Source organism: Xenorhabdus mauleonii (assembly GCF_900113945.1).
GTDB lineage: Bacteria > Pseudomonadota > Gammaproteobacteria > Enterobacterales > Enterobacteriaceae > Xenorhabdus > Xenorhabdus mauleonii.
Genome location: NZ_FORG01000003.1, coordinates 1 through 57671 on the forward strand (window position 1 = coordinate 1; position 57671 = coordinate 57671).

Genomic DNA, 57671 nt, shown 5'->3' on the forward strand with positions numbered 1-57671 from the left:
AGGCCATTGATGATGCGGGTAAACACAACATCGCCCAGCGATTACAACAACGTGTTACCGCTATCATGCGCTATGCCACCCAGAACGATATTCTGACATCCAACCCGGCTAACGATATGGCCGGAGCACTCACCACCACAAAATCACGTCATCACCCTACACTGCCTCATGAAGCCTCACCTGATTTTTTGAACCGCTTATCGGCTTATTGCGGGCGCTTGCTGACCAAAATCGCGGTAGAGCTGGCAATGTGGCGCATTAACGGCCTCCATAATGATGGCAACTATGCCAATGCTTAGCATTCTTGTGAACTGGGTATTACGCAAGGTGCACCTCCAGCTATCTCTATTGGGTTAATCCTGATGTCCTTTTTTGGTGTAATGACTGTGATTACTAAAGGTCACTATAGTAATCTTTTTGATTTTCCCTCCAGCTATTCCGCAAATGGACTTATCATTCTCGGCGCACTGTGTTGGGTTATTTACACTGTGGGAGCTTCATTTTTTCCTACCTGGTCACCGTTAAAATATACTGCGTTGACGACTTATCTGGGGGTGATAAGTATAGTAGTACTGAACGGTATACTGTATGCCTGTGGTATTGTCCCTGTACCAGCAATCAGTGAGTTCGTGTTTGTTATTCCACATGTATTCTACACAGCTTTCATTGCAGGCTTCATTGGGATCCTGTGCTGGAATATTGGTAATAAAATCCTAACGCCACTTAACGGTGTATTATTCATGGATATCGTACCAATCACCGCTTTCTCTATTTCAGCGATGACCGGAATAAAGCCAAGTGCTCCTGAAATCGCCGGGGCTTGCATCACGGGTTCTGCACTAATCCTCAATAACCTGTATTTGCGTTACCGTAGTACACCCAAAAAAGCTGCTATTCCCATTCGTGACAACTGAATGATTAGCCATATGTAATAATTAAGTTTGGATATTCAGCTATAGCTCCCTTTTTATTAATAGTGTTATTTCTCTCTACGGTAGGTCAATTTATATCTGTGTCTATAGTGATAGATTATTTCCCAGTAATAGGGAGCTCAAAATAGCCATGGCTTGATTATTGTTTTTTCGCTGAAAAGAAATTAGTCGATGTAAGGTAATGAAACAGATGTTATGCCGTACCTCAGCAAAAGGTTATGCGAAATGTGCCGAAGCATTATCACAAATTACACCGGGGCAACCAAAGAATAAGAAAACTCCAGTACTAGTATTAGTCGGCGAAAATGATATTGTCGCTACACCCACAGCCGCACAAGAAATGGCAACTGCTCGTGGTGGAAAGCTAGTAGTATTACGGGATGCTGCTCATATACCCATTATTGAAAAATCAGACGAGATTTTAGGGGAAATGATGAGATTTCTGGCTAAAAATTTCAATCAAACTGTTAGGATGGAAACTGGTGTTTAAACATGCACCACATACTACACTATAGTGGTCAACAGACAGAGGGCACTTTCCTGTCCCACAACTATAATGGTGGAATTTTACCGACTGAATGCAAAAAACAATGGGAAGAAACTAAAGAAGTGCCCTCTATTTCCTGACCGCGACAAAAAAAAATTTGAACTTGTTTAATCCAAACGATAATACATTATCGTGTGACTACAACGATCTTATCGCCTGCAAAGATCGCCTTCGGGTGGCGAGCAAAAACTCTCGTAGCCTGAAAGGGAGAGCAAGAATTGTGGTACATCTGCGCACTTTTGGAAGCAGATATTGCCGGACACATAACCCACCGTCCGGCGATGAAGGTTTACCGGTCTTATGCACCGGCTTATCACACACTCCCCGCAGAATGGTATCTGACACGTTCTGGCCGATACCGTTTTAGCTGGTACAACATTCACCAACATGCTTATCCACGAATAACAAACGTCCCGAAAACTGCGTGGCGTCACTTGCGTAACGGCGTAGCGATTACCAAGTGACGCCGCTGGGCGGCAAACTTCCAGAGCGCAACCGGACTGGCTTTACTGCCGATTTGAACTACGACATTAATGGGTTTTGGTTGGTATAAGAATTCCGGGCACCTCAGAAACCTGCTAATCTGATGAGCGGTGGATGTGTGGTTTCGCGATGATAACGTTGAAACATTTTTTCTTAACCTCCCCCTCTTATGAAACGCAAAAAACTTCGAGATCGATTATGTCAGCTTACATCGACTGGTTATAAGCCACAGGAACTCCCTGTAGGTATATCTGGTCAACGAGAGGATAAATAAACAGATGAAATCGAGTATGTTTGAAGGTCTTTCAGCTTTTCCGCTGACTCCTATGCTTCAAGGGGAAATTGACGAAAAAGCTTTCATTTCTTTGATAGGGAATCTTGCTGCGGCTGGGGTAAATTCTATCGGTGCGCTGGGATCTACAGGCAGTTATGCCTATCTGACAATAGAACAACGGGCGCGGGCCGCAAAGCTTGCGACTGAGAATGCAAATGGAATTCCGGTTATGGTCGGCATTGGAGCCATTCGTTATGAAGATGTGTTGAAGGTGACAGAAGATGCCCAGAATGCCGGAGTCAGTGCAGTCATGTTGGCCCCCGTGTCTTATCAAACGCCAACCGCTGAAGAAGTTTATGCACTCTATGAGAATGTCAGCAAATATCTCTCTGTACCACTATGTATATATGATAATCCTGCAACAACTGGGTTTGAATTTAGCGATGAATTACTAATAGAAGTTGCCAAATTGCCGACTGTCGGTTCGATAAAACTTACCCGCCTTCCAGAGGATATTCCTACTGCAAAAGAGCGAATTTCCTTTCTTCGCCAACAAATTCCTGAAAGTATTTCAGTCGGTATTGGCGGTGATTGGCGGGCAACGACTGGGTTATCTGCCGGATGCAATGCATGGTATTCAATCATTGGAGGGCTTTTTCCAAGAACTGCACTGGATATCGTTAATGCCGTGCAAAGTGGAGACATAAAACGGGCTGAAATGCTTTCCAGGGCATTGGAACCACTATGGCAGCTCTTCCGGGCATATGGTAGTTTGCGGGTAATGGCGACAATAGCAGAATTATTTAATTATGTTGAATCTCCTTGTCTGCCTTTCCCATTGAGATCTTTAACAGGTGATGCCCTTCATCGCTTAGAGCTCATACAAGAAGATCTCCGAAATCTACAATAACCTGATTTTTTAAGGGTGGTGATGTTCAGTATCACGTAGATTTAAACTCGGTTTTTTCAGTTGGTAAATATTCGTATGACGTTGGGGTATTAGGCATTTTATGCCTTGATAATCAAAGATATTGGTTGGTTAGATTATTCCAACCCTCATTCATAATGAGATAAAGTCTGATACGAAATTCAGAACCCACGGCACCTACATCAATACGATGGATGGTGCCTGCTGTCAAACGTTGGCGCTATCCACATAACATTGGAATACAAATGGATAAGCGCACCCTCCTAATCTCACAAATTATCATGACAGGAATAATGGCAGCCTCTATATCAGCAATAATGCTCCTAGTTGCAGTTGACCCAACGGAAACATGGCTAAGAATGTGGCCTAAACAGTTATTAATCGCATAGCCCACTGCCTTCATTATGTTGAAAATAGCGCTCCCCATAACAATGAGGCTAACACTCATCCTTTGTAAGAAAAAATCAAATCAAAGCCAACCGCTAGACACTAAAAACATAAGTACAGAAAAATAGAATAGAACGAAAAAACGGTTCTCCTAATCCCTTTTATGATAAACGGGCGAGTTAGTTAGCTAAAACCGCCCGCTTATCCCCATCAAAGCCCTCAAAACAACTTTAAGACATAAACTTGCTTTGTGATTATAACGATTTGGCCAATTACGGCGAGTGTGTCACTCAGAATCTCGGCTGACATTTTGATATTCTATACCTGATGAATCAGTGATAGCTTTCCAACGAGTCTAAGCCAAAAATAAGGGAATATATTTTTCTAATCACCTGTTTTTTCAGGGCAGGAAATCTATAAGATTCTATGAACAAGAAACATATTCGGGTTAACAATTAATTTTACACTTTGACCCGTGTGCATACCCATACGAATATTTTAAAAATCAGTTTCATTCCTCTTTATTTAAGTATTTATAGAAATCGCCTTTAGCCTTTACCATATTAGCTTACCATCGTTTTAATTCATTAAATCTCTTTGTTACAGTTGTAATTATTTTTCATAACAGAAGAATAAAACCATAAAATAAAAAACATTATCATCATAACATCAGTTAAATAAAACCATATAATATTATTATATTTTATTGTACTTTTCATTTCCGTTGAACAAATATTTATGTTTTTAATTTATGTTTACTCATAATATTCATGACTTCCATATCAATTGATTAACTTACTATGAAAAATAAATTTCACTCTATATTATTTATTGTGCTAATGGCTTTTCTTTCTATGGGAGGGTTAATTTCATCAGATATATTCCTTCCCGCTTTGGATAAAATGGGGAATTATTATAATGTTAGTGAATCTAACGTACAAAGTTCAATCGCTATATTTTTATTTTCCATAGCTATTTCCCAGCTTATTTACGGACCATTAAGCGATTGCTTGGGAAGAAAAAACACCCTGATTATTGGCATGATCATATGGCTGATTTCAACTGCCTGTGTTTTCTATAGTACACATATCAATGAATTATTATTATTGCGTCTATTCCAAGGAATAGGGGCTTGTGCTGGAATTACCTTAAGCCGTGCTATTATTAATGACTTAATGGAGAAAGAAGAAGCTGCCAACGTGTATCTGATTATTTTTCCTTTTGTCGGCATGTCACCTGCAATTGCACCTATGATCGGTGGAATACTAAACGAATATTATGGCTGGAAAGCGTGTTTCTTATTTCTTGTTATATTCATAATAGTTACTCTGATATTATGTTTGCTGGTGCTAAAAGAATCACTGCCGATAGAAAAACGTCAAAAACTGAATATTAAAAATATATTTAACAATATTTATCAGGTATTGTTGAATAAAGAGTTTCTTTACTATTCCGCTATACCTTGCTTTGCTTATGCTGCGTATTTTTCTTATTTGATAGAATCCCCCTTCATTCTTAAAACCATGGGGTTATCTGAGAAATATATTGGCTACACTTACATAACACTCTCATTGAGTTATGTATTGGGGAACTTGGTTGCTAAGAAATTAAATCGGCAACAAAGTTTACGTAAAACTATTTCTCATGGTTATATGTTCTTTAGCATTGGAAGTGTTGCTTTTACAATACAAATGATTTTAAGTCCCTACCCATTATTAACATCTGTAATAACAATATCAATATTGACTTTTGGCAATGGTTTTTTATTACCACTTGGCACGGCATCAGCAATTTCTGCCAGCACACAAGCTGCAGGAACCGCTTCTGGCGTAATGGGAACATTGCAATTAGGGAGTGGGGGACTAGCGTCACTGCTTATAGGTTATATGTCTCACCACGACCCCATAAAATCAGCAATTATTATTACTATTGTTGCTCTTATCGGTAGCTCAATTTATTTAATTGGCCATAGAAATTATAATTTAAATTAAGGAGATATAAAATGATTAACAATATAGACGTAACACTACGTGATGGTGGATATCTAAATAATTTTAATTTTACAATAGAATACGCCATCAATCATATTGATGCATTGAGAAATGGAGGAGTGGAGTGGTTTGAAATTGGTTATCGCAATGGTTCTTTTAGTTCTGTGCCAAATATTGGCTTAACAGGCCTATCACCAGATAGCTACATTGCTGGTATTCACCAAATGGTACCTGAGGCAAAATTAGCTGTTATTGCTCACCCACACAATATTAATGTCAGTGATATCCATGCAATGAAAGCGAGCGGTGTTAGTTTGCTCAGATTATGTATCAAAACTGACAATCCACAGGCATGTTTGGCATTATGTGAAGCAGCAAAAGCTATTGGCATAACAGTAAGTATCAATTTTACTCGAGTAAGCCAGCTCTCTATCAATAAAATTATTGAGATCACCAAACAATGTGAACACTCTGGTGCTGATATCATTTACTTAGCTGATTCAAATGGCAGCCTATTTCCAGAGCAAGTTTCACAATATTTTTATAAATTGAAAACAGCCACCCAATTGAAATTGGGTTTTCATTCTCATGACAATTTAGGGCTTGCTACAGCGAATAGCATTGAAGCTATGAAATCTGGGGTGACTTTTATTGATAGTTCTCTATCGGGCATGGGAAAAGGTGCTGGCAATCTCAATTTGGAAAGCTGGTTATCATTTCTCAACCTGAGTCAACATACTAAGCAATACGATCTTAAACACATATTTCATCAACTTAATGAACTGCAATCATACCAACATTTTTCTGAATCTAAACGTGAACTTATTGATGTAATCATGGGATTGTATAATTTGAATGTAGAAAATAAAGTAACGCTAGAAGAAGGATTACGCGATGGAATTAATTATGCATTTCAACTTATAGGATCCTTAAAGGAAACAACTTCATGACACAGTATGATGATGCTGGATGTTTGCGACCTGAGACAGTAATTTTTTCTCCAATTATGCCGTTATGGGATCAAGGGAATTTCTGCACACCATTGACATTATTATTAGAAAAAAATGGGTATCGTGTAACTATAATTGATACATTATCTTTAATTAACCATGCTAATCCTGATTTAATTGATTCTGATTTTTTTATTAAAACTGTTGAGCAAGAATTAAATCAACGTTTTTATAGACCTTATCTTCTTATTGGATTTGCTATGGCAGGCACAGCAGTACAATTACTTGCACCTCGCTTAAAAATGCTTACAGGGGTCATTTCAATCAGCGGACCAGGATATATAGATATGCCGCTTTTCGGTAAATTAACACAATTAATGACGTTACTGAAAGAAAATCAGTTGGATGAAGCTATTTCATTATTGCATGATTTTGTTATTCCTGAAGGAGGAACACCATTTCCTCCAGCATCCACTATACCAAACCATTTCAGAGATATTGCACAAACGCGTTTGATAATAGGGTTCTCGTTATTACTGAAATTCGATGCAAGAACAGTATTGCATAATTATAAAGGGAAATTTTTGAGTATAGTTGGTAGAAGTTCACAATTAGCAACTGTATGCAATCAAGTTGTCAGTTCTAACCTCGAACATTGTTTTGCTGTCATTGATAAAGCAGGAATGCGACCTTGGGATGACCAGCCTAAATTTATTAATGATGTAATTAACGATTGGCTCAAAACATTATGAACAAAAAAATTCTTGTTTTACCAGGAGATGGTATTGGTCAAGAAGTATGTGAAGCTGCACTTCCTGTATTTAAAGCATTAGATCTCCCTGTGACATTGACAATTGGCGATATCGGTTGGACTTGTTGGGAAAAAGAAGGCAATCCTGTACCTGAAAGCACTTGGGAGCAAATATCTTCAGTTGATGCTGTATTACTCGGTGCCATTACCAGCAAAGGCAAAGAGGCAGCACTACAGGCACTGCCATTGCATCTTCGTGAAAAAGCGGGAAATTATATATCACCTGTCATTCAATTGCGTCAACGTTTGAGTTTATACGCAAATATTCGACCTATACGTTATATAGAAGGAGAACGTAAACCTTTTCGTTGCTGTGTTATTAGAGAAAATACAGAAGGGTTATATGCCGGATTCGATTTTAAAGGCATTTCTTCTACTGTCGCTGATTGGTTAACACATCCTAATATAGACAAATATGGTCCTGAAGAAGCGGCATGGTCTGTACGCTTACAAACTCGCTTTGGTTTGGAGCGTTTGTTTACGACTGCCTTTGAATATGCAAAGAAAAATAATTATACGCGTGTAACTTTTGCTGATAAGCCAAATGTGATGCGGGAGAGTGGCCATTTTGCAAAAGTTATTTTTGACACCGTTGCGGCACGCTATCCAGCGATAAACGCAGATATTCACAATGTCGACGCAGTCGCATTGTGGTTAGTAAAAAAACCACATGAGTTTGGTGTTATTGTTGCAGAAAATATGTTCGGAGATATTTTGTCCGATCTGGCTGCTGGTGTCATGGGCGGACTTGGTTTAGCCCCCAGCGCTAATATTGGTGGTGATATTGCATATTTTGAGCCTGTCCATGGTAGTGCACCCAATATGGCTGGTAAAAATAAAGCTAACCCGGCGGCAATGTTTTATACAATAGCATTGTTATTGGAATATCTTGGTTTTATTGATGAAGCCATGAGAATTAATTACGCGGTAGACAATGTAATACGAACGGGGAAAACCGTAACTTATGATTTGGGCGGGGAAGCGACAACCCAACAAATGGCACAAGCTATTATTGATACTTTAAACGGAAAATATGCCAACAAATCAGCATCAATTATTATGGTGGGTGATGAACTGCTGAGCGGCCAATATATTAATACTAATCTTCAGAATATTAATCTCCATCTCCTAAAAAAAGGATATAAAGTAAAGCAGCAACAAGTTTGCACTGATGATATTCATCAAATTGCCACATCAATAATTCATCGATTGGGGCAGGATTCCCTCATCGTTGTGTGCGGTGGACCCAGTGCTACCTCAGGTGATAAAACCCGTAAAGCTATAGCTAGAATAGCAGGCCAACCTTTAGAAATACGTAACGATATATGGATGGAAATACAGCAAAAATTGAAAAAATTAGGAATATATTGCGACTCTTCAAATCAACTTCAAGCAATGTTTCCGGCCAATGCAGAAATTATACCTAATATTGCAGGAACAATTCCTGGTTTTAGCTTAAATATCGATGGCAGTAAAATAATCGCATTACCGAATTCCGCTTCACAGATACAACTAATGTTGTCAGAAATACACTCTATTTCTTAGTGAATAGTATAAGAAAATGAAATTTCCATACGACGATCCATATATGACTATGTATCTTAAGGAGACAATCTAATGCAACTCGCAGAAATTGAACAAATCAAACAACAGCTAATTAAACTCGACAGCGCAGCTATATCAGATGCAATGGATAGTTTGAATATTCCCGCAGGATTGTCTGGGATAATACCACGCAATTCCGGAATGAAAATAACGGGGCCGGCTTTTACTGTACGTTATGAACCTATCATTCCAGAACAAGGAAAGTTTCTTAATGCCGGGAATTATATTGATGAAGTCCCCTCTGGACACATAGTAGTGGTTGATAACCAAGGACGTACTGATTGTACCAGTTGGGGTAATATTTTGACCTATAAGGCCATACAAAAAGGAATTGAAGGTTCTGTGATTTATGGATCAGCTCGAGATGTATCGGAAATCCGCAGGTTGTCATATCCCTTATTTACAACCGGGATTTATATGGTATCTGGAAAAAATAGAGCCAAGGTTGTAGAAACTCAATGTGCGCTGAGAATTGGCGATGTAAATGTATGCCCCGGAGATTGGATTTTTGCCGATGATAATGGTGTGCTAGTCATTCCACTGCAACATTTACTGACGGTTATTGAACGTGCGGAAAATGTTGAAAAAACTGAACAAGCCATTATTGAAGCAATAACCAACGGAGAAGATTTAGTTTCCGCCCGAGAAAAATTAGGGTATGCCGTACCATGGGAACATAACTCATGAATCAAAAATTTATAGGGTACTGGGAAAAGAGATTTAACTTTCTGGATCTTCATTATCATGCCCGCCCTGATAGCTATGTTCGTAGATATAATGTACTCGAAGCAGGAAGAGAGTATGCACGGTACAATGGTGGAGTTGTACTCAAAAATCATTTGGGTAGTGTTGCCGCTTTATCGTCATTGGCTCAAGAAGAAAGGCTCCCTGTCTTTGGTTCGGTAGTATTGAATGCTGCAGCCGGAGGAATGACAACCAACTCAGTCATTCAGGCACTTAGTCAATACCAGTTTGATGAAACCCCTAGATTATTAGTTCATTTGCCCACGATTGTTCCAACAAATCATGAAAGTGTAATGAAACGGAGCTGGGCAAATACTGCCGCACAATCATTTTCCCAACAATTTTCATCTGTGGTCGATAGTAATGGACAGGTGCGAAAGGAGGTCCATGAATTAATAAGTTTTGCGCAAAAATACAATATTGTATTGTCATCTGGCCATGCATCCTATTACGAAGTTATGCAACTTATTGATGCAATTACTGCAGCAGGTGGCTGTAGGTTTATGCTTAACCAGCCCGCCAGCCCAATAACAGGGCTAAAGGCAAAAGATCTTAAGGCGCTGGGAGAGTATGACTGGCTTTATGTAGAGCAAACGGCATTGACCGTTTATCTCGGTTATCAAACAACTGACGATTTTTTTGAAGTATTATCAGAAGTAAATAATGTTGTTTATAGTTCTGATCTTGGTCAGCCAGTACAGCCGGATATTGGGCAATGGCTAATTGACAGTAAATGTTGGTTTAAAATGGCTGGTCTTAGTGAGTCACATATCCGGAATGTTTCCTTACTTAATCCGCTACTCATGTTGGCGCCTAATTAAAGATAAATTAAACGAGAGGTGATTCTATTAATAAATTTAAAAATACATCCCATGATTACGGAGCCAAAAATAACACTGGCTCCGCATGTTTTCTCAAAGAATTAAACCGCTAACGATCAGAATGTCCATCTAAGCCCAGCATTTATACTATTATCTTGATGACTGCTGGACAGCACACCACTATAACCAAACGTGACCGAAACATTGTCATTGGCTTTCACCTCTGCATTGGCTTTCAACACCACTCCGTCACGGGAAATAGGCACGCTGCGGGTGACAAATGTTGTGTTGCTGCCACGGAATGACAGGCCTGTTGCTCGTTCACGATCACCGTATTGGTGCTGCCAACCTAATTCGCCATTCAGAGCAATCGAAGAGCCCGATGAGGTTTGCCAATTGTGGTTAGCACGCAATCCTAATGTGGAGAGTGTCGCTTCAGTATGTTGACGGTTGCCGTGAAGTGCGGCCGCTGCACCATTCTCATTAATGCCTTCATTTTGGAAATTAACATAGGCGAAATTGACAAATGGCTCCAAATTCACAGCACCAGCCGGCAAGTGATAAGCAAGCTCCGCAGATATTTGTGCTGTTCTCCCGTCATAATTCGCACTTTCATTGTCATACTGGTTGCCGTACTTGATCAAGCGCTTGGTATCAATCTGATGCCAAGTGAATCCCCCGTTGGTACGTAAAGCAAAGTCACCAAACTGACGATCACCATAAAGGGCAAGATGGTAGTTATTGCTGTCAGCGTTAGAGCGATTGCCACCGTTAAGGGAAGTACGGGTGTAACCTGTCGCAACGCCAAGGCGGCTGTAATCATCAATAAGTGTGTCTATGCCAAGGAATACACCGTAGTTGTTAGCCTGATAGCCACTCGCATTTTCTGTACCAGAAGCGTGCTCCCAAGCGCTGAGCAGGCGAACCCATGCGCCGTTATTATCGCCGTGGATATCAGATGACAATGAACGGCCTTCGGCCTGACTTAAACGAGAATTTAGCGTGTCACGCAAATAACGACTGTTATTGACTAATAAAGACGCTACGTCAGCGTGGATTTGTCCATTAAGCTGGCGGTATGCATTACGTGCCTGTTCCGCAGAATTACTGGCCAAAATACTTTCATAAACTGAATTGCCGAAACCAAGTGAATCAGCAACAGTAGCTAATTCACGTTCATTTTGTGTCTTGGCAACATCCACGAAAGCGATGTCATTACGTTCAACATGGAGGTTTACTTCGTTTGGCTGGTAAGACAATGCCGTATCGACAAAGGGGGAATTAGAGCGGGTCTGCGGCTCAAAATACCCATTTATACCTTTCTGTGCATTCAGAATACGGTATGGATGATGCTGGAAGCCATCCACTTTATTGTAGGCAAGTAAGTTTCCGGTATTTTCAAGAGAAACGGAAACTGTTGCACCATCCAGTTGTGCACTTTTTTCAACTTGAATATTGTCACCGCGCCCATCAGCAGCGATTTCAACTGCATAATGAGAACCTGGTTCAAAAATAATTTTGTCAGTAACTTTCAACGTACCAACGACATCACCCGGAGCCACAGTACCACCACGCTGTACAGTGACTGCGCCGACTATACCCGCTCCGCCAAGAGTTCCATTTTCCATTACCGAAACCGTGGAAGAAATACTGCCGTTGATATTCAGTAATCCCTGTTTGACCAACGTTGGGCCTAAATAGGTATTCTCACCGCTGAGGCTCAACGCCCCTCGACCTTGTTTAGTCAGTCCGCCATGGCCACTAATGTCATTGCTCCAGAGATCCGAATCACACTGAATACCCTCACAGACACGTTCGGTCGGTTTGCCCTTGTCCAATACAGCGCCAGCCCCCGGAATATCTGCAATAAATTGGCCATTGCCGTAAGCGACTCCGTCAGGATCAGGAATACGGAATTTCTCAGGAATATCTTCAGCGGTGTAGAACATACTCGGGCCGTTTATCGCTTTACCGAGGTTAATCATCCCCCAGCCGTAAATCTCATCAATCCCTTTTTCTCCCATATCCGTCGCGGTGGTGCGAAGAACAGAGGCTACTTGGGCACCCGTCATGTACGGGAAACGCTCCATCAATACGGCAACACTACCAGCAACATGCGGAGCAGCCATTGAGGTTCCGCTTTTATTTCCATAACCAACGCCCAAATCACTTATATCTGTTCCTGTAATAATTGAACTATAGACTCTAGAACCAGGAGCGCTGACACAAAAGCTGGCGGTATAGCCACAACGGGAAGAAAAATAACTGATGGTATAAGGTTCGCTATTGGTGCTATTTGGATCTTGTTGCAAACTAGCGACCGTCAGCCAGTTAGGGGCAATGTCTGGTACAAACCAAGCCAATCCTCCAATGGCATCCGGATTATTAAAATTAAAACTATTGCCAGCGGCAAAAATTGTCACAATCCCACTCCGAGCAACATCAATTGCGCCCTGATAAGCACCGCCGGATTTTGTACCTAAAAACGGTTTTATTTCATCAAACTGCTTCTGGGCTTCAACTAAGGTAAAGTGAGCTGCGCTTGGGTCGCTTCCTTCATCATGAAGCTTCTTGGGAATACCAATAGCCCAACTGTTATTAATGATGCGCGCGCCACTGTCTCTCAGAGCATGCCAACCTGCCTGATAAACAGCGCCGTCATTGCCCAATATAATGCCATCTTCAGGGCCGGGATCGCCGTTATCAGCGCTGATAATTTGAGCATTGTAGGCCACGCCATGCATTTCTTTGCCATCGCGGTTAGCAGCAGCAATACCCGCAACATGAACACCGTGATTCCCTAATGTGTTGTCATATTGCCGCTTTGGCTCATCACCGTATGTAAATGGAGTGCCTTTTTCCACTTTAAGGTAGGGATCGGTATATTCACGTAGCCCTTTAGTCACTAAGTTAATGACTTTATCTTTTCCCTCAAACTCAGGGTGCTTGGCATAAACATACTGATCAAATATGCCCAACTTGACCCCTTTGCCGGTATAGCCTCTGGCATAGGCTTCATCAGCCCGGATCGCGCCAAGTCCCCATTCATTCCGGAATTCTTGAGTTCGCCAACTGGCTGGATCACCCAGCCGCCCTGTTTCGACATAGTTCCTTAATGTGTCGTTTTTTGCATAGGCACCGGCACTGGCGGCGGCCAGACAGCAGGCTATGGCGTAGCAAAGGATACGCGGTTGGGTTTTGACTGACAGGCCAGCAGCAGCCAGAAAACTTCGGGGTATACTGTCTTGTTTCTTCATCTTAATGACCATCCACGGTTGATTTATAACAATACAAATTTACAAATTTCTGTGTTTTTTTAATGTACAGGCGGGTTGAAACCATCAAGGCGATGGCTCATTGAGTAATAAGGACAGATTGGAGGGAAATGCTGCTTGTTAAATGTCCATCAAAAAGCAAGCTGAATCAAAACCATCCCTTTTACCATTTAAATACACCACAAAATTACACATATTGTTAACATTTATCGTTATAAATTTTAAACATTGTGAAACAAGTTATGTTTTATCTAATAAATAGTGTCGTGATTTTTATGCTTCGATGTAATGGCATTTACTAATTCGAGTGAGTTACGTTGTTGATGACACCAACAACGATATGTATTTCATAGCTGTCACACTATTGATCTATAATATTGTCCCTTTTGTAATAAGCTCAAAAACATCATGGAACGCTTTCTAGAAAATATTATGTATTCCTCTCGCTGGCTGCTAGCACCTGTGTATTTCGGCCTATCGCTGACGCTACTCGCTCTGGCGATTAAATTCTTTCAGGAGATTCTGCATGTCCTGCCGCATATTTTTTCTATTGCGGAATCCGAACTGATCCTGACACTTCTTTCACTGATTGATATGACTTTGGTCGGTGGATTGTTGGTCATGGTGATGTTCTCTGGATATGAAAACTTTGTTTCAAGTCTGGATATCCATGAACATAAAGAAAAGTTAAGCTGGCTGGGGAAAATGGATGCCACTTCACTTAAGAATAAAGTTGCGGCTTCGATTGTTGCCATTTCCTCTATTCACTTGCTGCGCATTTTTATGGACGCCAAAAATGTGCCGGACAATAAACTGATGTGGTATGTCATTATTCACCTCACCTTCGTTTTGTCCGCATTTGTGATGGGATACCTTGATAAACTTACGCGTAATAGCCATTAAGCAAGCTAACAAGCTGCTTCGCCCCAGTGCCAGTTATTTCCTATCGACTGGCATTATGGGCTTTTCCGCTTAAGTGATGAGTTATTCATTGTCTCTTGCATCAAGTTATCAATAAATTTATCCACCATCATTTCTACGATTTCACTTCTGGTTGTCTCAAGCCGGTTGGACAAGCCATCAATTTTCCTGATCACTGACATTCTCAAGGAGAGGGAAATGGATTTTTTCTTTTCTTTATCAAGAAAGACATGACTGGCGGTTTCTTCTGCCCCAAGGCTGAGATGCTGGGCAAGGAGCTCTTCGATGCGTTTTACATCCTTTCTGGTCAGCATTCCTTTCTCAACCAACTGATAAGTGTTTCCAATTTTACTAAACCGGATATCAGCGCAGTATAAATCTCTTAATTCCCGCAATGCACGTGTTAACGTCGGCTCCGAGCAATCTAGCTCTTGAACGATTTTAACCTTGCTGACGGGTTTGCCATGTGAAAGTAATAAAGTTAATTTAAAATTTCTAAATTGTTTGGGACTGAGCAACATTTTTTTATTACCAAGTGAGGGGCATTCAATAAATAGCCCCTACCATTAACTACGAAAATAATTTCAGCATAGCTTCTATCGCAACTAAATCAATATTAAAACAGATTAAAAGCCTTATAGCTCTCACTATATTGCCAGAATATATACCCAGACTGTGGAAGGTGACGGATATATCAGCTTTCGATTTTATGCCGCTTCTGGTTCAATGCCAGAATGTTCAGCACGTTCAAGGATATTTTTCGCCCAACGTTGATGGGTTGCAGGTTCGCACATGGCTCCCTGAGACTTGAACACCGCGTGTTGCGCACTGAGAATACTCAACGCATCGGCATAATCGCGGGCGCTCACCATAAGCGCTCTCTGGATATACCCAATTTGCTTTGGGTGTATGGCTGTTTTTCCCACTAAACCGTGGGCCATATCCAATGTCAGCTCTTTTTCCAATAGATTCAAATCATCAATATGTTCGCAAACCGGAGCAGTCAGGGCAAAATCTCTTGCAGCAAAGACCACGACCAACATTTTAATGACATACCCCATTGGCCCATCGTAAAGGGTGAAGGAACGAGAACGCCGCAGGGACATCACATTCATGAGGTCATTGCCACCGATACGAAGGGCGATGACCCGCTCGTGACAAGGATGTGCTTTGAGCGTGTCAGCGAGCTGATTCATTTTCTGGACGTCAAAAACATCTTCTGTTTCCAATGTTGGCATGATACAAAGATGTGTTGAACCAATAACTTCCCACCAATCAGGCAACGAAGCCTGAGTAAATTTAGGCAAAACCAACCCATCAATGGCATTCAGGTTCACATTGGCGGCCAAATAGCGCCCCATGATCTCGTTGCGTGGTCGAATAAAAATCAATGGCTTGTTGCAAGAAGAATAGTTACCGGTTTCCGCCAATCTTTGCAGGGTATGGCTGAGATTATTGATGGCAGCAGGAATATCTTGCTCATTAACGGCATCCTCCAGACAAATAACCAGAGAGCGAAGCCCAGGAATTTTATTTTCCAGCACAATCTCCGCAATGTCTTGCCGGGTTGCCGGCATATACAGGGTTGCACCAAGTTGATGTGGGGAAGGAATCGATCTCATCACGCTACCTTCTTGATGATAGTCACGGCACGATATTGACCAATCAGATCACCAACTTCCGTAATCACAACATTTTTTTGGCGAGCCAAATGGACTAACAGTGCAACATCGGGATCAGCCTGAGAACGCACAAGGACATGCTCTGGTACACGCCGCAATACCGCGCGAGTTGCCTCCGCAATACCCGGTTTGATTCGGTTGGTATTGTCAATTTGATACTTTTCGGTAAGGTTGGAAATGACTGTCTTGCTCAATTGCAATAAAGAATGCTTTTCTTCCGGCCGCCAGATGGCTTCCGGTATGGTATCCAGCGCCAAGCGATCACGGCAATCGGCAACCGTATCCACCAGCAAGCGGCTGCATTCATAGGCGATCAAATGATCACATTGCACACAACCATGCAGGCCGCTCTCTTGCCAGATTGAACGAGATATCAAACCAGAGACCGGCGCCCCCATAATGCCAAACGGGATCAGCCAGTCATCATCACTGGCGGCCAGCCATGAGCAGCCGCAAGGATCTGCCAGCACCACCAAGCGCGGAATGCCCGAATAACCGGCTCTCCCGGCCAAGGAACGCGACAATTCTGCCGTAATTGCCCCTTTGCCTGTCCAGCCATCGACAAATACCAGCCCATCTGTGCCATGTTGCTGTTCAATATATGACAAGGCTGTTTCATCAATGCCGCGGTCACGAATGATACTGATGCCATAATGAAAAGAGTGCTTGCCCATTTTCCGCAATGTCTGGTGCAGCATCACTCCCAAAGGAACCCCCGCCCTGACCAAACTGACCAACACAATCGGCGTATCGCCAAAACGTGATACCAGTGCCTTGGCAAGCATTACGACTTCCGTCGCCAACCTGACCGCCCCTTGCTCAAGCGATTTTTTAAACAGCTCAAGGTGATAAGGCGTAGGTTCCGGTTCCTGACTCAACATATCTGAATAATGGCGGCTACCGGACTGGATCAACTGCTCCTTGACATCCACTGGCGTCATTTCAATTTTCACAGGCTTTAGCAAGAATTGAACATCATCAGCGGCATAACTGCCAGAGAAAGGCGGATAGCTATTCATTGTTTACAGCTCCAAATAAAGCGGTCATTAAGGTATCAGCAAACTGGCTTTGTTGGGGCATCCCGAACCAATCGCACAGTTGCATAAAGCGGTGATCACTCAAACTATCCCCCAAGCCAATGACGGGAAAAACTCCTCTTTCCGCACGAAGCCTGTGCAAAAGGTGATGGGCGGCCAATCCCTTGTCAACACACTTTGGCAGTAAGGTAAGGTTATTGCTGTTTTTATGGATATAAAAATTTTGCTGGATGCGAGGATCTTGATGAAGGCTCATTTTTTTCATCAAAGCGTCAGCCAGCGCATTGAGTTCATGCGACCTGTCACAATCGCGATGTTTAATAATCAAAAAAACGGGGACATCCCCATACTCACAATCGAGACGTACCCAAGCATTTATGCCGTACTCTGTAATTAACTGGCGGCTCAAGCACTCCAATTCCTGCAACTGATCCCGAAATGGCATCAGCTCCCGCAGCATGTGGGATTGCCAACCTTCATCAATCGCCCCTTCCGGTGTCAGTAATACCGAACCATGCGAGGCAATGCGCCAAGAGCTGAAAGGCATCTGTACCCGGCTGAGCTGTTCCGTATTTCTGGCAGTGACAGGAATAACTTCCGCATGAGCCAGCAGCCAATCAACCAGCATGGATTGTTTTGCGGTCATAAAGCTATGGGGAGATAATTGCCGATCCACCGCCCCGACACGAAAAGACGATACATCCGATATGTCTTCCATTTTGCGGCGTGACTGGAACAACGTATCATCCAAGTCAGTCAAAAAAACAGGCTTAACCATAGGCCACGATCTCGACAACCGGGGAAACACAGGAAAGCTGCTCCATTAATGCAGGATCAACAGACATGCCCGGGGTTTCAAGGCAGAGCAGTATGCGGTCAAATTTCTGATGCGCAACATTGTAGAGAAAATTCGGTATACCCAGCCCGTAATTATCGGTAAATGCCATCACTGACTGGATAGCATGACCACACGAGATGGGGGAGCGGGTTGTTGAACCGAACATCACTGATGCCCCTTCACGTTCGAGTCGTTCCGCGAGCAAAAACGGCTGCCAGACAAACTCGCTGGAGCCGAGTACCAACACCTTTTCACCCGCTTTGGCCTGGATCTCGGTGCCGATATCACATTGGATTTCATCCAACCCCAAGCGACCCCAATTCTGGCGGCCAATGATATTCACCTCTCCGCGTGCAGTGACATTGACATCAGGCATCACCGGAGCAAGGGAAGAAATATCAGCTTCCCACCGCCAGTTTCCTTCAACCAAGGAAACCGCCGAAACCGGTAACGGGCTGCGTTTCACAACTGAGTCGCCACTCCAATCGGTTAATGTAACTGTGACGATCTTTTCAATATACTTAAGCCCTGAATTGCGCAACGCTTCCAGCAGATTGAGGAAAGTATTTCCGGTAGTGGCTTCATCATCGATCAACACCAGAGTGCGGGCTTCCATTACGCGTTGGCGCAACGGCTCTTCTGCCGGCCAGTAAATGAGATGATCTGTTGCATGACTGTGGTTTTCCTTAAATTCACACAATAAATCACCGTCAACGGGATGACGGGTGGACGTCAAAAATACCGGGGCATCCACTTTGTCTTTTGTTTCCTGAAATACGCCAGCCGCCAGCCCGACCGCCGTTTCTGCCATGCCGATGTACAAAACAGGGCCAGAAAGATTTGTCGGGAAGCGCTCGGATAGTTGCTGATAAACCGCACGCATGGTCGCTGGGCTGACAGGAATATGCCTGCCCAGCACTTTACTGACAAACAAAAACGCTCTTTTGGGATTGCGTCGCTCAGCCACATCAAACAGCGTTTCCAAAGATGCATTGCCGCGGGATGCCGTTACCGTCAGAGTTCCGCAGCTCAATTTTTTTTGATAAACCATGCTTTGATAAGCCTGCTTTAGAGAAACATCGGTATCATTCAATGCTGTCATGATGAAGCCTTTGAGGAAAATTTAAGTTGATTTGGCATACCTGATAAAACCAGTGACCATTTTTCCATAAAACAAATTTAGCTATCCAAGCAGAAACAATTGTTAAATTGCCAAGAATCAACTTGGTGATATTTAACATTTATCATCAAATTGGTGGATTACTCATCGCAGTCTAGAGTTGATAATAAGTTCATGTCAATCATATTATGATTTTTTAGTGCAAAATTTGTTTGACTTTTACCACCAGAAAAGAAATTATAAAAAATGAAGCCAGATTTTTTCCTATTCAATCAGTTACTGTAAATACATGCTGTTTATGGGAATCATAATATGACAAATCAAGGCTATCTATTTGTCATATTATGATTTTTTAATATGTGAAATTACCGTGATTCACCGACAAACAGAATAGAGGTGTCATTAATGGTTTCGTTGAGTAAAAATCAGTCAGTTTCGCTTGCCAAACAGAGCGCTTCGCTGGCTAAAGTAGATTTCGGTCTGGGATGGGATCCCGTGACCAAAAAGAAAGGTTTTCTTGCCAGTTTATTCGGCGGTGGCAATGATGAGATTGATTTGGATGCAAGCTGCATTCTGCTCGATAAATCAGGTAATGCCATCGATATAATATGGTTTGGTCAATTACAGTCAAAATGTGGCGCCGTACAGCACACCGGCGATAACCTGACGGGTGAAGGCGATGGAGATGATGAAGTTATCCGCGTTAATTTGCTCAAACTGCCTGTCCATGTCGAATATCTGGCTTTCACCGTTAATAGTTTCCGCGGGCAAACCTTCAATGATGTTGAAAATGCTTTCTGCCGTGTCGTCGATCAAAGCGGTGAAGAGCTGGCGCGCTATCAACTGAATGAACAAGGTGCCCACACTGGCATCATCATCTCTTCCCTGCGCCGTAATGCAGGCCAGTGGGACTTCACGGCACATGGCGCTCCTTGCCTTGGCCGTACGATTGAATCAATGCTTCCGCAGATAGTTGAAACGGTGGTGCGCTGATGAATCTGACACCCGGAGGAAATGCGCCTGTTTCCAACCAGACACTCACCGTGCGGGTTTTATCAGGCTCTGCTGTTGATGTCTCGGCTTTCCGCCTGTATGCAGATGGGAAAGTTAAGGGTGATCCCGACATGGTGTTCTACGGTCAACCCGTCAATGATGACAACACGATTCGTCTGGCTGGCGGCAATATCAATACCTCGTTTTTCGTCAACTTGCCCGCATTGAGCCAAGATGTGCAGAAAGTGGCATTCACCGCAACCTGTGATGGCAACCAGACTATCTCCAGCCTGCGTAGCCTTTCCATTCGGGTTGAGCTGAACAGTAATGTCATTTTGCAAGGCAATGTTGAAATTCAGGGGCGTTCAGAAGCGGCCTTAATCCTCGGTGAACTGTATCGCCGCAATGGAGAATGGAAATTCCGCTTTATTGCACAGGGCTTCAACGGTGGCCTTAAGCCTCTGGCAGAGCATTTTGGCATGGACATCCTTGATGATGCGCCAGCCCCCGGTTCAACACCCGCACCAGAACCGGCACCCAGCAGCATTAATTTGAGTAAGGTTTCTCTGACTAAAGAAAAGCCTATCATCAGCTTGAGTAAACGCGATAACTTCGGTGAAATCCGCGTTAATTTGAACTGGAATCAAACCTCTTCCGCCTCCAAGGGCTTATTTCAGAACGTGTTTGGTTCAAGCGCCAATAAAGGCGTGGATCTGGATCTCGGGGCATTTGTTCGTCTGCAAGATGGCAGCCGCGACGTCATACAGGCGTTGGGGAATAGCTTCGGCGATTACCGCTACGAGCCTTACGTAAAGTTGCAGGGTGACGATCGCACCGGCAGTGTCAGTGACGGTGAATGGCTCCACATCAATGGCCTTGAGTGGAAAAATATCCGTGAAGTTTTGATTTTCGCCTTTATCTACGAAGGGGTACCTAGCTGGGACAAAACCGATGCTATCGTCACCCTCCATGTCCCTGAACAACCTCCGATTGAAACACGTCTGACAGAAGGCCAGAACAATCGTGGAATGTGTGCTGTTGCCCGTCTTATCAACGAAAATGGCACCATCAAAGTGGAACGCATCAATCAATACTTCAAGGGGCATAAAGATATGGATGAAGCGTTTGGCTGGGGCTTTAGCTGGACATCCGCCAGTAAATAATCCCTGTTTTGGCACAGGGTTTACGCGTTCACGTTTTACGCAATCAGTTTTTGCATCACAAATTTAAACGGAGGGGCTTATGTCCTTTTTAAACAAAATCAAATCAGCGCTCAATGCAGGGCGTGAAGAACTAAGCAACCAAGTGGGCCGTTTCAAAAACAGAAAGTTCATGGAAGGAACGGTTGCAGTATGCGCACATGTAGCAATGGCAAGCGATGGTGTCAGCTCAGATGAAAAACAAAAAATGATCGGGTTCATCAAAAGCTCCCCTGAATTGAAAGTATTCGATACCACCGAAATAATCGAATTTTTCAACAAACTGGTGAGCAGCTACGAATTTGATGCTGACATTGGCAAAGGTGAAGCCATGAAATTCATCATGGCACTGAAACAGCAGCCAGAAGCGGCGCAGCTTGCTTTACGTGTAGGGATCGCAGTTGCCAAGAGTGATGGTGACTTTGATAACAACGAAAAGAATGCTGCCCGGGAAATTTGCACAGCCCTTGGCTTTGCTCCGGCTGATTTCGAACTGTAATCGCAGATAATTATTTAAGAGGCTTACTTCATGGTATCCACGCACATTGGTTTTCCGATGGAAACCGTTGCTGTATTCATTATTCTGTCGGTTGGTGCGCTCTTTATCGACCTCTTTATGCATCGTCATGATAAGCCGATTTCGCTGCGCAGTGCCGCTCTCTGGTCTATTTTCTGGATCGCGATTGCCTTTGTTTTCGCCGGCTTCCTGTATGTACATCACGGCGCGGAAGCAGCCAGTCTGTTTGTAACAGGCTACGCACTGGAAAAAGTCCTTTCCGTCGATAACCTGTTTGTCATCATGGCAATCTTCTCCTGGTTCGCCGTTCCAGATCGCTATCGCCACCGGATCCTGTATTGGGGGATCATCGGTGCAATCGTCTTCCGAGGTATTTTTGTTGCTATCGGGACAAGTTTGCTGGCACTGGGGCCGTGGGTTGAAATCGTGTTTGCCGTTATCGTTGGCTGGACAGCGGTCATGATGTTGAAAAGCGGTGATGACGATGATGAAATCGAAGACTATTCGCAACATATAGCATACCGGATGGTGAAGCGCTTCTTCCCAATCTGGCCGAAACTGCGCGGGCATGCTTTTATGCTCAATCAAAAAGAAGTGGATGCAGAACTGGCTAAACCGGAAAACGCGGATGTGAAAGTAGGTCGTGCAGGTAAAGCGGCTCTTTATGCCACACCATTGATGCTGTGTCTGGCCGTGATTGAACTGTCTGATGTGATGTTTGCCTTTGACTCTGTACCTGCGGTTATTGCCGTCAGCCGGGAGCCTTTGATTGTATACAGCGCCATGATGTTCGCTATTTTGGGCCTGCGTACACTCTATTTCGTGCTCGAAGCGTTGAAAAAATATCTGGTACATTTAGAAAAAGCAGTCATTGCCTTGCTGTTCTTTATTGCCATCAAACTGGGCCTCAACGCCTCTGAACACATATTCCACCACGGCTATTCGATTTCGGCGACAACCAGCCTGCTTGTGGTGATTGGGGTACTGGCAGCGGGTATACTTGCCAGCTTGTTGTTCCCGCAAAAAGAAAACGCAAGCTAAATCCGGTAAATTAAACCCATACCCAACAGACAACGGGTATCTAAACGTAATAAATGAGGAAATAACAATGGGTGTATCTCTTTCTAAAGGCGGTAACGTTTCTCTGAGTAAAGAAGCGCCAACCATGAAAAATGTTCTGATCGGTCTCGGCTGGGATGCCCGCGCGACTGACGGACAGGATTTCGACCTTGACGCATCAGCTTTCCTGTTGGCAGCAAACGGCAAAGTGCGCGGTGACTCTGATTTTATTTTCTACAACAATCTGAAATCGGCTGACGGTTCCATCATGCACACTGGTGACAACCGCACTGGTGAAGGAGATGGCGATGATGAATCACTGAAAATCAAACTGGATCAGATCCCGGCAGACATCGACAAAGTAGTTTTCGTGGTCACTATCCATGACGCGCAAACCCGTCGCCAGAGCTTCGGCCAAGTTTCCGGTGCCTTCATCCGTCTGGTTAACGACGACACCCAAGTTGAAGTTGCTCGCTATGACCTGACAGAAGATGCATCAACCGAAACGGCCATGCTGTTCGGCGAACTCTATCGTCACAACACCGAATGGAAATTCCGTGCCGTAGGCCAAGGCTACGCGGGTGGTCTGGCTTCTGTTTGTGCGCAATATGGAATTAACGCTGCGTAATTCTGGCGTTGTTCAATATAGTCGTTCAATATAAAAATTTCGGTGTGAAAATTTAACAAGTTAATATTGCACACCGAAATTAAAAGCCCTGTCTAGAAAAATAAACAGGGCTTTTTTTTATATAAAGGAATAAAGCGTAAGAAAAGTTCTCTCAATCAAATGAGATTTTTAATATGGCGTGGCCTGAATATTGGATTGGAGTAACATTGTCAAATATTTTTCAACATATTATTGAACGCCAATCATTTAGCTCATCACCAAGCTCGAAAATTAATTTATTGTTACGGGAATGTTTTCTGGTATTTTTACAGGCATGTTTATTGATATAGTTGCTGGAATGATAACTCCATCATATTAATATTATTTCATGGCCTCATTCAGAATACTAATTCTGATATCAAAATGATAAAACCCAGGTTACATTAGCGTTAAATAAAATATGATATTTGTTTTATCTTTATTGTTTAATCTATTCTGGTTAGCAAATTGGCTTGAGATGCAATTCCTTTTCGCTTCCCTCTTCCTCGCCAAATACCATCAAAACGCCCTGCATTGCTCGCAGTATATCTGACGGTATGACGAATATTACGGTGCCCCAAATAGTCTTGAATCAATCGCGTATCAACACCATTATCCGCTAACGCATAACCACAAGAATGGCGTAACATATGTGGGTTAGCAGAAACCGCAATTTCGGCTTTAATGCTTGTATTTCGAATAATTTTATAGAATTGCTGACGTGACAAAGGCTCCCCGGTGCGAGAAATAAACAACCATTCACTTTTACCAAATTTTTCAAATTTCTTACGTACAGATAACCACTTACGCAAAATCTGAATTTCCCGTGAAACCATGGGATGAATAGTGGAAAATCCATTTTTTAAACGGTTGACGCTCAAGCTGCGGTCACGCAAATCAACATCAGACATACGTAGCCCCAGCAATTCAGAAACGCGAAAGCCATGGAGAAATCCCATAAAAAGCATACAAATATTACGCTCTGAATTAGCCCCTTTTCCTAATTCAGCTAATAGCTGTTCAATTTCAGATTGAGTTAAATATTTACGTTTTAACATAATGCGTTTCTCGCTACGGCCATTGTTTCACTGATCTTTAAAATAAAGCTATTCATAAATAAAAGAATCAAATAATTAATCATAGGCTCAATAAATATATATTAATAGACCAATACAGTCCCAAAACTATCAATAGCCATTTAAAACATAATAGAAAGCCATTAACTTACCTTTTATTTATTCAGAAATTGTATTGATTTTTCCTTTTTAAAAAATAAATGGACAAAAGAAAATTTAATATAAACTTCAACTATCATTTGCACTTAAATCATTTTATTTAATTATTAATACAACCATCTTCATGACGAATAATGCAACAGATAAATTAATCAAGCAATATTTTTTTAATCATTCAGAGCAAATGAAAGATAACATTTCAATTTATTACCCTAATTTACTCTAAATTTGTAAAATAAAGTTCTTTAAAATAAAGAAATTAATCGCTGTTAAACAGTCAATCTATTCAACACGGCAGCATAGAATTTTCATATTATTTAATCACTGCATTTATTAAATAATATAAATTAAAATCACCAAACCATATATTTTATATATATGACTTTATGTTCCTGTGATATTTAATTCCGCTATATGTTGTTAGCATTAATTATGCTATACACAATGGATTTCAAGTTGCATCGCGGCGGTAAGTGAGAGCATCCTCGGGAGCATAGATAACCGTATGTTTATAAAAACGGTGGACAGGGTGAACAAGCGCTGCCAACAAAGAGGCAGCTTGAAAGACGAAGTGTATATTTATAAAAATAATAAGCATGGAACAAAGATGACCACTTTTATTATCACACCTCTCCAATCGGTTTTAACTTCGCCGTAAAATGGCGTAACACGGGAGGTTCGTGAGTAAACGTTAACCCCTTAATATCAGCCACGCGTTGTTTTAACGAAATAAATGCATCAACAACATAATCCATATGGTCGTTAGTATAAACACGACGGGGGATTGTTAACCGCATCAATTCCATCGGCGACTTTTTCTGTTCACCGGTTTCTGGGTCACGCCCCAATAGCAAAGAACCAATTTCCACACTCCGGATACCTGCTTCCAGATATAATTCATTGTTCAGCGCATGAGCGGGAAATTGATCGCTGGGAATATGGGGCAAAAACAATTTAGCATCAACAAAAACAGCGTGGCCACCGATCGGGTACTGAACGGGGATCCCCGCTTTTCTTAACTGCTCCCCTAAGTAAGTGACTTGATTAATGCGGTAAGACAGAAAGTCCTCATCCATTCCTTCTTCAAGGCCTATCGCCATTGCTTCCATATCACGTCCGGCAAGTCCTCCATAAGTTACAAACCCTTCCATCGGAATACAACGAATACGCACTTCATTAAATAGATCTTCATCATCACGGAAACAGCAAAGACCGCCGATATTCACCATAGGATCTTTTTTCGCTGACATCGTCAGCATATCGCCATATTGATACATCTCTTTAACAATCTCTTTAATGGATTTATTTTCGTAACCTTTTTCCCTTTGCTTAATAAACCAAGCATTTTCACAAAAGCGAGCGGAATCAATCACCACCGGAATATCATGTTGCTTTGCTATTTCATAGACTGATTTCATGTTGGCAAGGGAAACTGGCTGTCCTCCCGTGCTATTGCAAGTCACTGTCGCAATAATGGCAACCACATTATCTGCGCCATATTTTTCAATGGCTTGTTTCAGTGCTTCAATATCAAAATTGCCTTTCCAGTCATAATAGCTGCTTGTATCAAAGGCTTTATCAGTGACGACATTAATAGCCTTGGCACCATTTAACTCCACATGAGCCATTGTCGTATCAAAATGGAAATTGGAAATAAAGACAGGGGCATTCGCTCCCCCCCTCAATTTTTTGCGGGCGATCAGCGCGGGAAACAAAATCTGCTCTGCACCACGCCCTTGATGAGTGGGAATAGTATATTGGTAACCAATCAGTTCCTTAACTTTATCGACTAAATGATAATAGTTACGAGAACCAGCATAAGACTCATCACCCATCATCATCCCTGCCCATTGGTGATTACTCATCGCCCCCGTTCCTGAGTCAGTCAATAGATCAATGTAAACCATATCAGAAGGCAGCATAAATGGGTTATACCCTGCCATTTTCAAGGCAACTTCACGCTCAGCGCGATTTGTCATCCGGATGTTTTCTACCATTTTGATGCGAAAAGGTTCTGGAATGCGTTTCATTTAGATGTACCTATTTAAAAAGAAAACAGCAATTAATGTATTGAATCGTAAGTGAAGTTACCTGGTAATTAACCTAAGTAATGTAAAACTAATACTGACAAATAAAAAAATATGGTGAATTATTTTTATGGAGGTCAAGATAAAATGGCTAGGCAGGAGAAGGGATCAATATCCAATAGGAAAACTTAAGGTTTTCATAAAAGAATTTTTTGTATAGAAGAAAACCAGCATTCATACTTTAGTCCATACAATATTCATTAATAATGGTCGTACTTATATATTAGAACACTTATAAAATAGTACAATATTTCTGTCTGTTTGGATTTTATGCCCATGATAATAAACATGGGAAAATAATTTAATCCACATAAAATCAACGTATAATAAAACATACCTCATATAGAAGATAACAATTATAAATGATAACGGCATAATTATAATTGAGGGTTTTATAAAATTTAAAAACCCTATAATTACGATGAAAAATAAAAACTATAAACATGAGTATTTATAAGGGCATTGATATTTATAGCATGGTTAATGGATATAGAATGATTGGTGGATATAGGAAGGTTATAAATATAAGAGGCTTGATGAATATAGCGTGATTGGTAGATATGATTTTGACAAAACATTTTAGAATGGATAAATATCCAGTGATTTTTTGCGAGTCACTTCGCAAAGAGTAACATTATCGATAGCATCTCAGGCAACTAAACGCTAGGGTAAGAGCCGATCATTAATCGATGAGTGCGATACAGATGAAAACACGTATGAATTCGCGGTGCAGTGCGGGCGAAGTGCTGATAAAGTATCGCTGTATACCCAAATAATCACAAGGAACGTACAAATGAGCCTTCATGTTGTATTTCGCCATGCTGACATTGATATCCCAGAATTAATCATTAATGGCAGTGCACTCAGCGATGCTGGATTTACCGCGAACGAGTTATTTCATATTTCTCAGTTTTCCAATGGCATCATTATTTCGTTGGTTGACCCCAATGCAGATCTGGTCAATTTGATCAATGAAGTTGAAGATAATCCATACGAAGGGATCGACAGCATTCGTGAAAATGGTGATTTCTATATTGCAGGGGATTGGTTAACACTCAGCAATTTAATAGAACAACCTATCAACATTGAGATCGAACCTGGAAAGATTATCCTTAAACCGAAATTGGTAGAAATGCTGGCTTAAAACTATTATCAATTTAGAATGATTGTTTATTTAAAGCCCATATCTGTTTCAAGCGATTATCATCTTAAAGCAATTATCGATTAACTCGATTGGTTATCTAAAAAACACCCATTAATAAGCCGAAAAAATCATCAAGAAAATTTTCGGCTTATATCCCGTGCTTTTTACATTTCAATATTTGGCAATATATACGCAATTAACTTTAAATTGCAGGGAGCAACTTATGTTCTCCCCGCGTCGCGGGGAGAACATAAATGCATCTTGAAGTACGACGGGTATTATACACAATGGAGACGAAATGTATCACACAGAGCCACTCAACCACGACAGAGAGATTGATGAGCTATTTTCCTCCCGCCAAATCAATAAAATTGCCCGTCACATACGATGCTTCATCCGAGAGCAGCCACGCAATGGCCTGGGCCACTTCTTCCGGTTGCCCACCCCGCTTCATGGGCAAAGAATCTTTGACTCTATCAACTCGCCCCGGCTCTCCGCCATCAGCATGCATTTCGGTATAAATGAGCCCGGGACGAACAGCATTCACCCTGATCCCTTGTGAAGCAACCTCTAGTGCCAGCCCGGTTGTCATCGAATCAACAGCCCCTTTTGATGCCGCATAATCAATATATTCATGGGGAGCGCCCAACCTGGAAGCAGCGGATGACACATTGACTATTCCTCCTCCCTGCCCGCCATGACGAAAAGCCATCCTTTTGACCGCTTCACGGGCACAGAGAAAAGCCCCTGTAACATTGGTTGCTAAAATGCTATTTATCCTTTCTGCCGTCAGGTGTTCAATGGTCGTTTGCTGTTTCAAGATTCCAGCGTTATTCACCAGCCCCGAAATGTAACCCAACTCTTTTTCTGTCTGCTCGAATAACGCTATAACCTGTTTCTCATCCGCTATATCCACTTGAACAGCCATTGCCAATTGCCCAAGAGCCCGTAGCATATCGACAACTTCATAAGCTTGCTCTTTGCGGTGCTGATAACCAATACAAACATGATGCCCCTGCTTTGCTAAGCAAAGTGCCGTAGCCTTGCCAATACCACGGGAACCACCTGTAACGATTGTCACTTTTTGCACAATAGCTTCTCCCCATTTTAGGTTATTTTTCAGATTACTTTTTCACATCAAATCCTTGAGATTGCACTAATTGGCTCATCGATTTCAAATCAGCCATTAAATCATCAATATTGTTGTCCAATAAATTCTGATGCATTTCGCTGAATGCCTCGCCCATCTCTTGCAAACCCTGAATCGTCAATAGCTTGGCTTCCTGAAATTGCGGGCTGTTGGCTTGATGGAGATTCAGTGATGCCAAAGATTCCAGGGCATTTTTAATCATCGGTAAATAGCGATTCAGAAATGCAGTGCCCGGTTGGATATCCCTTTCATCTTCTTTCATGCTGTTAATGATGGCACGGGTTTTTTCTTCAATTTTTTTCAGGTAAGGCCAGACATCCTGAGGTACCGCGGGCTGGTATGCCATAATCAATGCCAACTGCTGAGTGTATTGGCTAAAGGCTGGCGGAGCCTTGTCCGTTTCAACAGGTGCTTTAGCTTTAGGCGGCTCTGCCACGTTATCATTCTTGCTCATTTTTCTTCCATCCATATAGAACAAAAAAGCAACTGCCACGACATACGCAAAGCTAAACCACAACGGAATTAATTTTGAATCATGGATCATCCAATTCGCAATCATGAGGCCGGATATCACCAGCAAAAATAACCTTCCTTTCGTTAATATCTTTTTCTTGGCTTTAATCAGCAATACTGCAAATCCAGCAAATAGAAGATAGGCAGGTAAGGCATTTGCAACTCCACACAGTGTTAGCATGATGGCAAAATGCCACACGTTACTCGAATATTTTTCACGGCGAGGGGCGAAAAGGGCCATAATTCCCAAATAGCCGGAAATAGATATTAATCCACTTATGTCATTTTGAACTGTTAACGGAGCGTCACTTAAAGGCCCCCATTTGAAGTGAGTAAAAAACTGACTAATTACACCGCCTGCGAATAATCCGATGAAATGGAATAACAGGCGTAAAAAAAATGCTTTTATTTTATCCACAATAGAACTCATTCCATTATATACCTATCATCATTCGGGCTAGCCCCGAACGATGATGGATATAAGTAACATAATAAGTGGAGCTTACGGGCACATCCTACAAAGTAGGAAATAGATAGAAAGTAGAATGTGCCTGACATGAAAATATGCTGTATCGGGTTATTGATATTTCGTTATTGCGGCACTTAAGCGCTGACGCAGGTTTTCTTCCATACCCGCCAATTCCACTTCAACTTGGGCACGCTTAGCTTTTGCATCAGAAGCAATGCGCATGGTGTCTTCAACCGTATTGATCAGGCGTTCTTGTACATCGCGCAACGTTTCTACATCAATAATCGAGCGTTCCACTTCTGTCGCGGTTGCGATGCTATTTTGTTGCAGTATTTCCGCATTTCTGCGCAGCAGTTCATTCGTTGTGTCGCTGACTTCTTTCTGCAATTTAGCGGCCTTGCCCTGAGCGTCCAACGACATTTGCAATACCAACTGGCTTTTCCAGATAGGTAAAGTAGTCATGATGCTGCTCTGGATTTTTTCTACGAGCTGCTGGTTATTACTCTGCACAATACGAATTTGTGGCGCGGTTTGGATTGCCACGGTTTTTGACAATTCCAAATCATGAATACGACGTTCAAAACGAGTGATATTTTCCATCAAATCTTTCACGCCCTGAGCATCCATCATGTCTTTGGACATTTCGGCTTTCATGCGCAGTTCAGGCAAAAGTTCGTTTTTCACCTGCTCCAGCTTCAACTTACCGGCCTCAACATACAGTGCAATATCACGGTAGAAGTTAAGGTTGCGGGCATAAAGTTGCTCAAGGACATTGATATCACGTACCAAAGTAGTCATTGACCGATCAAGGTGACCACTGATGGTATCCACTTGTTGTGTCAGTGTTTTTCTGTCAATGTTGACCCGTTCTACTTTCTTGAACAGGCCACCAATCAGCGGAAGTTTACGCAAGAAGCCGCTGGCTTTCTCTTCTTCAGTCAGCACCCCGTTTTCGCGTACAAACATCACCAGATCTGACAGTTTTTTGCCTACTTCCCCGGCATCTTTTGAACGAACATTTTCCAGCAGGGAATCAGCAAAACGAGCAATTTCCCCCATTGGTTTGGCACCGTAGCTAATTACGGCTGTCGGCTTAAAAATATCAATTTTTTCAACCAACGCATTCACCTTTTCCTGATCAACCCGTTCAGATAATTGCGTTGTACTAGATTGACGTTCAAATGATGGTATAGGCATGGTTTCCGTATTCATGGGGTAATCCTGTTGTAAAATGGGTATAACAATATGGAAAATAAAAAATATTATACGGTTTTCACTGGTTATTTAAAACACATTCATTCCTGAGCCATCGTGCTCCAATTCCTCAATTGAACGTCCTTTTTATTTGATTTTATTTGATTTTATTTGCGTATTTCATCATGTAAAGGCGGGGATAAATTCACAGAGTTAAATATAATAACTTATCAATAAAAAAGTTTAATTAATTAAAAATAAACACTTTTAAAAACATAAATATTTTCTATGTGAAATTTGCAATCATATCATTCAAAACTATACTCCAAACTGCAAGAGTAGATTTCGGGTTTTAAGTACTCTAACCAGAGGATATAAATGATGAAAAGCTTGAAGTTATCAGTTGCAGCATTACTGGTGTTGTTTTCAAGTGCAACACTTGCAGCGCCTGCGGTATCAACCTCAGCCGAAGCAGCCTCAAAAACCGCAACGGCAGTAGAACACAATGTTAAGTCCGCCAAGAATAAAGTTAATTCGCTAGAGAAGAAAGTAACCAAAAAAGCAAGTAGCCACAAGGCAGCAAAAAAGAAAAATAAATCAGTAAAAAAAGGAGCTAATACAGCTCTTTGTAAAGACGGGTCTTATAGCAAGAGTAAATCTCATAAAGGAGCCTGCGCTCGCCACGGCGGTGTATCGAAGTGGTTGTAAAATAGTGTTAAATACATCATATACAATTAGGGAGCCAAAGCTCCCTAATTCTTTTGTGCCTGCGACTTTCACACCGCGATTTGAAATCCATTGGCTCGGTAATTTGAATCACATTTCTTAATCAAACAATCAGAATCAAAAACCTTATCAATAATGAATATTACTCTATATTTTTTATACCACGATAATATTCTTAATAAGAATTTCACTTACAATATTCTTGACACATTTTAGTTCACAATATTTATTGTGTCCGCATTATTTCTATTATTCATATTTCCATTTATTGAAAATTTCCATTAAATTTCGTTTAAAAAAAATAATGTACCTGCCATTATACAAGTTTTCTCCATCCTCCATTTTCTTGTTTGTACAAGCTAATAACTTAAAGAATAAAACAAACATTACATAAAATGTATGATTAATCCCATTTCATTGCACTTATCAAGGTAAAAAACCAGAAACCAATCAGAAAAAATGATAATTAAAATTAAGCAATTGCCTGATTCACAATAACAGAAAGAAACAGATAGGAATGCATTGTGCACAAGCTTAGATAAAAACAAAAATATTCATTCTTTATCAATGAATTAAATTAATTATATTCACATAAATATACTAAATTAAATGCAAGAAATTAGGTTTAATATAAAATAAAAATCACTGTAAACCAGATAAAATCATAATAACAATTACACTAATTTACTGTAAAAGATAAAAAATATAGATATTTGTCAGTAGGGTTATAACATTCGTTACAGAAACGAATTTTATGAATAGCGAATATCAGTAGCCATATTTGATTTGCTCTGCTAATATTCGTTTGTTTTTTATCCAGAGTAATAAAACGAGGAGAAGCAAATGCCCTCTCGAACGATGATGAGGACAACTGCGGTCTTCGCTTTCTTTATCTCATTAGTTTTTATCGGTCCGAGCCATGCCTCGACCAGTACCTCGAAAATGCAAGAGTATTCTCACAATGGCATTCAGAAAAACTTGCCTGATTTGCGAAAATACCCTTCAGGTACACCCCGGAAGAAAGCGTTTTTAAATCTTGTTGTCCCTGTAGTAGATCAGCATAATAAAAAAATTATGCAAGACCGCAAATGGCTCCTGTCACGCCAGAAAACACATAACTGGCCTGCACAAGATGTCAATCGATTAAAAAAGATCTGCATGGATTACAAAATGACCTGCAATTCACCAAAACAGGTCAATTGGAACAGGCTGTTAAGCCGGGTTGACATTATACCAACCCACTTTGTCATCACTCAGGCAGCAGCAGAATCAGGCTGGGGCACGTCAGAGCTTGCCCAGAAAAACAATAACTTGTTTGGGATGCGTTGCGCTTCATGCGGCAAGGGCAAAGGAAAAGTCAAAGGCTATTCTGTTTATCGCTCCATCGATGATTCAGTCGTTGCCTATATCAAAAACCTGAATACGCATCGTGCCTATGAATCACTACGTTCTTCACGTGCGAAACAGAGAACAACGCAAAAGCCACTGAATACCAGTAAGCTTATCGATAACCTGAACGGTTATTCGGAATTGGGCGCTGACTATAATCGCTATTTGCATCGGGTATTTAATGGCAATAAGAACCTGATCTCACAGGTACAGGAATTCGCGCTCCAATAATAGTAGTAGATTAATGTTCCAAAAATAATCTCTTCAAGGAATGTGTTAAGGACAACATGCTAATAATGATTGTTTAATGCACAATCATTATTAGTCAAAAAGGATATAGATTTCCCTGTGCAACAATTCCTCAATCTCCCCCAAGAATCCACTTTATGTTAATTCCAGAGTGGATTCTTTTTTTTATAATCTCTTCCTATATTAGCTATTGTAACCATAGACAAATTCCATACTATAATAAGCCTCAGAATTGCATTTCTTTTCCCAACAATAAATGGTTAGCCAGAGCCTAATATGAATTTCTTTTCTTTTGAGTTTCTAGGATCGTTTGTTATTCTGCTACTTGTCTACTGGCTTTTACAGAAAGCGCCCAAGCTACAGAATGGCCTATTGATTTTAGTTAGTTATTTATTTGTATACTCTTTTTCAGCCAATTTCGCCTACATTTTATTCAGCTATACCCTGTTTATTTACTTTTTAACGAATATTTTCAGCCGTTATTTATCCAATAAGATCATATTTACGATCTTAACAATCGGTATTCTCGGCTGTTTTACCACCTTCAAATATTACTCTTTTTTCCAGGAGTCAATTCAGCAATCATTAGCCAGCATTGGCATTATTGTTGAATTGCCTGTACTTGAATTCCTGATACCGTTGGGTTTGTCATTCTATGCATTCCATTCGGTCAGCTATGTCGTCTCTGTGTGCAAAAAAGAACTGCCGACCGCTTCATTGCCTGATGTCATTTTGTATCTTTGCTTTTTTCCCAGTATTGTTGCCGGGCCAATTAATCGAGCCAAAGATTTTTTACCGCAAATTCAGGCTTCATCCAGAATAATGCTGGAACCGTTGAGAGCACTATTATTAATTGCATTCGCTATCATAAAGCTCTTTTTACTCAGCGCTACGCTGTCTGAGAATTTTGTCAATCCGGTTTTTGAAGATCCTTCCAGCTACCACGCCGGGCAAGTGCTCATCGCGATTTATGCTTATGCATGGAACATTTATTTTAACTTTTCCGGCTATACCGACCTCGTTACGGGCATCGCCCTGTTATTAGGTTTCAAAGTACCGCGCAATTTCGATGCCCCTTACCTTGCCGAAAATTTACAGGTATTTTGGCGGCGCTGGCATATCAGCCTGTCAACGTTTATCCGTGATTACGTTTACATTCCTCTGGGCGGCAATAAAAAAGGCATTTTCCGCAAGAATATGAATATGTTCATGGCTATGGTTATTTCAGGGTTATGGCATGGCGCTGGTCTCAGCTTTATTATCTGGGGAGCCATTCATGGCTTGGGCTTAATTCTGCAAAACATTAAAAATGCCCTGTTCCCTGCTGGAAAAAAACACAATGAGTTAACAGCAAAAAACCCTATCGCACTATTTTTATCCCGTGTAGTGACGTTCCATTTTGTCTGCCTTGCATGGGTCTTCTTCCGCAGCCCAACTTTTAATGATGCTTTGGCGGTATTAACTCAACTATTCTCCGGTGAGGTTTTTACTGCCCTGTTATCCAGCAGCTCGTTATTAATCGCTTTCTGGGCATTTTTTATCGCTTATCCATGGCTGGTCAATCTCAGAAATAAAATTGAAAAAAATCACGATCAGATTTCTTGGGCTTACTACCCCATTCCCTTAGCTCTGATACTGACTTTGGTATTTATTTTATCCCCTTCAGGAATGCCAGGATTTATCTATGCCAACTTCTGAATATATCTCTAATCTTAAAAAAGTCGGACAAGTCATTTTTGTCGTTATTTTAACCACCGTGATGCTTGTCTGGCTGAATCAAAACTCGTTGGATAATTTCTGGCAACAGAAATATCATCGCAATAGCCCTTGGACATTCCTCAAAGGAGAGCCTTTGTGGGATTTAGGCCATAATGTGCAACAAGGCTCGACTGCGGCTGGCGAGATATTTATGGCCTATGCGAAGGGGACATATCAGGATAATCCCGTACACGCCATGCAAATACAGTCTATGCAAGCGCAAGATACCAATAATGATAACAGCCGGATGGTATTTCACCCTGGTTTTCAGATAGGCCTGCGCTTTCTGGAGGGGTATGTGCACCCCATCGAAAATCTTTCTGTTACATTTCCTGAGCTGCTGCAAAAGGATATTAAGCTCGCTCAAGCGCCTTCGTATCAAAATGATTTAATCCAAAGTACCCATATTGATGTCATTCAAAAGACGCATATCAATCTGGGCACCAAAGATAAAGTTTTATTTGTCGGCGATTCGATGATGCAAGGCGTTGCCCCATTATTAAAACGTCGTCTTTCTCAGGAATATGGCATTTCCAGCATTAATTTAAGCAAACAAAGCACAGGGTTGTCTTACCCCAGTTTTTTTGATTGGCCGAAGACCATCAGCAATACTTTAAAAACACATACTGACATTAAGTTAATCGTGGTGTTTTTGGGGCCGAACGACCCATGGGATATGCCGGCAAAACGCGGTGGGCCTTATTTGAAATTTTCCAGTGATGGCTGGGAAACAGTTTACCGCCAGCGAATTGAAACTATTTTGCAGGAAGCGCGTCAAAATCAGGTAGATGTTATTTGGGTGGGGCCACCCAATATGCGCAAGAAAAAACTCTCCAGCAGTATGGCTTACCTCAATAAACTGTATGAGACAGAGGTGGCAAGAATGGGAGAGATCTATGTTTCTGTTAATGATATGTTCAAATATCAGTCAGATAATTATTCCGACTATATTGGTGATGGCAGCAGCACGATAAAACTTCGAAGTGGCGACGGCATTCATTTCAGTTTGAAAGGGCAGCAGACCATCTCAAATCATCTATTTTCATTGATCCAATTTATTCAGGAGCCAGTTAAAGAAGATGCAACCATTTAGCATACTCCGTGGGTTTTACCGGATAATGGGTGCAGGTCTGGTCATCGCGCTCTCGGTGAGCCTGTTATCATGTCATGGGAAAAAAACCAAACCCTCATCGGAGCGCCAAGTCACGCAAACCCAGCGCCAGCAACAACTGACGAATTTTGGCGATCCCAATTTTGCGTTATTAGCCGATAAACTCCGTCACAGAGACACTCGCCAGATTCATTTTGTGCAACTGGGGGATTCTCACACCGCAGCCGATTTTTTTACCGGCAAATTGCGCAATTTATTGCAGGGTCGTTACGGCGATGCCGGCCCGGGTTTTATCCCCCCCATGAACATTCCCGGCCAGCGCCATGACATCATGAAATTTGCCGAAGATAAAACCGGTTGGTGGCTTTCAAGCAGCCGGAAAGACAATCGGGCAGATTATCCACTGGGGGGATTTATTGCCACGCCAGAGAGCGCCAACAGCAAGATACAGTTATATTCTCCTTCTGCCCATGGCAAATATTGGGTCAGTGCCCTCTATCAGTCTCATGAAGCGACGACAATCAAAGCACAGTCTGCTTCAACACAAGTTTGGCCGTTGCCTGCAACAAACAGTGAATGGCGTTTCTCGCCAGAGCAGAGTGTCCGTTTCCCAGTCACTATTTTTCTACAAGAACGTTTTCCACAAGAACGTCTTCCACAAGAGAGCCAATTGAAAATCGGTGGCTGGCTGATAAAACGCCAAAGCCCCGGCATCATGCTATCTACACTGGGGATTAATGGGGCTACCATCAATATGCTGGATAAATGGCAGCCGCAATGGGTTGATACATTGGCCCAATTGAAGCCGGATATGGTGATCCTCGCTTACGGTACTAATGAAGCCTTTAACGAATCGCTGGATTTAGCGACTTATCAGAAAGAACTGACAGCCAAAGTACAAAACATTCGTAAGGCAATTCCCGAAGCCGTGATTTTGTTAATCGGGCCAAATGATTCACTGAAAAATAAAGCCACAGGAAACTGTAGCGAACAGCAATCAACTTTGCTCAGTGACGTTATTCAAGTTCAGCAGGACGTGGCCAAAAAACAACATACTCTGTTTTGGGATTGGCGGGCATTTATGGGTGGGCCATGCTCCATCAAGGGGTGGGAACAACAAAATCTCGCACGCCCTGATTACATTCACTTGTCAGCAGCAGGTTATGAACGCAGTGCCGAAGCCCTTTATAAGCAGTTTACGGGGTTAGTGGAAAAATGGGATTAGCAGAAAAATAAGGTTAACGCTGTTGGTATAACTGAACATAAACAAGGCACCTTAATCCACTCATTAAAGTCAATTAAGGTGCCGCTAGCATCATCTTGGGAAGGATGGCAGCATCACAGCATTGCGAAATAAATCATGCCAACAATTGCGCCAGTGGTGCCAAGAATGGTTTCCATCATTGTCCATGTCTTCAAGGTTTGCACTTCTGTCGCACCGGTAAATTTACCGAACAACCAAAAGCCAGAATCGTTCACATGGCTGAGAACCAAAGAACCACCAGCGATACATACTGACAACGCAGCCATTTGTGCTCCGGAATAACCCAGTTCACTGATTACCGGCAATACCAAGCCCACCGTCGTCAAACATGCAACAGTGGCTGAACCTTGGATCATGCGTACTGCCCCTGCCAGAATAAAACACGCCAGTGCGATTGGCAGGCCGGCATCAACAAGTGAGTTACCCAAAGCCGGCCCGACGCCGGAATCAATCAGCACTTGTTTGAATACGCCACCAGCCCCTGTTACCAGCAAGATAATGCCCGCAGGTTGAATTGCCGCGGAGCAGACATCCATCACTTTCTCTTTGCTTATCCCACGACGGATAGCCAAACCATAAATGGCCACCAGACATGCGATCAAAATAGCAGTGAAAGGGTGCCCAATGAATTCCAGCCATTGATACAGAGCAGAACTATGTTCAACAAAACGGGCGCCAATGGTTTTCAATCCCACCAATACGAGCGGGAATAAAATCAGTGCCAGACTGAAACCAAAGGAAGGCATCTGATTTTTACCAATGCTTGGTGTACTGAGATCTTTCGGCAAATCCAATGTGACATATTTACTGATAAAGTTGCCGTATATCGGGCCTGCCAGTAACATGCCGGGAATTGCGGCACTCAGGCCAATCAGGATCATCCAGCCAAAATCGGCTCCCATCTGGGAAGCCAGCATCATGGGTGTTGGCCCCGGAACCAAAAACGCGGCCGCAGCTGCAACTCCGGCAAATAAAGGAATGGCTAATTTTACGACATTGCCATTGGTGCGACGCGCCACGGCAAATACCACCCCAATCAACAGAACAACGGCTACATCGAAAAACAACGGCAAGGCACAGATTAGCCCAGCAATACCCAGAGCATAGTTCGCCCGTTTTTCACCAAAACCGCCCAATAGCTTGACCGCGATTTGGTCGAGGGCACCTGTTTCATGCAAGATCTTGCCAAACATTGCCCCCAATGCCACAACAACCGCAAGAAAACCCAATGTGCCTGCCATACCGTTTTGTATGGTCTGGGTGATTTTTTCCAGCGGCATTCCTGAAAAAATTCCGGCCCCCATAGAAACCAGCATCAGGGCGATAAAGGCGTGCATTCTGGCTTTCATCACCAGAAACAGCAATAAAAGAACAGAGCCGACGGCAGTCAGAACGAGAGTTAATGTACTCATTGGTGTTCCTCACTAATACTGTCAGTAGGTTTAATCGTATGTTCGATGACTTGAATTGTCTTTTTGATGACTTCGTCAAGCGCAGGCTGGATATCAATGTGCTGAACATCTTTTTCATCGCTGCCGGGTTCTTCCAGCGTTTCGAATTGCGAAATCAGCATTTGTGGTTTGAAAAAGTGCCCCTTGCGCACTTTCAGGCGATCCTCAATTAAATCAATATCACCTTTCATATAGAGAAATGACAGATTGCTGTTGCCTTCACGCAGCATATCCCGATAGCTTTTTTTCAACGCGGAACACACAAGCAAAGAAACATGATTAGTGCGCTGCATGGCGAAAATGGCATCATTAAGTGCTTTCAGCCACGGGCGGCGATCATCATCATTTAAGGCATGTCCTTGTGCCATCTTTGTAATATTGGCGCGGGGATGCAGAAAGTCGCCATCCAGAAATGCAGCGCCTAACTCACGGGCAACACCACTGGCAACCGCAGACTTACCGCTACCGGATACCCCCATCAATACAAAAACATGGTTTAACTGCTGGGTATCGCTCATATCAAACTCCTTTATGTCAACCTTACAGCTTGGCTATCTCTATAAATTAACTGAAAATTTCAGTAACAAAACCGTTCCCAGATACAGTACCTAAAAACAGTTTCCGGATACATAGTTACAGATGTTACTGCAATAAGTTACCGGTAACATATCAGTAGCTCAGGAAGGCGAGCAATCAGTCAATATGGACAAAAAAGGAAAATGTGAGGCTTATCGCAATTGAAGGTAGGGAAGTATCATTTTGAGCTACAATATTTAAACAATTTCACTATCAACTAATCCGTGTATTAACTAATTCATATGTGGCTATTTCTGTATATCCATATCTGCCCCCTATCCGCAGTTTTTCTGTAAGCGTACGGAGAACTTCTTCAATTATGCTATGGCTTGTCTGGATGAGTTATGCCAACCCGTGCCGGATCTGGCAAAGCTGCCAAACAGTCAGTTCAGGTTTTTTCTGCTGTTCAGCTATGTCCAGCCACTCGGCTTGAATAAACCGGTATTGTTTCATGCGAGTTTTCTTATAAACAAAGCAAGCAGGGAGGATAATGCACTTTTATTGCATAGCAATTTCATGAGTATTTTTCTTGTGTCGCTCAAGAGCACATTTCAATAATTTATCTTGGTTATCGAATTTAATCTGACAGGCACTAAATCAAAGTGGGCGGCTGTCAGATTAAGTCTGAATGACTATTTTTTAGTCTTCTTGCCATTTTTTGATTCAAGAATACGCATTAATTTATCAAAGTCTGGGCTTACATCGCCATTGTATATGATTGTTCCGTTAGGATAGGTCAGTGAGGTATCTGCACCCTGTTTTTTCCTTCCTTGCCAATGAGATAAAAAGTTTTTTTCATATAAGACATTAAGATGAATTTTTCTACCATTATTCATTTTATAGGTCATAACATCATATTTTCCTACCAAATTAAATGATTTACTCCCCCCCCCTAAGAACCTCTCGCTCAGTAAAGGAAATAGGGTAATGTCTTCATTTAAATCACCTGTTTTTTTTATATACCCACCATCGAATACTTGTGGTGCATTACCATCGATAACAAATGTCGTATCAAATCCAAAATTCTTTTTAATAAGAGGCGCAATGGTTGACGTATCTTTCAGCTTCACTTCGAAAGTAATATTACTCAGTTTCCAATCACACTTCCCCCCTCCCTCCTTAGGGACACTGACCTCAACTTGATTTGACTGACCAATGGATAGCGGGTAAGTGGCATGATGAAAACCCGGCACAAAATACGACTTCATATTCGCGGTTCGGCGTTCTTTGCGGCAAATTTTAGAACGATACATGGCTGAAATGGGTAAGGCCTCTAACTCATCAGGGATCGTTGCCGTAAAATGAATATGCTCGCCATCAATCGGTGGAGAGAATGATCCGCTTTGCGCGCATCCTTGTATGAAAAACACAGCAAGTAGGGAGGATAATGCGCTTTTATTCCATAGCAATTTCATGGGTGTCTTCCTTATATCTCTCAACCGAATTTAATCTGACAGGCACTAAATCGAAGTGGGCGGCTGTCAGATTAAGTCTGAATGATTATTTCTTAGTCTGCTTGCCATTTTTTGATTCAAGAATACGCATTAATTTATCAAAGTCTGGATTTACATCGCCATTGTATATTATTGTTCCGTCAGGATAGGTCAGTGAGGTATCTGCACCCTGTTTTTTCCTTCCTTGCCAATGAGATAAAAAGTTTTTTTCATATAAGACATTAAGATGAATTTTTCTACCATTATTCATTTTATAGGTCATAACATCATATTTTCCTACCAAATTAAATGATTTACTCCCCCCCCTAAGAACCTCTCGCTCAGTAAAGGAAATAGGGTAATGTCTTCATTTAAATCACCTGTTTTTTTTATATACCCACCATCGAATACTTGTGGTGCATTACCATCGATAACAAATGTCGTATCAAATCCAAAATTCTTTTTAATAAGAGGCGCAATGGTTGACGTATCTTTCAGCTTCACTTCGAAAGTAATATTACTCAGTTTCCAATCACACTTTCCTCCCCCCTCCTTAGGGACATTGACCTCAACTTGATTTGACTGACCAATGGATAGCGGGTAAGTGGCATGATGAAAATCCGGCACAAAATACGACTTCATATTCGCGGTTCGGCGTTCTTTGCGGCAAATTTTAGAACGATACATGGCTGAAATGGGTAAGGCCTCCAACTCATCAGGAAGCGTTGCCGTAAAATGAATATTCTCGCCATTAATCGGTGGAGAAAATGAGCCGCTTTGCGCACATCCTTGTATGAAAAACACAGCAAGCAGGGAGGGTAATGCGCTTTTATTCCATAGCAATTTCATGGGTGATTTCCTTGTATCGCTCAAGAGCGTGTTTCAATAATTCATCTTGGCTAACATTTTGTGTAAAAACATCGTGTAGTTTATTTTCGAGTGCCATAAAGGCGGTGTTACGTTTTGCATTCAGTGGAGAGGCATCTTGATGATGTATTATTTTATCAAATGCCCCCCTTGAAGTTATTAGCTTAGGCGTTTTCGTTGGCGCTAAGAAACTGAGTAATTGATTGTTTATAATGGCTTGATATTGGCTGCCCATAAAGTGGTCTGTTGCTGTCGTAATAATCGTATCTAAATCAGGATTATTCCATTGTGGGAATATTCCATCGATAACAGACCTATCTCCCTTTAATGAGCCCACATATTCCTGATGCTCATTTTATAACCTAAACTTCCAGTGCATATTTGAGTGCTTAAAGTCGCTCTCAGACGTTTTTACGAGGTTAAACGGGCTACTTTAGCAGTAAACGTAAATACACCTTGCTTATCACCTTTTACACGAAGAATGCCATGGAATCGTTTAACAGTGTTACCCGGCATTCTACCAAAAGCGGCTGATCTTCCCTACCGATGGCGCTGTATACAAGGTGATTTAGCTGGCAATTACCCGTGCATTATTTCCAAATGCAGTCTTTTATTTCTTCGTCATAAGCACTCATATTTTCCTCAAAATCCACTGGTTTCCCTTTTTTATTTATATAAGTGAAACCATAGTATCTTGCTCCCTGTGAAATAACCGTATATGAACCATTTAATTGCCCTTGAATTATTTCATTCCATACAGTTGTATACTGATAAGGTCTATCCTCAGATAATATTTCATAATTCTCTTTAACCAAAAAAATCGGTATAGATATATGTGAATTTTCATACTTAACATAACCAATTCTAGCATTATCTTTTTTTGAATAAATATCAACCAACTTCAGATTTATTGGTTTTTTACCATAGGAAGTAAAACAACCGATATCAATAGACCATTCAGAGGCATAAGTATTAATAGATAATGTAGCCAGCATCAAAAAAATAATATTTTTATACATTTTAGTTTCCTCTTCTCACTTCACCTTGTCTTCCTGCTTCAGCACTTCTTCTTTCTCTACCTTCTCTCCCTGCTTCACCTCTTCTTCTTTCTACCCCACCTCTCAAAGCTGCGATTCTCTCGTTTATATAATTGGAAACATCACGATTTTTTATTCAGTACATTTTTGCATTTAACTGCCGCTCAGTTCTAAAAGGATTAGTAGTAATCAATTCCAGTACTCTTTCATAACCTCTTAAAGCTTCATCACTGTCCTTCGTTATTCCTTGGCGTGTTCTTATATTAGGATCATGCCAAAGACCCCATGCGAAAGCATAAATTTTATAATTGTAGATAGAACTACTAGTAAATTCGAATCTGTCTGTTATAAAACCAAAATGCAGATAATACACTATGTGGCGGAGACAATAATTTATCTCTATCTTGGGCAGAAGAAGTTACATTTTCACCAATATAATTATCATAATTTCTATTGGTGCTCTCAAATGTTATTTGTATTAGTCCTCGACCATACCAAGGATTATATGATTTGTTTTCTCTTCCTATTTCTTTCGTAAATTGCAATCTACCACTTTCATGGCACACTTGTGCTAAAAAATGGGCTTTACCTCGACATGTAGTAATACCAAACCTATTAAAACCCTGATTAAATGCTTCTAGTTTCACTCAGGATCAGCTCCCCCGCCAGCATTAGGCGAGGGCTTACGGGGTGTATGGAATGAAGATATATCAGGTAGGAGTATTTGGTGTTAAATGCTTTCGCCCAGTGAGAGAGTAAAACCAACATCAATTTGTGTGCGTTCCGGTTTTTCGCCCTTCAAGCGGTTCAGCAACGCTTCTGCCGCCTTGCGTCCCATCAAATCACGGGGAGTCAGTACACTGGCGAGTTTGGGTGTCATTACCTGCCCGATATCATGACCGTGGAAACCTGCTACCGCAATTTCTTCCGGCACCTTAATTCCCTGACGCTGACACTCAAAAATTGCGCCGATAGCAATGTCATCATTTGTACAGAACAAGCCATCGACGTCAGGGTATTTCTGGCAGGTTTCCCGTAAAAGCTGGGCACCCAATGAATAGGATGAACTGGAAAGCGTCATCATTTTTCTTGGGCGCATCCCGGCACTGCGCATTGCCGTTTCAAATCCTTCCAGACGGATTAACGTCCGCTCATCATGTCGGGCACCAAGGTAAACGATATTCCGGCAACCCCGCTCTATCATGGCCAAGGTCATCTGGCGTGCCGCTTCAAAATTATCGATCCCCACCGCAATATCAAGGCACGGCGATACACTGTCCATCAGCTCCACAACAGGGATCCCCGTTGTTTGCAATACTTTCAGGGTTTTGGGAGTATGCGTCCGCTCCGCCAAAATCAAACCATCAATATTGTAAGAAAGCAGTGAAAGTAAGCGTTCCTCTTCTTTCTGGGCTGAATAACCGTAGTGAGCAAGCATGGTCTGATATCCGCTGCTGTCTGTCACATGCTCTATCCCACGAATCACTTCGGCAAAAACCTGATTGGTCAGTGAAGGCAGCAAAACGCCGATTGCACGGCTGGTAGAATTAGAAAGGATATCCGGCACTCGGTTGGGAATGTAGCCTAGCTGTTCTACAGCTTCAGCTATGCGTTTCCCCAGAGCTTCAGAAACCTGTTCAGGATTACGTAAAAAGCGGCTAACCGTCATTTTTGTAACCCCAACGAGGTTTGCAACATCTTGTAAGGCTGGGCGTTTTTTCTTCATTTTCAATGCACTACAATCAATTTTCGAAACAAGCAGAGGAATAACACGCGGTTTTAACATATTTCTACACTATAACAACATGCTTTTTGGCAAAAAATGCCACCCCTCTCTCATCTCATTTACCGACAATTTTTAAAACTGTGATGATTTACGCATGACGGAGTGAATCCCGATAAATAATTCGCGGGGTAAATTCAGGGTGCTGCGCATCAGGATCAAGCAGCAGATTCACGGCAAAACGCGCCATTTCCGTGATGGGAAAATGGACACTGGTCAATGCCGGATGGATAAATGCAGCTCTTTCCCCGCTGTCATAACAAATAATGGAAATATCTTCCGGCACAGTCAAACCCTGCTCCGTGATCGCCAGCAAAGCCCCAAGCGCCATTTCTTCACTACAAAAAAACAGGGCATCAGGTTGCGATGTTGCCAGAATTGTACGGGTATGCTGATAACCACTTTGCAGATCGTACTCCCCAGCTAAACAGGCGGTAGGTTGCAATCCGGCATCTTGCATGGCATCCAAAAAGCCTTGCCGGCGCTGTTGGCTTGGGTTGCGGGCTAAAGGGCCGCTGACACAGGCAATGCGCCGATGCCCATGTTCTATCAAGGTTTGGGTTGCAAGGTAACTGGCTCTGTGGTGATCAAACACAACACAACGCTGTTCCAATCCCGCAACCCACCGATCCAGCAGAACAAAAGCGTGCCCGTCTTGAGCCAGTTGCCGTAATTTATCATCGCTCACCGAACGAACATGCAAAATCAGCCCATTGCAACGCAGGCTATGCAAATGACTGATTGCCTGCGACTCATTTTCTGCGCTGTCCTTTCCCTGTGTAACCAAAAGTGGCTTACCATGCCGTTCTGCTTCTGTCTGAATGCTATCCATCAAAGCGCCGAAAAAGCCACCGCGATAAGATGTTGTTACCAGCCCCAACGTATTGCCCTGGCTGGAAGCAAGCTCACGCGCTGCAAGATTGGGGCGGTAACCCAGCTCAACAATCGCTCTTTCCACTTTAGCGCGCGTTGCTTCCCGCACTTTTTTATCGCCATTGACAACCCGCGATACCGTGGCGCGGGAAACGCCAGCGTAAGCAGCCACATCTTCCAGTGTTACCATGCTTTTTCCTTCATTACCTTCTCCTTATTGCCTTTTCCTTATAGGCACCGATGGAAGCATGCCTGTTTTACTGAAACTGTGGCAAATACATTTGATTGATATCCAGCACCTCATTTAACAATGTCGAGTCCAGTGCTGCATCCGCAACCAGAGGATGGCTCACCAGCGCCAGTAATGCCGCCTTGCGATCACCATGAACTGCGGCTTCAATCGTTAAACGTTCAAAGGCTTTCACTTGTTGTGTCAACGCCAGCATGCTTTCCGGCAAATGGCCAAATACCAACGGATGAGCGCCCTGCGCATCCACAATACAGTTAGTTTCAATGACTGCATCATCGGGTAAACCATGAATTGTCCCACGGTTCGGCGTGTTCACCACCAATTGAGTGCCAAGATTATTATGAATGGCAGAGATCAACTCCAATGCAACCTCCGAGTAAAAAGAGCCTCCCCGAAAGCTTAATTGTTCCGGTTTGTGATCCAGTGACGGATCTGCATACAACTCGAATAATTGCCGCTCGACTTGCATAACTTGTTCTGCCCGTGTGCCTTTGCTCGCGGCACTCTCCCTTTCCTCCTGCAACATTTTGCCGGTCTGGTAAAAATAACGGTGATAAGGGCAAGGGATCGCACCCAATGCCCGCAAAAATTCCGGCGGCCAAGGCTCTTCCCTGATATTGTTCATTGTTAGCTCGGCACCATTGCACAGCAGCTCCAACACCTGTGCTGTTTCATCTTTACCATTCACCAATACCTGATGTGCCCAAACCATATGATTCAGACCCGCAAAACGCAGTTGTACATCCTGATAAGGGCGCTGCAACATATTGGCTATCATATGGTGCATAGAGATGGGAACATTGCACAGACCGATAATCTTGGCCTTGCTATAACGAGATACCGCTTCAGTAACTATTCCTGCCGGATTGGTGAAGTTGATGATCCATGCATCGGGAGCAAGACGCTCGACTTTGCGCGCAATCTCCAGCAAAACTGGAATAGTGCGCAATGCCTTGGCAAAGCCACCCACTCCGGTTGTCTCTTGTCCCAGCAAACCATATTTCAATCCCAGACGCTCATCCGCAGCACGGGCAGGAAGCTGCCCCACACGCAATTGAGTGAGGACAAAACTGGCTCCACGGATAGCCTCATCCAAGGCGTAATGCACATTGACCGCAACATGTTGCAAACCTTGTTTGTCTAACATTCTCCGCGTAAGCCCGGCAATGATTTCCACTTTTTCCCGTCCGGCTTCCACATCCACCAGCGCCAATTCAGACAATGGGATCATTTGGCTGCGCTGGATAATGCCTTCCACTAACTCAGGTGTATAGCTACTGCCACCGCCAATTACCGCAATTTTGATCGATTGCATATAAACCTCACTTTCACACAGTCTGGCACTCAGGTGCCGGCAAACGCTGATAAAGATCAATCATGTTATTGGCAAGATCTTGAATCACCATCGCATTCATCAAGTGATCTTGGGCATGAACCGTGATCAAATTAATGGGCAACTTTCCGCATCCTTCATCCAGCCCAATCAGCTTCGTCTGAATAATATGGGCTGCACGGGCCGCTTCGCGGGACTCTTTCATCAACACTTCCGCCTGTTGAAAATTTCCCTCTTTTGCCTGCTGTAATGCCATTAATGCACTACTGCGTGCGCTGCCGGCATGAACCAGCAACTCAATTATTTGCTGTTCAAAATCTGGTTCTTCAAAATTTTGTGCTGCAACATCAGTAGACATGCTTCATTCCCCTTCTTACATTACGGGCGCGCCGCAGATTCAGATGGCCCTTTAGCTTGCTGCTCTTCAGCCAAAAGCTGCTTTTCATACACCTTGAAAAAGGGGTACCAAATCAGCAAATCAATCACCATCAACAACCCAACCAATACAAAGGCACGATAATCCCAAGCAGCAGAAATCAGCGCGCCGATGGGAGCTGGCGCCGTCCACGGGGCGATAGCAACCATCTTATGCACCAGATCCAGATGCAACGCGCCATACGCCAGTACCGCATTGACCAATGGCACAAGCAGCAGCGGAATTAATAACGTCGGGTTCATCACTATCGGAGAGCCGAACAGCAAGGGTTCATTGATGTTAAACATGGCGGGCACCACACTTAATTTCCCGATAGTTTTCAGGTGAATCGAGCGGCTGCGCAAATAGAGGAATGCCAATACCAGTGTCGAACCTGATCCACCGATACAGACATAAAAAGACCAATAAGGCGCGGTCAAAATCTGGGTGGTCGCCATTCCCTCTGTCATTAAAGCGGCATTGGCGGCGATATTGGCCATAAAGATAGGATTAAGCAGCCCCGTGACAATGTTGTCACCATGAATACCGGCAAACCACAATAAATTAGCGACCAGCACCAACAACATAATGGCGGGCAGAGTATCCCCGACGGCGATCAATGGCTGGAATAACTGCATCACTGCGGCGGGCAGCAACAGGTTAAATTCACTCTGCAAAAATAAGCTGATGGGATAAACCGTCAATAAAATACCGATAACGGGATACAGCAGCTCAAAAGAGCGGGCGATGGCGGGCGGAACCTGAGAAGGCATACGGATGGTGATATTGTATTTCTTCAACAACCGAATCAATTCTACCGACCAAATTGCACAGATCAGTGCGGTAAAAACGCCTGCTCCCCCGAGAAAATCAAGCGGCATTTTATTTTCAACCTGCGGGGCTGCGGCCAGCAAAAATGCCATCAAGGATAACAGCGCAGAAGTCAGCCCATCCAACCCATAAGATTTTGCCAGACTATAAGCGGTACCGATGGAGACAAAAACGCTCATCAATCCCATCGTCATAAAAAAGGGCATCGTAATTGTTGCCCAGTGTTTTTTGGCAAACATCAGCCAGAGCTGACCAAAAGAAGATGAAGTTTGGGCATCAAATGGAGGGTTTGCCACAATCAGCATAATACTGCCGATAATCAGAAACGGCATGGCAGAAATAAAACCATCGCGTATCGCAATAATATGTCGTTGGCTGCCTATTTTTCCTGCCACTGGGGCCACATGTTTTTCTACAATATGTATCAGAGAGGCGTAAAGACTCATAAATAGACTCCGTCTGATGAGAAATTATTCCAACAGGCTCAAGGCATGTTCCAGCACCTTATCTCCCCGAAGCGCACCATAATCCAACATATCAATCAAACTGATGGGCTTGCCCAATGGCTCCGCCAACTCAGTAAAGCGGGCAAGTTCATACCTGATTTGCGGCCCCAGTAAAATCACATCAGCTTCATGAATACACGACTCCAGCTCCAGCGCGGGTACTGCTTTGATCGCCACATTTAAATCCCGTTTTTCGGCTTCCGATTGCATACGCTGTACCAACATGCTGGTGGACATCCCCGCAGCACAACACAATAAAATGGTTTTCATAATTTTGTTCTCTTTGTTCTTTGTTGTTGCTCTGTACCATTTATTTAAGAAATTAGTTATCTGAGAAATTAATTATTTTAAAAATTAACTTACTTAAACAACCAAATGAGAGCGCTCTCATTTAACCTTAAGGCTAACAGGTTATTTTACGATTGCTGCGATAGAGGTCTCAAAACGCGATAAGGAAAAACGAGTGATAAGAGTGAAATGCGATCTGCATCTTATAAATTTCTAGCGACATCGGGACAGCAATGTATCAACACGCTGAACAACCATAAATAGCGGCTTGTTTTATTCAAAATAGCCTTGCTTTGCTAAACCAATAATATGAACTTTAATATATAAAACTTTCGGATACCGCAGTGCGATTTTATTCCAGACAAGATGAAAATTATTTTCAGGAATGTTTGGATTATCATTTAATTTGATGATTTTTCCATTTTTCAATCCTTCCTCACATAAGTATTCCGGCAAAACACTCCAACCACAATTATCACTTATGATTTTTTCAATTGACCTGAGTTCAAAAATAGTGACAAAAGCAAAACCTTCTCACCAATCCTCATAAGCATAGGTAACCGTATGTTGATAAAAACCGTGGCAGGGATGAATCAGTACAATCAACAACGCTGCAACATGAAAAATGGCAGATATATATCCTATTAACTCCACGTTTCAGGAAGCAACGTATTATCATCCCGCGTATCGGGATGATAATACATGCACCTTGAAGTATGACGCGTATAAACTGAATAAATATAAAATTAAAATAATTATCATTTAATAATGTAATGGCTTCTTATTTTCTTGGCACACATTTATTAGTAAAAATGCAGAGACAACGATTTATTTTTCTTACTCCTACTTTTCAGGGAAGAGAAATAAATGAAAACTCGAATGAATTCATCAGAGATGGCTTCCCAAAAGACACCGATTCTAATAAGGTATCAGAGCTGGAGGTTAATCTTATCGACTGGTTAAATACCCAATTTCGTAAAACACAGGGTTACAATATAGGGTTGAAAAGCACCGAATCAATTAGTTAAAGGGAAGCCAAAAATCGAATAGTTATAATGCTTCGTTATTTATTAATAAGTAATCACTCTTTTTAAAAAAAGAAATTTTAGTAACACAATAATTAAATTAATATAGTACAAACACATTAATATGATAAAAAAATTTAATATTGCTTACAGCAATGATACTGCTCATTTTTTTAATAGCGAAAGAACAAGCACCCACATTAAAGAAACGAATTTTACCGATGTTTCAGCTATCGTTATTTCATTGGAGGATGCATTAAATGGTGAATTAGAACGTATTGAAGAAACACAGTATCCGCTTCCCATTTATCTTATTCTGCCTAAAAATAAACCATTACCCGGGCACCTTCTGCCACGAATCACTGGGGTATTCCAATCCGAAAAAGGCCATGAAGATCTCTATGGGCAACAATTGGATACGGCGGCAGAAAAATATGAAAAGAGTCTGCTCCCGCCATTTTTTGGTGCAATGACCCAATATCTCACACAAGCGAATAATGCTTTTGATTGCCCGGGGCATCAAGGGGGACGATTTTTTCAACGCCACCCTGCCGGAATGCAATTTTTCAATCATTTTGGTGAAACCTTGTTTCGCTCTGATCTCTGTAACGCTGATGCTTTCATGGGGGATTTGCTCATTCATGAAGGCGTTCCCTGCGATGCCCAGAAAAATGCCGCCAAAGTCTTTAATGCCGACAAAACCTATTTTGTTCTCAACGGGACGTCTTCTTCCAACAGAGTTGTCCTGAATGCACTGCTCACTCCCGGAGATTTGGTTCTTTTTGACCGAAATAATCATAAATCTAACCATGTCGGCGCGCTTATTCAGTCAGAGGCAACACCAATTTATTTGGAAACGGCTCGCAATCCCTTTGGGCTGATGGGTGGAATTGACGCCCATTGCTTTGAAGAAAATTATTTACGCCATCTCATACAGGAGGTCGCCCCAGAACGCAGCACTGCAAAACGCCCTTTCCGCCTGGCCGTCATCCAATTAGTCACTTATGACGGTGTTGTTTATAACGCCAGACAAATCGTGGAGAAAATCGGGCACTTATGTGATTACATTTTGTTTGATTCCGCATGGTTGGGCTATGAGCAATTCATTCCCATGATGGCCGATTGTTCACCCCTTATGCTGGATCTCAATGAAAACGACCCGGGGATCATGGTTACCCAATCTGTTCATAAGCAACAGGCAGGTTTATCCCAGGCCTCTCAAATTCACAAAAAAGATAGGCATATAAAGGGGCAATCTCGTTACGTCAATCATAAACGTTTCAATCATTCTTTTACGTCCCATGCTTCCACCAGCCCATTTTATCCCCTCTTTGCCTCTCTTGATGTCAATGCCAAAATGCTCGAAGGAAAAAATGGCGTAAAAATGTGGATGGAGTGTGTGAAGGTCGCCATTGAAGCCAGAAAATTAATTGCCCAACAGTGCGAATATATTAAGCCGTTTATGCCTGATTTGATTGAGGGGCGTCCGTGGACTGACTACGATACCGATGAAATCGCCAATGATCTGCGCTTTTTTAATTTTGTACCAAATGAACAGTGGCACGCATTTGACGGTTATACCAACCAGCAATATTTTTTGGATCCTTGCAAACTCTTGCTCGTCACTCCGGGCATTAATATCAGCACCGGAGAATATGACGAGTTTGGGGTTCCTGCCACCGTGCTGGCCTATTTTTTGCGTGAAAATGGCATCATTCCGGAAAAAGATGATCTGAACTCCATTTTATTTCTCCTGACCCCGGCGGCTGACAACGCTAAAATTGGGCACCTTATCTCTCTGCTCATTCAGTTTGAACAACATCTGAAACAAGATTCCGCCTTGGAAACGGTTTTCCCCTCACTTTGTCATTCTTATCCAACGCGTTATCAGGGCCAGACTATCCGACAGTTATGCCAACAAATGCATGATCTTGCCATTCAGTACGATGTTAAACAGCTACAAAAAGAAATGTTCCGCAAAGCGCATTTTCCTAAAGTTGCCATGAGCCCCTATCAAGCCAATCTTGAATTAGTCCGTGGCAACGTTGAATTGGTCGCACTGCGAGACAGTGAAGGTTTGATCGCGGCAGATGGTGCAGTCCCTTATCCTCCGGGTGTTTGTTGTATTGTTCCCGGTGAAATTTGGGGAGATGCCGTATTGCGCTATTTTCTTATGCAGGAAGAACGCATCAATCAATTTCCGGGCTTCAAACAAGAATTACAGGGTGTTTATCCTCAGAAAGATCAAGATGGGCGTACTCGGATTTATGGCTATATGGTTAAATCATGAAGTGCAGGCCAGAGTAATATTTCTCCGGATTTCAAGATTCAGCCAACAAAGCTGCATCTTGAAAAACGACAGATATAACCAGAATAATGATGAAGGAACATACGATGAGCATTGAGACTACAGAGACCACATACTGGAATCGCATGGTGCCTGAGCTGACAGTGACTGACTTCGCGGCTTCACTCGATTTTTATCAGCGAATATTAGGGTTCGAAATTTCAATTCGACGCGAAGATCCGGATTTTGTCTATTTAAGTTTAGGTGAAGCACAATTGATGCTGGAAGCATTTCAACCCGACGGCTGGAATACAGGGGAACTTACCCACCCTTTCGGCCGCGGCATTAATTTACAAATTGAAGTCGATGATGTCGCACCCATTCTGGAAAATTTGCGGGCTAACAAAATTGAGCTTTATCGTTCATTGCAGGACAATTATTACGATATAGGTGATAACAAGATCTGCCAAAGAGAGTTCCTTGTTCAAGATCCGGATGGTTATTTGCTTCGGTTCAGCCAATATATCGAAAACAAAACAGATTAACGTCCATAACAGATCATGTTTACTGTTTCGTCATTTTTGATGGAACAGTAACCACTCATAAATAATATTTTATCAATTCACCGTCTTATTTGCGTTAATGCAAAAAAACACAGCTAAAAATCCTTTCCAAAATCCATTCTATTTTCTGTGCCGAAAGCGTATCAAATCAAAAAGTAATCACCAAATTAAATGATAAGCGTTACTAACTGATTATCAAGCAGAAATCCATCTATTTTGACGAAAAAACGAACGAAAATTCCAAATAATGCAATAACTCGGTGCCAAGCATAATTCGTTAATGCTTGTCTAAAATACCTATGCTAATCTACGCCGCTTTTCATCCCCTCACTGTTGATTTGATAGGCAATTTATCTGTCAGAAATAGGATGTGTAACCAATTATGAATTTAACTAACACCAGCAAATTATTAGCTGCCACTCTTTGTTTTGCGGCTTCGTACAGCTATGCGGATAGTGATCGTCCACTTTTTTCATTAACCGTCGCAGAATCTGGAGCTCCGCAAACAAATAGTGACGGAAGCTTATCCCAGTCTTCTCAGTCTAAATCCCGTATTTTGCCAATTTGGGGTGATGCGGCACGAGCGAAGGGCTACGATCTGCCTGAGCCGTTTGGTGCTAGTTATAGTTATATGAATATGCGACAGAATATTGTCATTGATAGCATCAAATTCGAATACACTAACCCTTTTATCAATGAGCGCTTCGGAAACATGATAACCGTAAACGCAGGTGATACTCGCCAAAAAAGTGAAACTCACCTGCTTAAGCTCGATTCTTGGGTATTTCCCTTCCTAAACATCTATGGCCTTTATGGAAAAACAAAAGGTAAATCAAATACAAATTTAAATAATATAGTCGTTGAGGACGATGCTGATACTCTTCGAAATATTCCTTTCGAGCTGAATTTCAAAGGAAAAACTTTTGGTGGTGGAGCAACTTTTGCGGGTGGATATAATCAATTTTTTGCCACATTAGATGCTAACTATACCCGCACCAATCTGGATATTTTAGATGGTGATATTAGTGCTTTTGTTCTGACACCTCGTATTGGTTATGAATTTGTATTTAACCCATTAATTGCTGGTCAGGGTAATAGTAAGGTTCAAGTCTGGGTTGGCGCTATGTACCAAGATATCACTCAACAGTTTAAAGGTGATGTTGCCGGTCTTAATTTACCACCTAACTTAGAATTTTTATTTGGTATGTTAAAAGATCAAACAGACATAAAATTCGACGTTAAACAACACCTTGCCCATAAATGGAGCAATACTGTTGGTGCTCGTTTCGAAGTGACCCGCAATTTCAATGTTATCTCTGAAGTCGGTTTCGGCAATCGGAACACCTTCTTTGTTTCCGGTGAGTTCCGTTTTTAATGTTGGGTCTCGCTATATTCAAAAGGCTGGTCATCTCCAGCCTGCTTATTGTCACCGCCTCATCCGCTTATGCTGATATCTTGCCCGACCGACAAAAAATTGATGGTTGGTTAAATGAATTGGGCGGAAACAACTCTTTTGATGCCCACAAAAAAATTGACTGGGGAGTTTTGCCCGGCCCTTTCTATACCCCTGAAATGGGAATAGGGGTGGGTGTCGCCGTGGTGGGTTTATATCGCCCGGACAGTTCAGACCATACCAGTCAAACCTCGTCATTGGGACTGAGCGGTTTTAGTTCATCGACCGGCGCATTTGGCCTGAACTTTACCAATTACAATTTTCTTGCCAATGACCAATGGCGGTTATTTGTTTCTGGAACGCTGAATAACACCCCGACTTACTATTGGGGCACCGGCTATCACGCCGGCAAGGATAACGGCAATAAAGAAAAATACCGCTCTCAGGAATTTGATATCCGTCCCCGTTTCCTCTATCGCGTGGCGGATGCCACCTATATCGGGCTAGGCTGGCATTTCTCCTCCGTCAATGCCAGTGATCCGGATATCGGTGCAAAGCGGTATTTCGCCCGGTCAGTCGGCGGCCGTTCCGTTATCAGTTCTGGCGTCAGTACCTACTTCAGTTATGATACGCGGGACTTTCTGCCCAATGCCCGGCACGGGCAAACATTTGAGATCGTTTATACCTATTTTTCCCCTGAATTGGGGGCGGATCATCGCTTTCAAACCACGCAACTCCAGTTTTCAGCCTATCACCAGTTATCCGAGAAGACCGTGCTGGCGTTTGATAACTATGCCCGTTTCAGCTCAGGTGATGTGCCGTGGAACCAGCTCTCATTGCTCGGCAATGGCCAGCGGATGCGCGGCTATTATGAAGGCCGCTATCGTGACAACAATATTTTCACGACCCAATTGGAGCTAAGACATAAACTTGACTGGCGCCACGGAGTAGTGGGGTGGATAGGAACCGGAACGTTAGCAGATTCGCCTTCGGAATTGGGCACAAAACACTGGCTTCCTTCGGTCGGTGTTGGCTACCGTTTCGAGTTTAAGCCACGCATGAATGTCAGATTAGATTTTGGTGTCGGTAAAGGCAGTACAGGATTTTATTTTCAGGTAGGGGAAGCGTTTTGAGATTATTAGTAACACTGTGTTCCTGTCTTTTGCTAGTAGCATGCCAAGGTAATCCGCAACCTACCGAATCAGTAAAGCCTGTTCTTACCAGTGATACCCGCGAGCAGTCGCCAAAAGATTGGCCCGTACTGCCGCCAATGGCGCCACCAGAGGGCTTAAGAGCCTGCTGTGTTTTCGGCTATGACCTTAAAACCCAGCTCTGGAGCATCCCGGTTCCTTTCTTCAACATTGACAATATTGTTGAAGCCGAGAAATTGGGGGAACATCACTACAATGACAGTGTGTTAGGCGCCAGCGCGGCCTTGATGGGAATAAGCAATGAAAAAATCGGCTTGCTCTATACGCACAATGGCGGGTTTATTGATATCGCCCATGTGAGGGATACCGCAGATTATTCCCTCTATTTATTCAGCCAAATCCATGCCCGTCTTGGTCAGGAATGGGAGTTGTCCCTGAGCAATGAACTGGCTGCCCGCAAGATCCATTTCTCCGCATTTACGCCGCCAGAAGATCCGGCTGAACGTTATACTCTGAGCGCTTATTTAGCCACTAAACTGGCCTTTCAGCTTGCGGTATGGCATGAAATTGCGCAATGGTATGGCTATCAATCAATTCCGGGTTTCCCGGAAAGCATCTCTGCATTTTCACCGGAAGATCTCTACTCGAATTTGCTGGGGGCACGACTGGCATTAACGCTGATCCTACATGGAGATGCGTCTTCGTTAGCCCAGTTTTCGACGTCCATGGTTACTATTTTGCCCACCGCCTTGAATGAATTGGGCGCTTACGACAAGGCCGGCACCAAGGCGATGTTTGATAGCCTCGATGGGCTTTGGTGGAATAGCTACCAACGCATTCCGCAAAAGTTTCTCGTATTGCACCGCAACTATGATATTCAGGACGACCGTTATCCCTTAATGCCTTCGGGTAAGGAAGATTTTGCCTTGCGTCTGGCCTTGCCTGAGCATTACCTGCATTTCTCCTTGGGTAAGCTGGCCGAATTCCAGTTGTGGCCAACCAATGAGATGGTGAACTTACCGGCTCCCAAGCAATATTGGACAGTCAAAGACTTTAAGAAGCTGGTAGAGAATGCCCAACGCGAAGATGTACAGCAGCAATTTTTGATTAAATAATTTTTGATTAAGTAATATTGGCTGTATTCACGCTTACCCCGGCCACATTGTTGTTTCTGTGGCTGGGGTATCATATAAGGCCATCACAGCGCATTTCTGATATGTGCCTTTAATTCAATGGCCAATTGCCATAGATAACATAAAGTTTCTTGAGCAGAAATTATTTTTGGATTAGACAAAAACGATAGGGAAATTGAATGTGGATTAAGTCATTGTTCAATATACTGATAATAATAATTTTATTTATTATCAGTAACGTGGGATTCATTTCTCTTGATTTGACTATCAAAGAAATCATGACGCTATATTCAAACGAGGAATATCCCGCTACTGAACTCTCTTTTCTGGTTAACATCACTGATTATGTGATGCTGACTAATAACTTACTCTTTATTTTTTGCACCGTTATATTCTTATTTCGCAGCCAATTAAGGCACGGTTCACA

At 42.4% G+C, this 57671-nt stretch carries 55 protein-coding genes and 1 pseudogene; 30 read left to right on the plus strand and 26 right to left on the minus strand.

Annotated features, from left to right (window positions below; translation table 11 throughout):
- The 13 genes and pseudogenes from BM100_RS03165 to BM100_RS03210 all read left to right on the plus strand — a co-directional run.
- Window positions 1-251: pseudogene (locus BM100_RS03165) on the plus strand (phage integrase central domain-containing protein); the annotation flags it as partial.
- A gap of 135 nt (window positions 252-386) precedes the next feature.
- Window positions 387-914, plus strand: a complete 528-nt coding sequence (locus BM100_RS03170) for an EamA family transporter (RefSeq protein ID WP_139216922.1) — start codon at window positions 387-389, stop codon at window positions 912-914.
- A gap of 199 nt (window positions 915-1113) precedes the next feature.
- On the plus strand, window positions 1114-1422 hold the full coding sequence (locus BM100_RS03175) for an alpha/beta fold hydrolase (RefSeq protein ID WP_139216923.1): 309 nt from the start codon (window positions 1114-1116) through the stop codon (window positions 1420-1422).
- Between the two features lie 2 nt (window positions 1423-1424).
- Window positions 1425-1559 (plus strand): hypothetical protein, encoded by a 135-nt coding sequence (locus tag BM100_RS23785; protein ID WP_274539933.1) that lies wholly within the window; start codon window positions 1425-1427, stop codon window positions 1557-1559.
- A 138-nt stretch (window positions 1560-1697) separates the two neighbouring features.
- Complete coding sequence (locus BM100_RS22445) at window positions 1698-1943, plus strand: hypothetical protein (RefSeq protein ID WP_139216924.1); 246 nt, start codon at window positions 1698-1700, stop codon at window positions 1941-1943.
- A 309-nt stretch (window positions 1944-2252) separates the two neighbouring features.
- Window positions 2253-3146, plus strand: a complete 894-nt coding sequence (locus BM100_RS03180) for a dihydrodipicolinate synthase family protein (protein ID WP_092507888.1) — start codon at window positions 2253-2255, stop codon at window positions 3144-3146.
- A gap of 263 nt (window positions 3147-3409) precedes the next feature.
- Window positions 3410-3553 carry a DUF2798 domain-containing protein gene (locus tag BM100_RS24160; RefSeq protein WP_476756451.1) on the plus strand — a complete coding sequence of 48 codons (144 nt, stop codon included), beginning with the start codon at window positions 3410-3412 and terminating at the stop codon, window positions 3551-3553.
- Between the two features lie 798 nt (window positions 3554-4351).
- Entirely contained in the window at window positions 4352-5542 is a 1191-nt protein-coding gene (locus BM100_RS03185; protein WP_092507890.1) for a multidrug effflux MFS transporter, read from the plus strand.
- An 11-nt stretch (window positions 5543-5553) separates the two neighbouring features.
- Window positions 5554-6492 (plus strand): beta/alpha barrel domain-containing protein, encoded by a 939-nt coding sequence (locus BM100_RS03190; protein ID WP_092507892.1) that lies wholly within the window; start codon window positions 5554-5556, stop codon window positions 6490-6492.
- Window positions 6489-7244: an alpha/beta hydrolase gene (locus tag BM100_RS03195; RefSeq protein WP_092507894.1), complete on the plus strand. Its 756-nt coding sequence runs from the start codon at window positions 6489-6491 to the stop codon at window positions 7242-7244. The genes BM100_RS03190 and BM100_RS03195 overlap by 4 nt, the downstream gene beginning before the upstream one ends.
- On the plus strand, window positions 7241-8848 hold the full coding sequence (locus BM100_RS03200; protein ID WP_092507896.1) for an isocitrate/isopropylmalate family dehydrogenase: 1608 nt from the start codon (window positions 7241-7243) through the stop codon (window positions 8846-8848). Before BM100_RS03195 ends, BM100_RS03200 begins: the two co-directional genes overlap by 4 nt.
- A gap of 72 nt (window positions 8849-8920) precedes the next feature.
- Window positions 8921-9595: an RraA family protein gene (locus BM100_RS03205; RefSeq protein WP_092507898.1), complete on the plus strand. Its 675-nt coding sequence runs from the start codon at window positions 8921-8923 to the stop codon at window positions 9593-9595.
- Window positions 9592-10473: a DUF6282 family protein gene (locus BM100_RS03210; RefSeq protein ID WP_092507900.1), complete on the plus strand. Its 882-nt coding sequence runs from the start codon at window positions 9592-9594 to the stop codon at window positions 10471-10473. The genes BM100_RS03205 and BM100_RS03210 overlap by 4 nt, the downstream gene beginning before the upstream one ends.
- A gap of 116 nt (window positions 10474-10589) precedes the next feature.
- Here BM100_RS03210 and BM100_RS03215 read toward each other — a convergent pair whose 3' ends face one another.
- A complete protein-coding gene (locus BM100_RS03215; RefSeq protein WP_092507902.1) occupies window positions 10590-13730 on the minus strand; it encodes an autotransporter domain-containing protein in 3141 nt (1046 codons plus the stop codon).
- Window positions 13731-14156: 426 nt separating this feature from the next.
- Here BM100_RS03215 and BM100_RS03220 point away from each other — a divergent pair, with 426 nt between their 5' ends.
- On the plus strand, window positions 14157-14651 hold the full coding sequence (locus BM100_RS03220; RefSeq protein WP_092507904.1) for a TIGR00645 family protein: 495 nt from the start codon (window positions 14157-14159) through the stop codon (window positions 14649-14651).
- 53 nt (window positions 14652-14704) lie between these two features.
- Here the strand turns inward: BM100_RS03220 and BM100_RS03225 are convergent, their stop codons facing one another.
- The 5 genes from BM100_RS03225 to BM100_RS03245 all read right to left on the minus strand — a co-directional run bounded on the left by BM100_RS03225 (window position 14705) and on the right by BM100_RS03245 (window position 19328).
- Window positions 14705-15190, minus strand: a complete 486-nt coding sequence (locus BM100_RS03225; protein WP_092507906.1) for a tellurium resistance protein TerW — start codon at window positions 15188-15190, stop codon at window positions 14705-14707.
- A gap of 186 nt (window positions 15191-15376) precedes the next feature.
- Window positions 15377-16291 (minus strand): HpcH/HpaI aldolase/citrate lyase family protein, encoded by a 915-nt coding sequence (locus BM100_RS03230; protein WP_092507908.1) that lies wholly within the window; start codon window positions 16289-16291, stop codon window positions 15377-15379.
- Window positions 16291-17370: a cysteine protease StiP family protein gene (locus tag BM100_RS03235; RefSeq protein WP_092507910.1), complete on the minus strand. Its 1080-nt coding sequence runs from the start codon at window positions 17368-17370 to the stop codon at window positions 16291-16293. The genes BM100_RS03230 and BM100_RS03235 overlap by 1 nt, the downstream gene beginning before the upstream one ends.
- The gene (locus BM100_RS03240; RefSeq protein ID WP_092507912.1) at window positions 17363-18166 is read right to left on the minus strand and encodes an HAD family hydrolase; all 804 of its coding nucleotides are present in this window, start codon (window positions 18164-18166) and stop codon (window positions 17363-17365) included. The genes BM100_RS03235 and BM100_RS03240 overlap by 8 nt, the downstream gene beginning before the upstream one ends.
- Window positions 18159-19328, minus strand: a complete 1170-nt coding sequence (locus tag BM100_RS03245; protein WP_175494902.1) for a phosphoribosyltransferase domain-containing protein — start codon at window positions 19326-19328, stop codon at window positions 18159-18161. The genes BM100_RS03240 and BM100_RS03245 overlap by 8 nt, the downstream gene beginning before the upstream one ends.
- A 423-nt stretch (window positions 19329-19751) precedes the next feature.
- On the opposite strand from BM100_RS03245, the gene BM100_RS03250 reads away from it, so the two are divergent.
- From BM100_RS03250 to BM100_RS03270, 5 genes are all read left to right on the plus strand, one after another.
- Window positions 19752-20339 carry a TerD family protein gene (locus BM100_RS03250; protein ID WP_092507914.1) on the plus strand — a complete coding sequence of 196 codons (588 nt, stop codon included), beginning with the start codon at window positions 19752-19754 and terminating at the stop codon, window positions 20337-20339.
- Window positions 20339-21502: a TerD family protein gene (locus BM100_RS03255; protein ID WP_092507916.1), complete on the plus strand. Its 1164-nt coding sequence runs from the start codon at window positions 20339-20341 to the stop codon at window positions 21500-21502. Before BM100_RS03250 ends, BM100_RS03255 begins: the two co-directional genes overlap by 1 nt.
- 79 nt (window positions 21503-21581) lie before the next feature.
- Window positions 21582-22037: a tellurite resistance TerB family protein gene (locus BM100_RS03260; protein ID WP_092507918.1), complete on the plus strand. Its 456-nt coding sequence runs from the start codon at window positions 21582-21584 to the stop codon at window positions 22035-22037.
- 30 nt (window positions 22038-22067) lie between these two features.
- Window positions 22068-23096, plus strand: a complete 1029-nt coding sequence (locus BM100_RS03265; protein ID WP_092507920.1) for a TerC/Alx family metal homeostasis membrane protein — start codon at window positions 22068-22070, stop codon at window positions 23094-23096.
- Between the two features lie 67 nt (window positions 23097-23163).
- Window positions 23164-23742, plus strand: coding sequence for a TerD family protein (locus tag BM100_RS03270; RefSeq protein ID WP_092507922.1), 579 nt, complete (start codon window positions 23164-23166; stop codon window positions 23740-23742).
- Window positions 23743-24206: 464 nt separating this feature from the next.
- Here BM100_RS03270 and BM100_RS03275 read toward each other — a convergent pair whose 3' ends face one another.
- Together BM100_RS03275 and tnaA are read right to left on the minus strand one after the other, a co-directional pair.
- Window positions 24207-24818 carry a tyrosine-type DNA invertase gene (locus BM100_RS03275; RefSeq protein WP_092507924.1) on the minus strand — a complete coding sequence of 204 codons (612 nt, stop codon included), beginning with the start codon at window positions 24816-24818 and terminating at the stop codon, window positions 24207-24209.
- A gap of 800 nt (window positions 24819-25618) precedes the next feature.
- Window positions 25619-27025, minus strand: coding sequence for a tryptophanase (gene tnaA, locus BM100_RS03280; protein ID WP_092507926.1), 1407 nt, complete (start codon window positions 27023-27025; stop codon window positions 25619-25621).
- 850 nt (window positions 27026-27875) lie between these two features.
- On the opposite strand from tnaA, the gene BM100_RS03285 reads away from it, so the two are divergent.
- Window positions 27876-28226, plus strand: a complete 351-nt coding sequence (locus BM100_RS03285) for a type I addiction module toxin, SymE family (protein WP_092507928.1) — start codon at window positions 27876-27878, stop codon at window positions 28224-28226.
- 343 nt (window positions 28227-28569) lie between these two features.
- Here BM100_RS03285 and BM100_RS03290 read toward each other — a convergent pair whose 3' ends face one another.
- From BM100_RS03290 to BM100_RS03300, 3 genes are all read right to left on the minus strand, one after another.
- Window positions 28570-29316 (minus strand): SDR family oxidoreductase, encoded by a 747-nt coding sequence (locus BM100_RS03290; RefSeq protein ID WP_175494903.1) that lies wholly within the window; start codon window positions 29314-29316, stop codon window positions 28570-28572.
- Window positions 29317-29350: 34 nt separating this feature from the next.
- A complete protein-coding gene (locus tag BM100_RS03295; protein ID WP_092507932.1) occupies window positions 29351-30319 on the minus strand; it encodes a 5-bromo-4-chloroindolyl phosphate hydrolysis family protein in 969 nt (322 codons plus the stop codon).
- A gap of 147 nt (window positions 30320-30466) precedes the next feature.
- Window positions 30467-31570, minus strand: coding sequence for a toxic anion resistance protein (locus tag BM100_RS03300; protein ID WP_092507934.1), 1104 nt, complete (start codon window positions 31568-31570; stop codon window positions 30467-30469).
- 360 nt (window positions 31571-31930) lie between these two features.
- Between BM100_RS03300 and BM100_RS03305 the strand changes: the two genes are divergently transcribed.
- The 5 genes from BM100_RS03305 to BM100_RS03325 all read left to right on the plus strand — a co-directional run bounded on the left by BM100_RS03305 (window position 31931) and on the right by BM100_RS03325 (window position 38010).
- Window positions 31931-32260 carry a DUF3761 domain-containing protein gene (locus BM100_RS03305; protein WP_244590588.1) on the plus strand — a complete coding sequence of 110 codons (330 nt, stop codon included), beginning with the start codon at window positions 31931-31933 and terminating at the stop codon, window positions 32258-32260.
- 861 nt (window positions 32261-33121) lie between these two features.
- Window positions 33122-33898: a protein bax gene (locus BM100_RS03310; protein ID WP_092507938.1), complete on the plus strand. Its 777-nt coding sequence runs from the start codon at window positions 33122-33124 to the stop codon at window positions 33896-33898.
- A 294-nt stretch (window positions 33899-34192) separates the two neighbouring features.
- On the plus strand, window positions 34193-35614 hold the full coding sequence (locus BM100_RS03315) for an MBOAT family O-acyltransferase (RefSeq protein WP_092507940.1): 1422 nt from the start codon (window positions 34193-34195) through the stop codon (window positions 35612-35614).
- Entirely contained in the window at window positions 35601-36767 is a 1167-nt protein-coding gene (locus tag BM100_RS03320; protein ID WP_092507942.1) for an SGNH/GDSL hydrolase family protein, read from the plus strand. Before BM100_RS03315 ends, BM100_RS03320 begins: the two co-directional genes overlap by 14 nt.
- Window positions 36754-38010: an SGNH/GDSL hydrolase family protein gene (locus BM100_RS03325; RefSeq protein WP_092507944.1), complete on the plus strand. Its 1257-nt coding sequence runs from the start codon at window positions 36754-36756 to the stop codon at window positions 38008-38010. Before BM100_RS03320 ends, BM100_RS03325 begins: the two co-directional genes overlap by 14 nt.
- A gap of 113 nt (window positions 38011-38123) precedes the next feature.
- Here the strand turns inward: BM100_RS03325 and gntU are convergent, their stop codons facing one another.
- The 15 genes from gntU to BM100_RS03390 all read right to left on the minus strand — a co-directional run bounded on the left by gntU (window position 38124) and on the right by BM100_RS03390 (window position 50148).
- Entirely contained in the window at window positions 38124-39461 is a 1338-nt protein-coding gene (gene gntU, locus BM100_RS03330; protein WP_092507946.1) for a gluconate transporter, read from the minus strand.
- Window positions 39458-40018 (minus strand): gluconokinase, encoded by a 561-nt coding sequence (gntK, locus tag BM100_RS03335; protein WP_092507948.1) that lies wholly within the window; start codon window positions 40016-40018, stop codon window positions 39458-39460. Before gntK ends, gntU begins: the two co-directional genes overlap by 4 nt.
- A gap of 690 nt (window positions 40019-40708) precedes the next feature.
- Window positions 40709-41491, minus strand: coding sequence for a hypothetical protein (locus BM100_RS03340; RefSeq protein WP_092507950.1), 783 nt, complete (start codon window positions 41489-41491; stop codon window positions 40709-40711).
- Between the two features lie 85 nt (window positions 41492-41576).
- On the minus strand, window positions 41577-41792 hold the full coding sequence (locus BM100_RS23935) for a hypothetical protein (RefSeq protein ID WP_338066819.1): 216 nt from the start codon (window positions 41790-41792) through the stop codon (window positions 41577-41579).
- 14 nt (window positions 41793-41806) lie between these two features.
- Window positions 41807-42358, minus strand: coding sequence for a hypothetical protein (locus BM100_RS03345; protein ID WP_338066820.1), 552 nt, complete (start codon window positions 42356-42358; stop codon window positions 41807-41809).
- Window positions 42339-42713, minus strand: a complete 375-nt coding sequence (locus tag BM100_RS03350; protein WP_175494904.1) for a hypothetical protein — start codon at window positions 42711-42713, stop codon at window positions 42339-42341. Before BM100_RS03350 ends, BM100_RS03345 begins: the two co-directional genes overlap by 20 nt.
- Window positions 42714-42966: 253 nt before the next feature.
- Window positions 42967-43395, minus strand: a complete 429-nt coding sequence (locus BM100_RS03355; RefSeq protein ID WP_092507952.1) for a hypothetical protein — start codon at window positions 43393-43395, stop codon at window positions 42967-42969.
- Window positions 43396-43736: 341 nt separating this feature from the next.
- The gene (locus BM100_RS22455) at window positions 43737-44060 is read right to left on the minus strand and encodes a hypothetical protein (RefSeq protein WP_139216926.1); all 324 of its coding nucleotides are present in this window, start codon (window positions 44058-44060) and stop codon (window positions 43737-43739) included.
- Window positions 44061-44143: 83 nt separating this feature from the next.
- On the minus strand, window positions 44144-45139 hold the full coding sequence (gene gntR, locus BM100_RS03360) for a gluconate operon transcriptional repressor GntR (RefSeq protein ID WP_092508470.1): 996 nt from the start codon (window positions 45137-45139) through the stop codon (window positions 44144-44146).
- Window positions 45140-45287: 148 nt separating this feature from the next.
- Window positions 45288-46259 (minus strand): LacI family DNA-binding transcriptional regulator, encoded by a 972-nt coding sequence (locus BM100_RS03365; protein WP_092507954.1) that lies wholly within the window; start codon window positions 46257-46259, stop codon window positions 45288-45290.
- Window positions 46260-46326: 67 nt separating this feature from the next.
- Complete coding sequence (locus tag BM100_RS03370) at window positions 46327-47634, minus strand: 6-phospho-beta-glucosidase (protein WP_092507956.1); 1308 nt, start codon at window positions 47632-47634, stop codon at window positions 46327-46329.
- A gap of 13 nt (window positions 47635-47647) precedes the next feature.
- Window positions 47648-48010 carry a PTS lactose/cellobiose transporter subunit IIA gene (locus BM100_RS03375; RefSeq protein ID WP_092507958.1) on the minus strand — a complete coding sequence of 121 codons (363 nt, stop codon included), beginning with the start codon at window positions 48008-48010 and terminating at the stop codon, window positions 47648-47650.
- Window positions 48011-48030: 20 nt separating this feature from the next.
- Window positions 48031-49344: a PTS sugar transporter subunit IIC gene (locus BM100_RS03380; RefSeq protein WP_092507960.1), complete on the minus strand. Its 1314-nt coding sequence runs from the start codon at window positions 49342-49344 to the stop codon at window positions 48031-48033.
- 24 nt (window positions 49345-49368) lie between these two features.
- Window positions 49369-49674 (minus strand): PTS sugar transporter subunit IIB, encoded by a 306-nt coding sequence (locus tag BM100_RS03385; RefSeq protein WP_092507962.1) that lies wholly within the window; start codon window positions 49672-49674, stop codon window positions 49369-49371.
- Between the two features lie 291 nt (window positions 49675-49965).
- Window positions 49966-50148 carry a hypothetical protein gene (locus tag BM100_RS03390; protein WP_092507964.1) on the minus strand — a complete coding sequence of 61 codons (183 nt, stop codon included), beginning with the start codon at window positions 50146-50148 and terminating at the stop codon, window positions 49966-49968.
- 696 nt (window positions 50149-50844) lie between these two features.
- Here BM100_RS03390 and speC point away from each other — a divergent pair.
- The 5 genes from speC (at window position 50845) to BM100_RS03420 (ending at window position 57226) form a co-directional block, all read left to right on the plus strand.
- Entirely contained in the window at window positions 50845-53007 is a 2163-nt protein-coding gene (gene speC, locus BM100_RS03400; RefSeq protein WP_092508472.1) for an ornithine decarboxylase, read from the plus strand.
- A 104-nt stretch (window positions 53008-53111) separates the two neighbouring features.
- Entirely contained in the window at window positions 53112-53549 is a 438-nt protein-coding gene (locus tag BM100_RS03405) for a bleomycin resistance protein (RefSeq protein WP_244590589.1), read from the plus strand.
- A gap of 400 nt (window positions 53550-53949) precedes the next feature.
- Entirely contained in the window at window positions 53950-54942 is a 993-nt protein-coding gene (locus BM100_RS03410) for a hypothetical protein (RefSeq protein ID WP_092507968.1), read from the plus strand.
- Window positions 54942-56093, plus strand: a complete 1152-nt coding sequence (locus BM100_RS03415; RefSeq protein WP_092507970.1) for a BamA/TamA family outer membrane protein — start codon at window positions 54942-54944, stop codon at window positions 56091-56093. Before BM100_RS03410 ends, BM100_RS03415 begins: the two co-directional genes overlap by 1 nt.
- Window positions 56090-57226 carry a DUF4056 domain-containing protein gene (locus tag BM100_RS03420; RefSeq protein ID WP_092507972.1) on the plus strand — a complete coding sequence of 379 codons (1137 nt, stop codon included), beginning with the start codon at window positions 56090-56092 and terminating at the stop codon, window positions 57224-57226. The genes BM100_RS03415 and BM100_RS03420 overlap by 4 nt, the downstream gene beginning before the upstream one ends.
- The last annotated feature ends 445 nt before the right edge of the window (window positions 57227-57671 follow it).

What these genes read in the sequence shown, in the direction of transcription:
- BM100_RS03175 (WP_139216923.1), top strand. Translation starts at nt 1,114, where the DNA reads ATGAAACAGATGTTATGCCGTACCTCAGCAAAAGGTTATGCGAAATGT.
- BM100_RS23785 (WP_274539933.1), top strand. Translation starts at nt 1,425, where the DNA reads ATGCACCACATACTACACTATAGTGGTCAACAGACAGAGGGCACTTTC.
- BM100_RS03180 (WP_092507888.1), top strand. Translation starts at nt 2,253, where the DNA reads ATGTTTGAAGGTCTTTCAGCTTTTCCGCTGACTCCTATGCTTCAAGGG.
- BM100_RS24160 (WP_476756451.1), top strand. Translation starts at nt 3,410, where the DNA reads ATGGATAAGCGCACCCTCCTAATCTCACAAATTATCATGACAGGAATA.
- BM100_RS03185 (WP_092507890.1), top strand. Translation starts at nt 4,352, where the DNA reads ATGAAAAATAAATTTCACTCTATATTATTTATTGTGCTAATGGCTTTT.
- BM100_RS03190 (WP_092507892.1), top strand. Translation starts at nt 5,554, where the DNA reads ATGATTAACAATATAGACGTAACACTACGTGATGGTGGATATCTAAAT.
- BM100_RS03195 (WP_092507894.1), top strand. Translation starts at nt 6,489, where the DNA reads ATGACACAGTATGATGATGCTGGATGTTTGCGACCTGAGACAGTAATT.
- BM100_RS03200 (WP_092507896.1), top strand. Translation starts at nt 7,241, where the DNA reads ATGAACAAAAAAATTCTTGTTTTACCAGGAGATGGTATTGGTCAAGAA.
- BM100_RS03205 (WP_092507898.1), top strand. Translation starts at nt 8,921, where the DNA reads ATGCAACTCGCAGAAATTGAACAAATCAAACAACAGCTAATTAAACTC.
- BM100_RS03210 (WP_092507900.1), top strand. Translation starts at nt 9,592, where the DNA reads ATGAATCAAAAATTTATAGGGTACTGGGAAAAGAGATTTAACTTTCTG.
- BM100_RS03215 (WP_092507902.1), bottom strand. Translation starts at nt 13,730, where the DNA reads ATGAAGAAACAAGACAGTATACCCCGAAGTTTTCTGGCTGCTGCTGGC.
- BM100_RS03220 (WP_092507904.1), top strand. Translation starts at nt 14,157, where the DNA reads ATGGAACGCTTTCTAGAAAATATTATGTATTCCTCTCGCTGGCTGCTA.
- BM100_RS03225 (WP_092507906.1), bottom strand. Translation starts at nt 15,190, where the DNA reads ATGTTGCTCAGTCCCAAACAATTTAGAAATTTTAAATTAACTTTATTA.
- BM100_RS03230 (WP_092507908.1), bottom strand. Translation starts at nt 16,291, where the DNA reads ATGAGATCGATTCCTTCCCCACATCAACTTGGTGCAACCCTGTATATG.
- BM100_RS03235 (WP_092507910.1), bottom strand. Translation starts at nt 17,370, where the DNA reads ATGAATAGCTATCCGCCTTTCTCTGGCAGTTATGCCGCTGATGATGTT.
- BM100_RS03240 (WP_092507912.1), bottom strand. Translation starts at nt 18,166, where the DNA reads ATGGTTAAGCCTGTTTTTTTGACTGACTTGGATGATACGTTGTTCCAG.
- BM100_RS03245 (WP_175494902.1), bottom strand. Translation starts at nt 19,328, where the DNA reads ATGACAGCATTGAATGATACCGATGTTTCTCTAAAGCAGGCTTATCAA.
- BM100_RS03250 (WP_092507914.1), top strand. Translation starts at nt 19,752, where the DNA reads ATGGTTTCGTTGAGTAAAAATCAGTCAGTTTCGCTTGCCAAACAGAGC.
- BM100_RS03255 (WP_092507916.1), top strand. Translation starts at nt 20,339, where the DNA reads ATGAATCTGACACCCGGAGGAAATGCGCCTGTTTCCAACCAGACACTC.
- BM100_RS03260 (WP_092507918.1), top strand. Translation starts at nt 21,582, where the DNA reads ATGTCCTTTTTAAACAAAATCAAATCAGCGCTCAATGCAGGGCGTGAA.
- BM100_RS03265 (WP_092507920.1), top strand. Translation starts at nt 22,068, where the DNA reads ATGGTATCCACGCACATTGGTTTTCCGATGGAAACCGTTGCTGTATTC.
- BM100_RS03270 (WP_092507922.1), top strand. Translation starts at nt 23,164, where the DNA reads ATGGGTGTATCTCTTTCTAAAGGCGGTAACGTTTCTCTGAGTAAAGAA.
- BM100_RS03275 (WP_092507924.1), bottom strand. Translation starts at nt 24,818, where the DNA reads ATGTTAAAACGTAAATATTTAACTCAATCTGAAATTGAACAGCTATTA.
- tnaA (WP_092507926.1), bottom strand. Translation starts at nt 27,025, where the DNA reads ATGAAACGCATTCCAGAACCTTTTCGCATCAAAATGGTAGAAAACATC.
- BM100_RS03285 (WP_092507928.1), top strand. Translation starts at nt 27,876, where the DNA reads ATGAGCCTTCATGTTGTATTTCGCCATGCTGACATTGATATCCCAGAA.
- BM100_RS03295 (WP_092507932.1), bottom strand. Translation starts at nt 30,319, where the DNA reads ATGAGTTCTATTGTGGATAAAATAAAAGCATTTTTTTTACGCCTGTTA.
- BM100_RS03300 (WP_092507934.1), bottom strand. Translation starts at nt 31,570, where the DNA reads ATGAATACGGAAACCATGCCTATACCATCATTTGAACGTCAATCTAGT.
- BM100_RS03305 (WP_244590588.1), top strand. Translation starts at nt 31,931, where the DNA reads ATGATGAAAAGCTTGAAGTTATCAGTTGCAGCATTACTGGTGTTGTTT.
- BM100_RS03310 (WP_092507938.1), top strand. Translation starts at nt 33,122, where the DNA reads ATGCCCTCTCGAACGATGATGAGGACAACTGCGGTCTTCGCTTTCTTT.
- BM100_RS03315 (WP_092507940.1), top strand. Translation starts at nt 34,193, where the DNA reads ATGAATTTCTTTTCTTTTGAGTTTCTAGGATCGTTTGTTATTCTGCTA.
- BM100_RS03320 (WP_092507942.1), top strand. Translation starts at nt 35,601, where the DNA reads ATGCCAACTTCTGAATATATCTCTAATCTTAAAAAAGTCGGACAAGTC.
- BM100_RS03325 (WP_092507944.1), top strand. Translation starts at nt 36,754, where the DNA reads ATGCAACCATTTAGCATACTCCGTGGGTTTTACCGGATAATGGGTGCA.
- gntU (WP_092507946.1), bottom strand. Translation starts at nt 39,461, where the DNA reads ATGAGTACATTAACTCTCGTTCTGACTGCCGTCGGCTCTGTTCTTTTA.
- gntK (WP_092507948.1), bottom strand. Translation starts at nt 40,018, where the DNA reads ATGAGCGATACCCAGCAGTTAAACCATGTTTTTGTATTGATGGGGGTA.
- BM100_RS03340 (WP_092507950.1), bottom strand. Translation starts at nt 41,491, where the DNA reads ATGAAATTGCTATGGAATAAAAGCGCATTATCCTCCCTACTTGCTGTG.
- BM100_RS23935 (WP_338066819.1), bottom strand. Translation starts at nt 41,792, where the DNA reads ATGACCTATAAAATGAATAATGGTAGAAAAATTCATCTTAATGTCTTA.
- BM100_RS03345 (WP_338066820.1), bottom strand. Translation starts at nt 42,358, where the DNA reads ATGAAATTGCTATGGAATAAAAGCGCATTACCCTCCCTGCTTGCTGTG.
- BM100_RS03355 (WP_092507952.1), bottom strand. Translation starts at nt 43,395, where the DNA reads ATGTATAAAAATATTATTTTTTTGATGCTGGCTACATTATCTATTAAT.
- gntR (WP_092508470.1), bottom strand. Translation starts at nt 45,139, where the DNA reads ATGAAGAAAAAACGCCCAGCCTTACAAGATGTTGCAAACCTCGTTGGG.
- BM100_RS03365 (WP_092507954.1), bottom strand. Translation starts at nt 46,259, where the DNA reads ATGGTAACACTGGAAGATGTGGCTGCTTACGCTGGCGTTTCCCGCGCC.
- BM100_RS03370 (WP_092507956.1), bottom strand. Translation starts at nt 47,634, where the DNA reads ATGCAATCGATCAAAATTGCGGTAATTGGCGGTGGCAGTAGCTATACA.
- BM100_RS03375 (WP_092507958.1), bottom strand. Translation starts at nt 48,010, where the DNA reads ATGTCTACTGATGTTGCAGCACAAAATTTTGAAGAACCAGATTTTGAA.
- BM100_RS03380 (WP_092507960.1), bottom strand. Translation starts at nt 49,344, where the DNA reads ATGAGTCTTTACGCCTCTCTGATACATATTGTAGAAAAACATGTGGCC.
- BM100_RS03385 (WP_092507962.1), bottom strand. Translation starts at nt 49,674, where the DNA reads ATGAAAACCATTTTATTGTGTTGTGCTGCGGGGATGTCCACCAGCATG.
- BM100_RS03405 (WP_244590589.1), top strand. Translation starts at nt 53,112, where the DNA reads ATGAGCATTGAGACTACAGAGACCACATACTGGAATCGCATGGTGCCT.
- BM100_RS03410 (WP_092507968.1), top strand. Translation starts at nt 53,950, where the DNA reads ATGAATTTAACTAACACCAGCAAATTATTAGCTGCCACTCTTTGTTTT.
- BM100_RS03415 (WP_092507970.1), top strand. Translation starts at nt 54,942, where the DNA reads ATGTTGGGTCTCGCTATATTCAAAAGGCTGGTCATCTCCAGCCTGCTT.